The sequence below is a fragment of the Candidatus Nanosynbacter sp. HMT-352 genome (genome assembly GCF_022819385.1).
Taxonomy (GTDB): Bacteria; Patescibacteriota; Saccharimonadia; order Saccharimonadales; family Saccharimonadaceae; genus Nanosynbacter.
The window spans coordinates 402499-459210 of record NZ_CP089290.1 but is presented as its reverse complement, the minus strand read 5'-3'; the positions used below and the strand labels follow the sequence as shown (position 1 = coordinate 459210).

The 56712-nt window shown below is 44.4% G+C and carries 59 protein-coding genes and 3 tRNA genes (2 of these 62 cut by a window edge); 38 read left to right on the top strand and 24 right to left on the bottom strand.

Annotation, left to right across the window (positions count from 1 at the left end):
• The 12 genes from rplJ to recR form a co-directional block, all read left to right on the top strand.
• Positions 1-450, top strand: partial view of a 50S ribosomal protein L10 gene (rplJ, locus tag LRM44_RS02380; protein WP_243777592.1) — the 3' portion only. It extends 75 nt beyond the left edge of the window; the window shows 450 of its 525 coding nt (coding positions 76-525); its start codon lies off the left edge, out of view; the stop codon is at positions 448-450.
• 65 nt (positions 451-515) lie between these two features.
• Complete coding sequence (gene rplL, locus LRM44_RS02375; protein WP_129632638.1) at positions 516-893, top strand: 50S ribosomal protein L7/L12; 378 nt, start codon at positions 516-518, stop codon at positions 891-893.
• Positions 894-1143: 250 nt separating this feature from the next.
• Positions 1144-1659: a hypothetical protein gene (locus LRM44_RS02370; protein ID WP_129632640.1), complete on the top strand. Its 516-nt coding sequence runs from the start codon at positions 1144-1146 to the stop codon at positions 1657-1659.
• 9 nt (positions 1660-1668) lie between these two features.
• The gene (locus LRM44_RS02365; RefSeq protein WP_243803619.1) at positions 1669-2544 is read left to right on the top strand and encodes a DUF2797 domain-containing protein; all 876 of its coding nucleotides are present in this window, start codon (positions 1669-1671) and stop codon (positions 2542-2544) included.
• A 190-nt stretch (positions 2545-2734) separates the two neighbouring features.
• Entirely contained in the window at positions 2735-3007 is a 273-nt protein-coding gene (locus LRM44_RS02360) for a hypothetical protein (protein ID WP_243803618.1), read from the top strand.
• 81 nt (positions 3008-3088) lie between these two features.
• On the top strand, positions 3089-3424 hold the full coding sequence (locus LRM44_RS02355) for a hypothetical protein (protein WP_129744992.1): 336 nt from the start codon (positions 3089-3091) through the stop codon (positions 3422-3424).
• A gap of 16 nt (positions 3425-3440) precedes the next feature.
• The gene (locus LRM44_RS02350; RefSeq protein WP_243803617.1) at positions 3441-3833 is read left to right on the top strand and encodes a hypothetical protein; all 393 of its coding nucleotides are present in this window, start codon (positions 3441-3443) and stop codon (positions 3831-3833) included.
• A 46-nt stretch (positions 3834-3879) separates the two neighbouring features.
• A complete protein-coding gene (dnaX, locus tag LRM44_RS04165; protein ID WP_275973355.1) occupies positions 3880-5328 on the top strand; it encodes a DNA polymerase III subunit gamma/tau in 1449 nt (482 codons plus the stop codon).
• Positions 5328-6680 (top strand): replicative DNA helicase, encoded by a 1353-nt coding sequence (gene dnaB, locus LRM44_RS02335; RefSeq protein ID WP_232273190.1) that lies wholly within the window; start codon positions 5328-5330, stop codon positions 6678-6680. Before dnaX ends, dnaB begins: the two co-directional genes overlap by 1 nt.
• Positions 6681-6701: 21 nt before the next feature.
• On the top strand, positions 6702-8162 hold the full coding sequence (locus tag LRM44_RS02330) for an ArnT family glycosyltransferase (RefSeq protein WP_243803616.1): 1461 nt from the start codon (positions 6702-6704) through the stop codon (positions 8160-8162).
• 32 nt (positions 8163-8194) lie between these two features.
• Positions 8195-8485 (top strand): YbaB/EbfC family nucleoid-associated protein, encoded by a 291-nt coding sequence (locus LRM44_RS02325; RefSeq protein ID WP_129635271.1) that lies wholly within the window; start codon positions 8195-8197, stop codon positions 8483-8485.
• Positions 8486-8489: 4 nt separating this feature from the next.
• Positions 8490-9107, top strand: coding sequence for a recombination mediator RecR (recR, locus tag LRM44_RS02320; protein WP_129632661.1), 618 nt, complete (start codon positions 8490-8492; stop codon positions 9105-9107).
• 69 nt (positions 9108-9176) lie between these two features.
• On the opposite strand, the gene LRM44_RS02315 is transcribed toward recR, so the two are convergent.
• On the bottom strand, positions 9177-10364 hold the full coding sequence (locus LRM44_RS02315) for a PKD domain-containing protein (protein ID WP_243803615.1): 1188 nt from the start codon (positions 10362-10364) through the stop codon (positions 9177-9179).
• A 208-nt stretch (positions 10365-10572) separates the two neighbouring features.
• Here LRM44_RS02315 and LRM44_RS02310 point away from each other — a divergent pair, with 208 nt between their 5' ends.
• The 3 genes from LRM44_RS02310 to cysS all read left to right on the top strand — a co-directional run bounded on the left by LRM44_RS02310 (position 10573) and on the right by cysS (position 14019).
• On the top strand, positions 10573-11553 hold the full coding sequence (locus LRM44_RS02310) for a DHH family phosphoesterase (RefSeq protein WP_243803614.1): 981 nt from the start codon (positions 10573-10575) through the stop codon (positions 11551-11553).
• A gap of 211 nt (positions 11554-11764) precedes the next feature.
• Positions 11765-12397 (top strand): hypothetical protein, encoded by a 633-nt coding sequence (locus tag LRM44_RS02305; RefSeq protein WP_243803613.1) that lies wholly within the window; start codon positions 11765-11767, stop codon positions 12395-12397.
• 188 nt (positions 12398-12585) lie between these two features.
• Positions 12586-14019 carry a cysteine--tRNA ligase gene (gene cysS / locus LRM44_RS02300; RefSeq protein WP_243803612.1) on the top strand — a complete coding sequence of 478 codons (1434 nt, stop codon included), beginning with the start codon at positions 12586-12588 and terminating at the stop codon, positions 14017-14019.
• A gap of 42 nt (positions 14020-14061) precedes the next feature.
• On the opposite strand, the gene LRM44_RS02295 is transcribed toward cysS, so the two are convergent.
• The 3 genes from LRM44_RS02295 to LRM44_RS02285 are packed head-to-tail and all read right to left on the bottom strand — an operon-like array spanning position 14062 to position 17172.
• Positions 14062-15195 carry an AI-2E family transporter gene (locus LRM44_RS02295; RefSeq protein ID WP_243803611.1) on the bottom strand — a complete coding sequence of 378 codons (1134 nt, stop codon included), beginning with the start codon at positions 15193-15195 and terminating at the stop codon, positions 14062-14064.
• A gap of 2 nt (positions 15196-15197) precedes the next feature.
• Positions 15198-16430, bottom strand: a complete 1233-nt coding sequence (locus tag LRM44_RS02290) for an ABC transporter permease (RefSeq protein WP_243803610.1) — start codon at positions 16428-16430, stop codon at positions 15198-15200.
• Complete coding sequence (locus LRM44_RS02285; protein ID WP_243803609.1) at positions 16423-17172, bottom strand: ABC transporter ATP-binding protein; 750 nt, start codon at positions 17170-17172, stop codon at positions 16423-16425. The genes LRM44_RS02290 and LRM44_RS02285 overlap by 8 nt, the downstream gene beginning before the upstream one ends.
• A gap of 63 nt (positions 17173-17235) precedes the next feature.
• On the opposite strand from LRM44_RS02285, the gene LRM44_RS02280 reads away from it, so the two are divergent.
• The 5 genes from LRM44_RS02280 to LRM44_RS02260 all read left to right on the top strand — a co-directional run bounded on the left by LRM44_RS02280 (position 17236) and on the right by LRM44_RS02260 (position 20652).
• On the top strand, positions 17236-17904 hold the full coding sequence (locus tag LRM44_RS02280) for a response regulator transcription factor (protein ID WP_243803608.1): 669 nt from the start codon (positions 17236-17238) through the stop codon (positions 17902-17904).
• The gene (locus LRM44_RS02275) at positions 17901-18851 is read left to right on the top strand and encodes a sensor histidine kinase (protein WP_243803607.1); all 951 of its coding nucleotides are present in this window, start codon (positions 17901-17903) and stop codon (positions 18849-18851) included. The genes LRM44_RS02280 and LRM44_RS02275 overlap by 4 nt, the downstream gene beginning before the upstream one ends.
• 77 nt (positions 18852-18928) lie before the next feature.
• A complete protein-coding gene (locus LRM44_RS02270; protein WP_243803606.1) occupies positions 18929-19387 on the top strand; it encodes a GreA/GreB family elongation factor in 459 nt (152 codons plus the stop codon).
• A 271-nt stretch (positions 19388-19658) separates the two neighbouring features.
• Entirely contained in the window at positions 19659-20324 is a 666-nt protein-coding gene (locus LRM44_RS02265; RefSeq protein ID WP_243803605.1) for a DUF2268 domain-containing putative Zn-dependent protease, read from the top strand.
• A 22-nt stretch (positions 20325-20346) separates the two neighbouring features.
• On the top strand, positions 20347-20652 hold the full coding sequence (locus LRM44_RS02260) for a GmrSD restriction endonuclease domain-containing protein (RefSeq protein WP_243803604.1): 306 nt from the start codon (positions 20347-20349) through the stop codon (positions 20650-20652).
• Positions 20653-20697: 45 nt separating this feature from the next.
• Here LRM44_RS02260 and LRM44_RS02255 read toward each other — a convergent pair.
• Positions 20698-20772: transfer RNA gene (locus tag LRM44_RS02255), tRNA-Gln, on the bottom strand.
• Positions 20773-20845: 73 nt separating this feature from the next.
• Here LRM44_RS02255 and LRM44_RS02250 point away from each other — a divergent pair.
• The 3 genes from LRM44_RS02250 to LRM44_RS02240 all read left to right on the top strand — a co-directional run bounded on the left by LRM44_RS02250 (position 20846) and on the right by LRM44_RS02240 (position 25351).
• Positions 20846-22189, top strand: a complete 1344-nt coding sequence (locus tag LRM44_RS02250) for a class I SAM-dependent RNA methyltransferase (RefSeq protein ID WP_243803603.1) — start codon at positions 20846-20848, stop codon at positions 22187-22189.
• Positions 22182-24221, top strand: coding sequence for an HsdM family class I SAM-dependent methyltransferase (locus LRM44_RS02245; RefSeq protein WP_243803602.1), 2040 nt, complete (start codon positions 22182-22184; stop codon positions 24219-24221). The genes LRM44_RS02250 and LRM44_RS02245 overlap by 8 nt, the downstream gene beginning before the upstream one ends.
• Positions 24222-24313: 92 nt before the next feature.
• The gene (locus LRM44_RS02240; RefSeq protein ID WP_243803601.1) at positions 24314-25351 is read left to right on the top strand and encodes a restriction endonuclease subunit S; all 1038 of its coding nucleotides are present in this window, start codon (positions 24314-24316) and stop codon (positions 25349-25351) included.
• A 6-nt stretch (positions 25352-25357) separates the two neighbouring features.
• On the opposite strand, the gene LRM44_RS02235 is transcribed toward LRM44_RS02240, so the two are convergent.
• Genes LRM44_RS02235 through LRM44_RS02225 form a run of 3 tightly spaced genes read right to left on the bottom strand, consistent with a single transcriptional unit; the run spans position 25358 to position 28531 of the window.
• Positions 25358-27670: an HAD-IC family P-type ATPase gene (locus LRM44_RS02235; protein WP_243803600.1), complete on the bottom strand. Its 2313-nt coding sequence runs from the start codon at positions 27668-27670 to the stop codon at positions 25358-25360.
• Positions 27670-28158 (bottom strand): hypothetical protein, encoded by a 489-nt coding sequence (locus tag LRM44_RS02230; RefSeq protein ID WP_146554979.1) that lies wholly within the window; start codon positions 28156-28158, stop codon positions 27670-27672. The genes LRM44_RS02235 and LRM44_RS02230 overlap by 1 nt, the downstream gene beginning before the upstream one ends.
• 55 nt (positions 28159-28213) lie before the next feature.
• On the bottom strand, positions 28214-28531 hold the full coding sequence (locus LRM44_RS02225; protein ID WP_243803599.1) for a hypothetical protein: 318 nt from the start codon (positions 28529-28531) through the stop codon (positions 28214-28216).
• Between the two features lie 548 nt (positions 28532-29079).
• Between LRM44_RS02225 and LRM44_RS02220 the strand changes: the two genes are divergently transcribed.
• A complete protein-coding gene (locus LRM44_RS02220) occupies positions 29080-32376 on the top strand; it encodes an ATP-dependent helicase (protein ID WP_243803598.1) in 3297 nt (1098 codons plus the stop codon).
• A 255-nt stretch (positions 32377-32631) separates the two neighbouring features.
• Here LRM44_RS02220 and LRM44_RS02215 read toward each other — a convergent pair whose 3' ends face one another.
• A complete protein-coding gene (locus tag LRM44_RS02215) occupies positions 32632-32874 on the bottom strand; it encodes a hypothetical protein (protein ID WP_243777617.1) in 243 nt (80 codons plus the stop codon).
• Here LRM44_RS02215 and LRM44_RS02210 point away from each other — a divergent pair.
• The 3 genes from LRM44_RS02210 (at position 32869) to LRM44_RS02200 (ending at position 34971) form a co-directional block, all read left to right on the top strand.
• Positions 32869-32955 (top strand) — tRNA-OTHER (locus LRM44_RS02210). The two genes, LRM44_RS02215 and LRM44_RS02210, sit on opposite strands and share 6 nt — an antisense overlap.
• Before the next feature lie 267 nt (positions 32956-33222).
• On the top strand, positions 33223-34173 hold the full coding sequence (locus tag LRM44_RS02205; RefSeq protein ID WP_243803597.1) for a tRNA dihydrouridine synthase: 951 nt from the start codon (positions 33223-33225) through the stop codon (positions 34171-34173).
• A 24-nt stretch (positions 34174-34197) separates the two neighbouring features.
• Positions 34198-34971, top strand: a complete 774-nt coding sequence (locus LRM44_RS02200; RefSeq protein ID WP_243803596.1) for a hypothetical protein — start codon at positions 34198-34200, stop codon at positions 34969-34971.
• A gap of 88 nt (positions 34972-35059) precedes the next feature.
• Here the strand turns inward: LRM44_RS02200 and atpC are convergent, their stop codons facing one another.
• The 9 genes from atpC to LRM44_RS02155 are packed head-to-tail and all read right to left on the bottom strand — an operon-like array spanning position 35060 to position 41655.
• Positions 35060-35485: an ATP synthase F1 subunit epsilon gene (gene atpC / locus LRM44_RS02195; RefSeq protein WP_129632721.1), complete on the bottom strand. Its 426-nt coding sequence runs from the start codon at positions 35483-35485 to the stop codon at positions 35060-35062.
• A gap of 2 nt (positions 35486-35487) precedes the next feature.
• Entirely contained in the window at positions 35488-36921 is a 1434-nt protein-coding gene (atpD, locus tag LRM44_RS02190; RefSeq protein WP_243803595.1) for a F0F1 ATP synthase subunit beta, read from the bottom strand.
• Positions 36922-36935: 14 nt separating this feature from the next.
• Positions 36936-37817, bottom strand: coding sequence for an ATP synthase F1 subunit gamma (gene atpG, locus LRM44_RS02185; protein ID WP_243803594.1), 882 nt, complete (start codon positions 37815-37817; stop codon positions 36936-36938).
• A gap of 3 nt (positions 37818-37820) precedes the next feature.
• The gene (gene atpA / locus LRM44_RS02180; RefSeq protein WP_243803593.1) at positions 37821-39347 is read right to left on the bottom strand and encodes a F0F1 ATP synthase subunit alpha; all 1527 of its coding nucleotides are present in this window, start codon (positions 39345-39347) and stop codon (positions 37821-37823) included.
• A gap of 8 nt (positions 39348-39355) precedes the next feature.
• A complete protein-coding gene (locus LRM44_RS02175) occupies positions 39356-39730 on the bottom strand; it encodes a F0F1 ATP synthase subunit delta (protein WP_243803592.1) in 375 nt (124 codons plus the stop codon).
• A gap of 24 nt (positions 39731-39754) precedes the next feature.
• Entirely contained in the window at positions 39755-40297 is a 543-nt protein-coding gene (gene atpF / locus LRM44_RS02170) for a F0F1 ATP synthase subunit B (protein WP_165000031.1), read from the bottom strand.
• A 15-nt stretch (positions 40298-40312) separates the two neighbouring features.
• Positions 40313-40525 carry an ATP synthase F0 subunit C gene (locus LRM44_RS02165; protein WP_129634899.1) on the bottom strand — a complete coding sequence of 71 codons (213 nt, stop codon included), beginning with the start codon at positions 40523-40525 and terminating at the stop codon, positions 40313-40315.
• Between the two features lie 36 nt (positions 40526-40561).
• Positions 40562-41398, bottom strand: a complete 837-nt coding sequence (gene atpB / locus LRM44_RS02160; RefSeq protein ID WP_243803591.1) for a F0F1 ATP synthase subunit A — start codon at positions 41396-41398, stop codon at positions 40562-40564.
• Positions 41395-41655, bottom strand: a complete 261-nt coding sequence (locus LRM44_RS02155; protein ID WP_243803590.1) for a hypothetical protein — start codon at positions 41653-41655, stop codon at positions 41395-41397. Before LRM44_RS02155 ends, atpB begins: the two co-directional genes overlap by 4 nt.
• A 39-nt stretch (positions 41656-41694) precedes the next feature.
• Here LRM44_RS02155 and LRM44_RS02150 point away from each other — a divergent pair, with 39 nt between their 5' ends.
• On the top strand, positions 41695-41919 hold the full coding sequence (locus LRM44_RS02150; protein ID WP_243803589.1) for a hypothetical protein: 225 nt from the start codon (positions 41695-41697) through the stop codon (positions 41917-41919).
• A 48-nt stretch (positions 41920-41967) separates the two neighbouring features.
• On the top strand, positions 41968-42255 hold the full coding sequence (locus tag LRM44_RS02145) for a glutaredoxin family protein (protein ID WP_129632750.1): 288 nt from the start codon (positions 41968-41970) through the stop codon (positions 42253-42255).
• Between the two features lie 50 nt (positions 42256-42305).
• On the opposite strand, the gene LRM44_RS02140 is transcribed toward LRM44_RS02145, so the two are convergent.
• Positions 42306-43964: an ABC-F family ATP-binding cassette domain-containing protein gene (locus LRM44_RS02140; protein WP_243803588.1), complete on the bottom strand. Its 1659-nt coding sequence runs from the start codon at positions 43962-43964 to the stop codon at positions 42306-42308.
• An 89-nt stretch (positions 43965-44053) separates the two neighbouring features.
• On the opposite strand from LRM44_RS02140, the gene smpB reads away from it, so the two are divergent.
• The gene (smpB, locus tag LRM44_RS02135; RefSeq protein ID WP_243803587.1) at positions 44054-44530 is read left to right on the top strand and encodes an SsrA-binding protein SmpB; all 477 of its coding nucleotides are present in this window, start codon (positions 44054-44056) and stop codon (positions 44528-44530) included.
• Positions 44531-44559: 29 nt separating this feature from the next.
• On the opposite strand, the gene LRM44_RS02130 is transcribed toward smpB, so the two are convergent.
• Genes LRM44_RS02130 through LRM44_RS02120 form a run of 3 tightly spaced genes read right to left on the bottom strand, consistent with a single transcriptional unit; the run spans position 44560 to position 47730 of the window.
• Positions 44560-45858 (bottom strand): glycosyltransferase, encoded by a 1299-nt coding sequence (locus LRM44_RS02130; protein WP_243803586.1) that lies wholly within the window; start codon positions 45856-45858, stop codon positions 44560-44562.
• A 19-nt stretch (positions 45859-45877) separates the two neighbouring features.
• A complete protein-coding gene (locus tag LRM44_RS02125; RefSeq protein WP_243803585.1) occupies positions 45878-46900 on the bottom strand; it encodes a glycosyltransferase family 4 protein in 1023 nt (340 codons plus the stop codon).
• 20 nt (positions 46901-46920) lie between these two features.
• A complete protein-coding gene (locus LRM44_RS02120; protein ID WP_243803584.1) occupies positions 46921-47730 on the bottom strand; it encodes an alpha/beta fold hydrolase in 810 nt (269 codons plus the stop codon).
• Between the two features lie 30 nt (positions 47731-47760).
• Here LRM44_RS02120 and LRM44_RS02115 point away from each other — a divergent pair, with 30 nt between their 5' ends.
• The 3 genes from LRM44_RS02115 (at position 47761) to LRM44_RS02105 (ending at position 49693) form a co-directional block, all read left to right on the top strand.
• Complete coding sequence (locus LRM44_RS02115; protein WP_243803583.1) at positions 47761-48561, top strand: exodeoxyribonuclease III; 801 nt, start codon at positions 47761-47763, stop codon at positions 48559-48561.
• Entirely contained in the window at positions 48561-49352 is a 792-nt protein-coding gene (locus LRM44_RS02110; protein ID WP_243803582.1) for a carbohydrate kinase family protein, read from the top strand. Before LRM44_RS02115 ends, LRM44_RS02110 begins: the two co-directional genes overlap by 1 nt.
• Positions 49353-49480: 128 nt before the next feature.
• Positions 49481-49693 carry a hypothetical protein gene (locus tag LRM44_RS02105; RefSeq protein WP_243803581.1) on the top strand — a complete coding sequence of 71 codons (213 nt, stop codon included), beginning with the start codon at positions 49481-49483 and terminating at the stop codon, positions 49691-49693.
• Between the two features lie 123 nt (positions 49694-49816).
• Here LRM44_RS02105 and LRM44_RS02100 read toward each other — a convergent pair.
• Positions 49817-49903: transfer RNA gene (locus LRM44_RS02100), tRNA-Leu, on the bottom strand.
• A gap of 103 nt (positions 49904-50006) precedes the next feature.
• Between LRM44_RS02100 and LRM44_RS02095 the strand changes: the two genes are divergently transcribed.
• Positions 50007-51410, top strand: coding sequence for a sortase (locus tag LRM44_RS02095; protein ID WP_243803580.1), 1404 nt, complete (start codon positions 50007-50009; stop codon positions 51408-51410).
• A gap of 9 nt (positions 51411-51419) precedes the next feature.
• On the opposite strand, the gene LRM44_RS02090 is transcribed toward LRM44_RS02095, so the two are convergent.
• Positions 51420-52916 (bottom strand): PEGA domain-containing protein, encoded by a 1497-nt coding sequence (locus LRM44_RS02090; protein WP_243803579.1) that lies wholly within the window; start codon positions 52914-52916, stop codon positions 51420-51422.
• An 89-nt stretch (positions 52917-53005) separates the two neighbouring features.
• Between LRM44_RS02090 and LRM44_RS02085 the strand changes: the two genes are divergently transcribed.
• The 4 genes in view from LRM44_RS02085 to LRM44_RS02070 are tightly spaced (at most 38 nt apart) and all read left to right on the top strand, a layout consistent with a single transcriptional unit that may run on beyond the window.
• Positions 53006-54028, top strand: a complete 1023-nt coding sequence (locus tag LRM44_RS02085) for a DUF4367 domain-containing protein (protein WP_243803578.1) — start codon at positions 53006-53008, stop codon at positions 54026-54028.
• A gap of 29 nt (positions 54029-54057) precedes the next feature.
• Complete coding sequence (gltX, locus tag LRM44_RS02080; protein ID WP_243803577.1) at positions 54058-55503, top strand: glutamate--tRNA ligase; 1446 nt, start codon at positions 54058-54060, stop codon at positions 55501-55503.
• Between the two features lie 38 nt (positions 55504-55541).
• A complete protein-coding gene (locus LRM44_RS02075; protein ID WP_243803576.1) occupies positions 55542-56648 on the top strand; it encodes a DUF3048 domain-containing protein in 1107 nt (368 codons plus the stop codon).
• On the top strand, positions 56639-56712 hold the 5' end (the start) of the coding sequence (locus LRM44_RS02070; RefSeq protein WP_243803575.1) for a sensor histidine kinase. 1453 nt of this gene lie beyond the right edge of the window; only the first 74 of its 1527 coding nucleotides appear in the window; it begins with the start codon at positions 56639-56641; its stop codon lies beyond the right edge, outside the window. The genes LRM44_RS02075 and LRM44_RS02070 overlap by 10 nt, the downstream gene beginning before the upstream one ends.

Sequence of the window (56712 nt, the reverse complement as noted above, 5' to 3'; positions counted from 1 at the left end):
GCTTTTGCTCGATATCAAACTCTTACCGTTGCCGACCTACAAGAACTACGCAAGGCAGCTCGCGAAGCGGGCGTTACCATCAAGGTTGTTAAAAACCGATTGGTACGTGTAGCTCTTCAGGAAATCGACACTTACAAAGAAACCGACACCAGCTTATTGGTTGGTCAATTGGTTTACGCCGTAAGTAGCGAAGATGAAGTTATGCCAGCAAAGGTATTGGATACGTTTGCAAAAACACATCCAGCATTACAACTTGCAGGTGGCTTCTCAGGCGAAGGCTTGGCAATTAGCGAAGCTGACGTTAAAGCATTGGCAGGCCTACCAAGCAAAGACCAACTCGTTGCTCAAGTGGTATCACAATTGCTATCACCAGTACACGACACGGTCAACGCGCTTGGCGGCAATTTGCACGGACTTTTGGACGGCATCGAAGCCAAAGCTACTGCTTAAGTTTAGCAATCAACACTAGTAACGTTGCAACAATCGCAACAACATAATAATAAAGGAGAATATCAATGGCTGATATTAAGAAATTGGCTGAAGAACTTGTAAAATTGACAGTTCTAGAAGTTAACGAATTGAAAAATCATCTTAAAGAAGAATACGGCATCGAGCCAGCTGCTGCAGCTGTCGCTGTTGCTGGTCCAGCTGCTGGTGGTGACGCCGCTGCTGCTGACGAAAAAACTGAGTTCACAGTTACTTTGAAAGACGCTGGTTCTCAGAAGGTTGCAGTCATCAAGGCTGTTAAAGAAATCACTGGCCTAGGTCTAGGTGAAGCAAAAGCTATCGTTGACGGCGCTCCAGCACCAGTCAAGGAAAAAGTTTCTAAAGACGAAGCTGAAGCTGCAAAGAAAACTTTGGAAGACGCTGGCGCTACTGTCGAGCTTTCATAATTTGTTATATAACGCCAATTTGTTTCGTTTAATCACCGTCCGCTCTGGGCGGTGATTTTTATGTCGCCAATCTTAATATCACGAACCGCACGTCAATTTCAAGAGTAAAATTTGCAACACTTTTTTATTCATATCTTATAGCGCTGTGGAAAATTGGATAAAAATAGATAACGCGACTTGATATAAATGTAAGGATATGCTATATATTAGTTAAGTATTATAAAAAATAGACAAAGGAATTGCGAGAACCATGTCTGAATTACCAGAAAAGCAAATTAAGCGTCTGAGAACACTTATTCAAGAGGCGGAAACCAATTTAGCTGCCGCAAAAGAGTTATTGATTAGTATTATTGGCGATGATGGTCAAGTTGTTACGCCAAAAACTTCGTCAGATAACGTAGCGGGAAAGATTATCGAAGGCGTATTTGACGGACAAATGATGCTTAGCCCGGATGGTAAAAATTACCCAATCCCAGCCAACTACGCTTCAAAGTCGAAACTGGTTGAGGGCGACTTGATGAAATTGACAATCGCTGAAGATGGCAGCTTTATTTATAAGCAAATCGGCCCTGTACCACGAAAGCAAGTTATCGGAACACTTGTCCAGCACGACGGAATTTACTACGTCGAGGCTTCTGGCCGCGAATATCGTATTTTGCTTGCTAGCGTAACTTACTTCCGAATTAACGTCGGCGACCAAGTTACAATCATCATCCCTGAAGACAATCCTGACGCAACTTGGGCTGCAGTCGAAGCTGCATTGTAAGGAAACTCGATGCTACCGAGCGAGTTTCTGCTCAGTTATGCCAGTTTTAACGCCGACAATAAACCCTTTATTGGATGTCAAGTTGGCGATAAAATTGAGCGTTATGAATTATTCGGACAAGATTTATCTCTTGAGTTCGATTTTTCTGTTAAATATTGCGCGGGTTGGGTGGATTTTGAGAATCGCTGTAGCCAAATTTGTCCAGATTACGCCACGGTTGATGAAAAGTATGAAAATTGCTTAAAATGCCGCGATAAAACCGGCTTCAATCCAGCATTTTACAACGCCAATTCGGTTTCCGCTCAACAAGAAAAAATCAATCAAAATCCGCACTTTGTTTACTTGGCGTACTTCGCGCCGAACGTCATAAAAGTTGGAATCTCGCAAGAAGAGCGCGGAATTCGGAGATTATTGGAGCAGGGAGCGCGATTAGCCATAAAATTAGAAACGTTTTCTTCGGCATTAATCGCCAGGCAATATGAGGCAAAAATTTCCAAGCTGGACGGAATAGTTGAAACTCTGCCAGTTCACAAAAAGCTGGAATTGATAAAACTACCTTTTGATCGTGTGATTGGCGAAAAAGAATTGCGACAAAAATTACTTGAAATTGAGCAGAAAATTGGCGTGTCGTTTCCGAAATCCGAGCTAATTCCTTGCGAAGATTATTTTCAAACCGCTGGCGTTGATTTGTCACGTGTCGTTTTAATGAAGGATTGCAGTCAATTAGTCGGACATGTACGCAGTATCATCGGCTCAATTGTCATCACTGATTACGACGATCAGCTGCTGGCTTACAACGTTAAAAAGCTTATTGGCTATCGGGCGCAAAAAGTTGACGGAGAAATTGAGCTGGATTTACCAACCGAGCAATTAACGTTATTTTAAAAGACACAAAATCTCCTTTTTTAACAGAGATGACATTATTATTGTGATATATTTTTGACAAAATTGCTTGACATTTTATTCTATTATTGATATATATATTAGCTTTCACAACGCGTGTTAGCTTGCGTCAAATCGACGCACCGTTTTGCGGAGGATTTATTTTCTCCGCCCGACTCCAGAAGGAGTTATCATGGGAAAGAACTGGTGGAGCGAGCCGATGGGTGGCTGCGACTCTGAGGGCAACCCCATCACCATGTCGTTCGGTAGCGGTCCGAAGGAGGGACACACCCTCATCGGAGATGGCGACCGCAGCGGCGGTATGGGCGTCGGCGGTGGTCTCGCCGACGGTGCGACGCACTACTCGTTCCTCGAGAGCGACAACCACGACCACTACGGGTCTGGCAACGGATCCAACAACAACGGTACCAACCGCGGCCAGTACACCACCGGCCCTGGCCACTAGACCCATCGTCCTGGACATGACCTGAAAAATGTCTTATCCTGAGTATGATATAAAACTACTCACTTACCTAGAGGATTCACTATGTCAGAATGGACAGAAAAAGATTTTGAGTCGTACACCCAATCTGATTGGGAACTTATTAAAACAGTCAAGCAGCTTGCCGATGAAAATCTTGATAATGTTAAGATTTTAACACGTGCCAATGATATAGCATTGGCAATTTTTGGTATGTTGTGCGTACGGCTGCGCGATAATGGAGAAGAGGGTGCGGACGGCCTCGGTATGTCGTTACAAGAATATATAGGAACAGTCCTAGCCAACGCAAAGAGAAAGAAAGAAGATGACGGCTGGGCCGCCGAGTTTGCTAAACCTATTGATCAATTTATCGAATACGGTAAAAATAAATTTGGCGAATAAATTATCACCTATAGACATGAACAATTACTCAAATTTTGTATTTCCGTCTGTAGTTTTTGAAGCATTTCCAATTCTGAAAAAATTGGGTTATGTTCGACAATTCGCACCACTGATACCGCTTAGTCCAGATACGACTTTTCATCTATTCGGCGGTAAGGATGGATACTTTCTTATACTAGTTATGACCGACTATGCCGACCCAATAAATCAAAGTCAAGAGTTAAAGAATATCTCTGGTGAATATGCATTTGAATTTACTAAGCTTATCAAGCCGTACAGTAACAATGAGCATATTGAAATAAAAGAAAACGACGAGATACTTGAAAATCCAACCGTGTCAGGCCCTAATAGTTACTACCGTTTTTATGTCGCCGAAACAAAACACAAAATCGATCTGCGCTATCCATAAAAAATGCCGTTTTCTGCTATAATTATCTCATGAGGAGCATGAGGGGATGAGTCAGGCGCTATATCGTAAATATCGCAGTCGCAGTTTGGATGAAGTTTTAGGTCAAGATCACGTGACTAGTATTTTACGTCGAGCGTTAGAGCAGGGAAAAATTGCTCATGCGTACTTGTTGACTGGACCGCGTGGCGTGGGAAAAACATCGGTGGCGCGAATTCTGGCGCACGAGATTAACCATTTGCCATATGATGACGATTCTTCAAACTTGGATATTATTGAAATTGACGCAGCCAGCAATAACGGCGTTGATGACATTCGAGCCTTAAGGGAAAAAGCCCAAGTCGCGCCTGTTTCTGCGCCGAAAAAAGTTTATATCATCGACGAAGTTCACATGCTGTCAAAATCGGCATTTAACGCGCTATTAAAAACCCTGGAAGAACCGCCAGAGCACGTGGTATTTATCTTAGCTACAACCGACGCCGACAAACTTCCAGCCACCATTCTTAGCCGTGTGCAGCAATTTTTCTTCCGCCCAATTCCGACGGAAATTATGACGCGCCAGTTAATGAATATAGCGAAAAAAGAGGGATTCGCAATTGAAGAGGACGCCGCCAGGTTAATCGCTGAACGTTCCCGTGGCGGATTCCGTGACGGCATCAGTACGCTTGACCAATTGTCGATTTTAGCAACTCCAGACCAGCCGTTGACAGCGAATATGGTTACCGAATATTTGGGGCTGAGCGACGCGACGATGCTCGGCAATTTGTTGGATTCATATCCATCCGACGACAACGAAAAAGTCTTAAACATCTTTCAGGAATTAGAAAATAGCGGCGCAAATTCAGTTATCGTGTCACATCAATTATTGTCGATTGCTCGCAATAGGTTACGGAAAAATCCGAATCTTATTAGGTTAGTTCAGCAATTGATCGAGGTTGATCGACACCCGCACCCAGACTTGAAATTATTGACGATATTCATGAATAGCAATTCTCAGCCAACAGAAAAGCCAGTTGCGACAAAGAAAGATACAACTCAAACTGCGACCCAAAAACCCGCCGAAAAACCAACACCAATTAAGCCCGCAGAGTCAGCAAAACCGACCGAAAAGCCGATTGAAAAAGAAGAAAAACCAGCCGATCCAGCAAAAAAAACTGCCGCAAAACCAAAGAAAACCGACGCGCCACTAGCGCTAAATTGGGAAAAAGTCATTGAAAGAGCGAAGGAAAAATCCCTCGGGCTGGCGTCATTATTGCAGAAAAGTCAGTGGTCATTTGACGGTGAAAAATTGACAATTTACGCAGGTTCTGCGTTTTATAAGAAAAAACTGGACGACGCAAAAAACAAACCATTGATCTCGGAAATTATCTCAGAAGAAACCGCGATGGATTTGGAAATTGATATAATTGGAGAGAAGAAACCGCCAGAGGACGAAAAATTGGCGGAAATTGCAGAATTAATGGGTGGCGGCGAAGAAGTTAAGCTGGAGGATATTTAATGGCAGACAAGAGTGAAGAAGTAAAAGGGAAGATACCGCCACAAAATTTGGACGCAGAAAAGAGTTTGCTTGGGGCGGTTTTAATTGACGAGGAAGTTTTGGCGGACGCCGCAGAAATTACTCACCCTAGCGATTTTTACGACAAGAATCACGGATTGATTTTTGCTGGAATGATGCGGCTATTTGAAAAACATAAGCCCGTCGACCTCCTGACCTTAACCGACGAGTTGAAACGTAAGGATGAACTGGAATTGGTTGGCGGCTCGGCATATCTGACAGAGCTAACAAATTACGTCCCAACGGCAGCGCACGCATCGGCTTATGCGGAAATGATTGCGCAAGCAGCGGTTCGCAGGCGCCTAATAAAAGCGAGCGGCGATATTTCAGAACTTGGCTATGACGAATCGACGACCACGCAGGAATTATTAGAGAAGGCTGAAGCTGAACTTTTCAGCGTGTCAGACCAATCAACCAAGCAAGATTTGGTCAGCCTGGAAAGTATTCTGACGGATAGCTTTGACCGAATTGAAGAGCTTAGTAAGAATAAAGGCTCTCTCAGGGGAGTTCGCACTGGTTATCGTGATCTGGACAATATGACCGCTGGTCTACAAAAATCGGACTTGATCATTCTGGCCGCGCGTCCAGCCATGGGTAAGACGACGCTGGTGACGAATTTGGCTTATAACGTGGCAACAATTGAAAAGAGTCCCGTCCTATTCTTCAGTCTGGAGATGAGTAAGGAACAGCTGGTCGACCGTATGCTGGCAGATGCATCGGGTGTTGATAGCTGGAATATTCGCACCGGAAATCTGAGCGACGAAGATTTTGCTAAATTGTCTGAAGCTATGGGTGAAATGGCTGAGGCGCCAATTTACATCGATGACACACCGGGGCTGTCAGTTTTGGAAATGCGCACTAAAGCGCGTCGAATTGCCCACGAAAATCCATTAGGGCTAATTATCGTCGACTATTTGCAGCTTATGCAAGCCAACGGAAACCACAACGGGAACCGCGTTCAGGAAGTTTCGGAAATTTCCCGTGGACTGAAGCTTATTGCTCGCGAATTGAATGTGCCGCTAATTGCCCTGAGTCAGCTGAGCCGTTCTGTCGAATCGCGCACGCCACCAATTCCGCAACTAGCCGACCTGCGTGAATCTGGTTCCATTGAGCAGGACGCCGACATCGTGAGCTTTATTTATCGCCCTGGATATTACGAGCCTGACAACCCGGAAGTTCAGAATATTACAGACCTCATCATCGCCAAGCATCGTAACGGCCCAGTCGGTAAAGTCCAATTGTACTTCCACCCAGAGCGCCTACGCTTTATGAGCCTGGATCGCAAGCATGAATAGAATTGTGCTATAATCATACCAATGAAAAAGCAAAAAGTTACCGATATATTCCTTTACCGATGGCGCTACGTTTTCGGCTATACGTTGCTGGCGTTACTATACGTGGGGGCTATTATAATTTCCGCGTTGCACGTGCCGGGAGGTTTGTCACAAGCAGAAATCAACATGGTCAATACGACAAATCACTTGAATTTTAGTATAGAAGGAATCGCCGTCACAAATCTGCCATTCCATCTTATTCAATTGCTATTCTTCAAACTGTTTGGCGTCAGTTTATTAACAATTAAAGCGCCCGCCGTAATCATTTCAATCGCCAGCTCCGTCGCAATTTTCTTCCTCTTAAAACGCTGGTTTAAGCCGTCCACAACGATTCTATCGCTATTAATCATGGCAACGACCGGACAATTCTTATTCATCGGACAAAGCGCAACTGTTGGCATTTTATACATCTTTTACACCGCGCTAACTTTGCTTTTTGCCACATTGATTCTCCAGAAAGCCCAGAACGCCTCCATTTGGCGAATCAGCTTAGCGATCACCACGGCGCTCAGCCTTTTCACCCCGTATTTTTGGTATATCAATCTGGGACTTCTGATCATCGCCTTTTTACATCCGCATCCACGCTATTTCCTCGTCTCCCGAAAACATCGCAAGTCTTGGATTGTGCCGTCCGCTATTTTATTCGCGATTGGTTGTGCGATTAGTTTTCTTTGCTATAAATCCCACGCGCTATTTTACAGCCTCATCGGCATCAACAGCCTAAGTTTTGACATTGTCGCAAACCTCAGGACTTTATATTACACATATATTTGCATTTTCCCATCAGTCGTAGGAAACCAAATCACGCCAATTATGGACGTCAACGCAATGGTGCTAATCGGACTAGGGCTATTCCGCAGCTTCCAAAAAATCTCCAGCGCCCGCTCGTTTATGATTTGGTCGTGGCTAATCTTAGCATTGGCGCTGCTCATCTTCCAGCCAAGCCTCACCCCAATAATCATCATCCCGCTATTCATTCTCTTGGCAGTCGGATTGGAATCCCTAATGAACATGTGGTACGGACTTTTCCCGCGCAACCCATATGCTCGCGGTACCGGACTGGTTCTCATATCAATGCTAATCATCGTTATGGTGGCAGGCGGCAGCTTCCGCTACATTGATAGTTATCGTTATTTCCCAGAAGCAACTTCACGCTTCAATAAAGATTTGTCTCTGCTCCGTAAGAATACCGCGCCGACCGATTCATTCTCGTTATTGGTCAGCAAAGAAGAATCGCCAATTTACGAAGCGCTTAAAAAGCACAACTATCACCAAATATCAATTATCCACACAGCACCAGCAAACGTCGGACAAACTTTATACGTTAGCCACAGCGTAAAGTCTCAAATTCCGCAGACTTACTCTGGGCACTTGTCGTCAGTAATTGTCAATGACCATAAGGACGGCGACCGATTCTATATCTACACATCCGACCGCAAATAGGGTATAATTGTAAGTGTTAAATAAGGAGGAATATGGCGTTTGATCAGGTAAAAATGCTGCAACAATTACGCAAAGCACAGAAACAATTAGGCAAAGAAATCATCGAAGTTGAGGCTGGCGATGGCGCTGTGATCGTGCAAATCACTGGCGAGTTAAAGATTAAATCTGTAAAGATTGACCCAGAAATGGTCGACTTGGAGAATATCGAAGAGTTGGAACACTGGATCGAAATCGCAGTTCGCGACGGCATGACAAAGGCTCAGGAAGTCGCTGCTGAAACTATGAAGCCATTGATGGGCGGCTTGGGCAACTTGCCATTCTAAGGCCATGTCAATCGACATTTTACCAAAAGCTCTGACTGCTTTAATTGATGATTTTGGTAATTTACCTGGAGTTGGACCGCGTACGGCTGAAAGATATGCCTACGCGGTTTTACGCCGTAATCCCAAATCCGCAAAGCAATTAGCGCATTCATTAGACCGATTACACGACCGCGTAAAAACCTGCCCGAAGACATTTGCGTTGATCGACTCAGATGACGATGTGTCGCCTTTATATGCAGATTCGAACAGGAATAAAAAAGTCGTTTGTGTAGTCGAGGAGCCGCTAGACATTGTCGCTATAGAAAGAACAGGGCAGTTCCTGGGTACATACCACGTGCTGGGCGGCGTTATCTCACCAATTGACAATATTGGACCAGAGCAATTGCATATCCCAGAGCTAATTGAACGTATAAAAACCGACGACGTTCAAGAGATTATTATCGCCACGAATGCTTCAGTTGAGGGCGAGTCGACCGCGCTATTCCTACAGCGCTACATCCAAGAAGCTGGATTAAATACGACTATCACACGCTTGGCTAGAGGCATTCCAGTCGGCGTTGACCTTGAATATGCAGACCAAATTACACTAACTCACGCACTGGAAGGTCGAAAACAGTTATAGACTCAACAGCTTCATCACCAATAAAAATACCCGCCATCTCGGCGGGTATTTCGTTGCTAGCTTAGCTGATTACATTTGGCGGCGGCTAGCGATGTAAGCGATAGTAGCTGTAGTTAGTCCACCTAGGCCTAGTGCTGACATGATCGCGTCACTTGCACCAGTCTTTGGCAATTCTGGGCTAGGTGTTGGTGTTGAAGGAGTGTTTGGTGTAGGAGTAGGAGTTTCCTTACATTCGTCCAAGTTAGTCTTGTGAATCTTTTCGTTAAACTCTTCCTTTTTAATCTCCTTAGTGTACTTCTTACCACCTTCTTCAATTACACAGACTGTGATCTTAGCAGGAGTTTCCTTACATTCGTCCAAGTTAGTCTTGTGAATCTTTTCGTTAAACTCTTCCTTTTTAATCTCCTTAGTGTACTTCTTACCACCTTCTTCAATTACACAAACGATCATTTTTGGCTCTGGCTTAACCGTAACAGTTTTTTGACAGTTAGGGTTTTGCCTCTTAACTTCACCAGTTTCTTTACCGTTTACAGTAATAGTAACTGTGTAGTTGCCTTCTTTTGCGTAAGTGTATTGAATTTCTGATGAGTTAGTTGTCTTGATGTTGTTATCACCGAAGTTGTATGTGTAGCTAGTGATAGATGCGCCACCCTTGGCAGTTGCCTTAACGCTGAACTTAAAGGTGTTTCGAGAAATCTCAGTTACTTGCAAAGCGTCACATGTTAGAGCAGGCTTTGCTGGAGGTGTTGTTGGGTTACCCCAAACTGGGTTACCACAGTCTTTAATCACACCAGTGATAAATGAGCCGCTATTGTCAAACCATGCGTAAATATTGTAGCTCTTAGGTCCGTCAACGAAGCTCTGACCAGTTGTGTATTGGTAGTAAGTATATCCGTTTGAGGTCTTATAGCTACGTTGTGGCTGAGGTTGACGAGTACCAGCTTTAGACTGTACGGTTATAGCGTTTGTAGCTACAACACGACCGTCAACTGTAATGTTACCATTTGCGTCAACTACGCCTTCGCGCATATTTGATCCGCCCTGAACCATAGTCTCAGTAACGTACCACTCTTTGTATAGCTCTTTAATTTCTGTACGGCTGTATGCTGTTTGCAATTCTGACATAGAATGTGTACCACAGTATACAACGTTAAAGCTGTTACAGCCGGCAGCCTGTGAAGGTGATGCCAACCAGATTCCACCGAGCATAGCAAATCCCAAAGAGATAGCAATGCCGATTTTCTTAAATTTGTTCATAAAAACTCCTCTTTTCCAGCCCTATCTTCAGGCTTTATGTCCTCATACTAGCACAATCTTTATATTTTGTCAATAATAATTTATAAAAATGTTTATGTTTTTTCGATTGCGCAGTATTTTTAATAGTCCATCACATATTATACCACTTATGTAATTAAAAACAATATATATTATATTAGAGTAAAAATCATTTGTTATAATAAATAACATGCTAGACACAGCTAAACAATTCATTCAATCCGCAAACAATATAGTTATTATTCAAGCCGAAAATCCCGACGGCGACAGCTTGGGTTCAAGCTTGGCGCTAGAAGAAGTCTTAAGCGACCTAGGGAAGACTGTTACTTTATATTGTCCAGTAGATATACCGAAATATCTTCATTATATTCGCGGTTGGGATCGAGTGCAGAACGACTTTCCGTTTCAAGCCGACGCTGCGATAATTGTCGATACGAGCGCGGATATCCTTCTCAGCAAGGTATTAGAAACTCCTGGGGCGCGACATTTTCTGGAAACACACCCGACTCTGGTTATTGATCATCACACAGCCGAATCGACACTTAGCTTTGACCATATTATGTTATCCGAAACCGTCGTGGCGACCGGGGAATTACTGTATAAGCTGTTCAAGCATTCCGACTGGAAGATAAATCCTCAGGCTGCCGAAGATTTATTGATAGCTATTATGAGCGATAGCCTGGGACTTACTACGCAAAACACCACAGCTCAGACTTTTCATACGGCGGGAGAACTTACAGAGCTGGGCGCATCCAATGCGGAAATTGAAGAGCGACGACGCGAATTTATGAAGAAATCGCCAGAAATTTTGGCGTACAAGGGGAAATTGATCGAGCGAATCGAATATTTATTAGACGGACAATTGGCGCTGGTGCATGTGCCATTTGAAGAAATCCAAGCCTACAGCGATTCCTATAACCCCGGCGCGTTGATTGGCGATGAATTGAGGCTGGTTGAAGGCGTGGCGCTTAGCTGTGTTATTAAAACTTATCCTGACGGCAAATTAACCGCACGCTTACGGGGTAATTTACCAATTGCCGATACCGTGGCTGGATACTTCGGTGGCGGCGGTCATCCGTATGCGGCAGGATTCCGCGTATATGAAAGTTATGATGAAATCGTCCGAGAATTAGTTACAGCGACAGATAAGGCTCTACGAGAAGCAGAATAGTATTGACATTTTATTCTATTAGTGATATAAATGAGTACAGCTTTTGTTGACAAGTCGAGCAAATCCTTGTCCGAAGGCGTACCTTGACAAGCAGATGATTATAAGATTATAAGACGAAATTAAGCATGAAGCGAGGTTTTGGTTGTTGATAGAAAATTAATTGACAATTGAAATCTCGTTTCATGCTGGCTAGATGGCCGTATGAAGTTCTTTGTTGAAAGGCAAAGATGGCGACAGTCGCTGCGAGAAAGAGAAGGGAAAGAAAATGATCTCCAAGACCTCCAATGAAGAGAAGACTGCAACATTCACGCTGAAAGATGGAACTCTTGTAAGCATTAAAGGCTCTAGGGGTATCATCACATCTATCGATGAAGGTCGCAGGTTTTACGTCAAAGACGGAGAAAATCTTGATGTCACAGTAGGAAATGACCACCTCTTCGCGTTAAAGGGAGAGATGGTCATCAACCCTGACGGATCGTATCTCAAAATCAAAGGATCAGACGTGAGATTGAAAATGGGTGATAAATTGATCCTAGTTTCAAGAGGAACAATCCACCTCTTCGACGACATGGGAGAGGTAGTGATCGGTGGCGAGGGAATCATAGTCAAACACGAAGACGCGACACTTTTCACTCAGAAAGGGGACGCCACTTGCTACAGGTCCGACAACGTGCCCTGGTATAAAGACAAAGAGGTTCTTATGCATGGATGGCAGATCCATGCAATAGTTGGCGACAAGTCCATACTCGTCGCCTCTTTCTCCGACCGATATGAAGCCTGCGCTGGAACAGTCAGCGGAGGAGGCTTTAGGTTTGTCGGAGGGGTAGAATACGAGCTGTTCTAAGCAAGTCTCCTGACGGGTAGCGATAAGCGGACGGTGATATCGAACTGATGTCACACCCGGCATCTAATCTTATATCTTCATCTGCTTGTCGCTATTCCTTGAATTCAATATACAAACAGAAGTCCCAACTGGGACTGTTTTTTATGTCAATTTTGAAAAACTGACCAGAGTACCGTACAATAGAACTAATGATAAAGCTCTATAACACGCTCACTAGACGAAAAGATGAACTGACGCCGCTTGACGGAGAAACGGTCAAGTTTTACACCTGTGGTCTAACAGTTTATTCGCAACCGCACATCGGCAACTGGGTTGGCTATATTTACTGGGATGTGTTAGTACGACTGCTACGCTGGCAAGATATCCCAGTTATTCGAACGCAAAACATCACTGATGTTGGTCATTTGACAAGTGATGACGATAACGGCGAAGACAAAATGGAAAAAGGTGCCCGCCGTGAAGGGAAGACTGCCTGGGATGTGGCGGAAAGATATATTTCCATAGCTAATCACGAGGCTTACGACGTGTTGAAATTGATAAAACCTGACTATTTGGTGCGGGCGACGGATTATATTCAACAGCAGATTGACTTCGCAAAAGGACTGGACGAAAAAGGATTTTTATATAAAATCGACGGCGACGGCATGTATTTTGATACGTCACTTTTGAAGGATTACGGGAAATTAGCGCGGCTGGACGTGGCGGGGCTGGAGGCTGGCGCCAGAGTGAGCGTTGAAGGAAAGCGCAATATTACTGACTTCGCCGTCTGGAAGTTTTCGCCAAAAGACGCCAAGCGCGACATGGAGTGGGATAGTCCGTGGGGAATCGGTTTTCCTGGCTGGCATCTGGAATGTTCGACGATTGCCCGTGAAACGCTCGGCGACTCCATCGATATTCACGCAGGCGGAATTGATCATATTCCAGTTCATCACACGAATGAGATTGCCCAGAGCGAAAGTCTGACTGGGAAGCAATTTTCTCAGATTTGGCTACATAATAATCACATAAAAGTCGATGGTCGAAAGATGAGCAAATCTCTGGGGAATATTATTACGCTGGAAGATATTATTTCGCGAGGGTTTAGTCCGATGGCGTTTAAGCTGGCGATTCTCAGCAAGCATTATCAAACGGAGGGCAATTTTACCTGGGAAATCCTGGAAGCAGCACAGGCGCGATTGAACCATTGGCGGGATTACGCGGTTCTGAGACATCAGACTCACGACACACTGGAAGATGACGATGATAAGGACGAGCAGGACGATTCGGTTTCGTTGCTAGCGGGACGTCAGGCGTTGGTCGAGAAATTGAATGACGATTTGGATACTCCAGGCGCACTGGCGTTGATTGATGAAGTATTTTCAAAGTTGGATCATACGTCGCTTGATAAAATTCATCGACAGAGTCTAGTGCAGTTTATTGATGAGATTGACGAGATTTTAGGGCTGGATTTGGCTGAGTCTACGCCTGATATTACTGACGATTTGAAGAGGTTGATTATCCAGCGACGTCAAGCGCGTGCAGAGAAAAATTGGGAAGAATCCGACAGAATTCGCGATGAACTTCTTCAGGCTGGCGTTGCCGTTCGCGACACTCCAAGTGGCAGCATCTGGACATGGAAATAGCCCGCTAGAGATTCAACGGGCTATATTTTTATTTCGTGCTAATTAATCCTCGTTTTTCAATTTCTTAACTAATTTATTAAGAGGCTTTTCGCTTTCAACGCGCTCAGACTTGGCCTGCTCCAAGTAATTATCCAGCAAAACTTTTACGACGCCAGCGGCTGGAATAGCAACCAAACCGCCCAATAGACCGCCGACATATAAACCAATTGTCACCGCAACCAAGACAGTCAGAGCCGACAATTCAACCTTCTTTGATTGGATAGAAGGGGAGACAAAGTTGTTCTCAATCTGTTGGTAAATCACGAAATAAATCGCGTAAATAACGCCCGCGGTCATATTATTGAAGAATAGTAACAGTGATATCAACGCACCAGCAATCGTTGCGCCAAACATCGGAATTAGCGTCAACACAAACGTCGCCATAACGGTGAGCATTGCCAAATTGGAATTTATGACAGGGAATGTCAAGCTCAGCACAAACACTACGAAACCTGACAATATCGCATCGATTCCAGAAACGGTCAATTGCCCAGAAACATATCCCGTAATCACATTATACATTCGGCCAACCAGCTTCTTATGACGCTCCATTTTTTCTTCGTCGTTGTATAGTCCCCACAAACGCTTCACCCAAGTTGGACCCTCGAGAAGCATCAGGAATGACAATACCAGCACCAAGAATAGCGAGCCTAAGAACGACGCCAAAGAACCAACGCTGGACAACAGATTCGTGCCAACGCTCGTGGCCCAAGACGAAGATTGCTGCTTAATGTTTTCCATCATCGAATCGACCTGTGGGCGCAAATTGTTCTTATCAATAAAATCATTGACGCCACGCCACTGTGAGCTGGCTTGATCAATTATGCTAGGAATGCTTTCGACAAATTTGGCAGATTGTTGGACAATTGGCGGAATAACAAACCAGATCACACAACCCAAAAGCAGAACCAGCGTCGTGTACGCCAGTGCCGTGCCGCCCAATCGGCTTTTTCCAGGAAGCTTCTTAGCAATTGCCGCAACTGGACGGTTCAATGCCAACGCCAAAAACAGGGAAATTCCCAATAAAACCAGCGCGTCCTTTGCGGAATAAATTGCCAGACCAGCCAGACCAAAGCCCATCACGACCAGCCAAAATCGCACAAATGTTTTCGTGTCTATCTCTATACGTACTTTCATAATTAAACTTTACCAGCTTTTCGACGTGTCCGCAACGCCGACAAAGATAATTTACTATCATAAGACATCGCGCCGTAACGGAAAACGCGCACGGATAGCCACATGACAAACACCGCTGTAGCGACCAAAATTGCCGTACCGAGCAGAGCTTCCCAAATCGGCAAATTGCCTATTGCGTTTCGTAATAACAATGGAATCGGCGCGGTGAATGGAAATAGCGATAAGAACTTAACGAAGAAATAATCAGGGAAGGAGACGAACGCCGTGATTCCGTAAAATGGACCAATGAATAGCATAATTACAATTCCGAACCACTGACTGGCTTCTTTGGCGGTCGGCATCATCGCGCCCAAAGTCACCAACATTCCCGTAAATAAAGTGAAGCTTGCAGAGAAAATTATGATCGCCAGACCAATTCTCACAGGATCAAACACAAGCGTACTCAAGTCCAGATTAGGCAATTGCAACTTCGAGCCAAATGCCAAATAGCCCGCCAAAACTGGCAAAACAATTACCAAAATCTGAATTAAAGCCAACACCATCAAAGACAGAATTTTACCCGTAATCAAAGTGTCAGTTTTAACGGTCGTAAGCAGCATTTCCACCGTGCGATTTTCTTTTTCCTCAGTGGTGCTAATGAGCATTTGATTGCCAAAAATGCTAATGAGAATGAACAAAACAACCAAAAACATTCCCGGCACGATCATCTCATTAATACCGCCATGCTCTTTTCCGTCCAGATATGTGGTTGATGACAATTGGACTTTGTCGCGTAAAATCGCAACTTGTGCTGGATTAACGTCACTTGCTACTGATTGACTCAATAAGCTCTGCGCCACTGCGCCGTATTTTCCGTTTTGGAATAACCCAACATCTTTACCGTAAACTTCGACCTTTTGCTTGCTCAAATCTTTTGGAAAATAAACATACGCATCAACCTTATTATTTTTTACGTCGTCAATTCCAGATTCTTTCGATTTGGCAGTTTTGGCTTTAATTGCCGTCAGTAATTCTGGCTTCACCAACTTCGAATCGTCCGTGACTTCCAGTGAAAATTCTTGCTTTTCCAGATTTTTTGACGCTTCAATAGTCGTGCTTTGCGACCAAAACATAATGCCATACAGCACGCCAATCAACAAAGGGAATCCCAATGCCGTCAACCAGAACGTCGGTTTCTTCAGTGTTCTAAGCGTTTCAAATTTGAAAACCGTCCCCAAATTATGCATTTTACTCATCGCTCAACTCCTTCGCTTCGCCGCCGTACACTTGTACGAAAATGTCGTCCATTGAAGCGCCGCCAAATTGACTTTTTACTTCTTCCAATGTGCCGTACGCCGCCGCTTGACCGTCCTTCAATAAAATCAAGCGATCGCACAATCTTTCAACTTCCTCCATCTGGTGTGTAACGTAAATAATTGTCGCGCCAGCTTTTCGTTGCTCCTCAATTATGTTCATCAACAAACGGCGATTCACCGGATCAAAACCTTTGGCTGGCTCGTCCATAATCAGCAGTTCCGGATCGCCCATAATTGTTACGCCCAGCTGAATTTTCTGCTGCTGTCCGCCAGATAATTTATCAAGTTGCGTATTAGCCTTATCGCTCAAATTGACGCGCTCCAAAAACTTCAGAGAAAAATCCTTAGCTTCTTTGCGACTCAAGCCCTTCAATTGACCAAAGTAAAGCATCACGTCTAAGACTTTTTCTTTTTTATACAAACCGCGCTCCTCAGGAAGGTATCCGAGGCGAATCTGGCTTTCCACCGAATATGGCTTGCCGTTTATCAATAAATCGCCCGCGGTCTGCTGATATAGCCCCAACAATGCGCGCAACGTCGTAGTTTTTCCCGAACCATTGCTTCCCAAAAAACCAAAAACTTCGCCGCGAAAAACGTCGAAACTCAGATCTTTAATAACAGTTTTATCGCCGAAACTCATCTTAAAATGACGAATCTCAACCATTTTTTTATTATCTGGCATACGCCTCCTTTTCTTTAAATAAAATTATAGCACTTAGCGCAGGAAAAAAGATATAATATAAATATGCGACTACTAGTCATTGAGGACGAACGAAAAATTGCGAGGGTCATAACCGAATCTTTGAAACGCGAAAAATACGCGGTTGATGCGGCGTACGACGGAGAAGAGGGCTTTAATTTGGCGGATAGTCAGCCGTATGATTTGTTGATTGTTGATCGAATGTTGCCGGGATTAGAAGGCACGGAGATTGTTAAAAAATTGCGCGAGAACGGGAAAAATATGCCAATTCTGTTTCTGACGGCACTGAGTACGACCGAAGATAAAACGCTCGGACTGGACGTGGGAGCCGATGATTATTTGACTAAGCCTTTTGCAATTGATGAGCTGTTGGCGCGAGTGCGAGCCTTGCTTCGTCGTCCACCAATTCAGCAACCAGACATCTTGAAAATTGACGATTTGAGAATTGACAAGCAGCAACATACAGTAACTCGCGCAGGAAAAATTATCGACCTCACGAGCAAAGAATATGCGCTGCTGGAATATTTGATGCAGCATCCGAATCAGATTCTCAGTAAAGAAACGCTGATTGATCACGTTTGGGATTTTGACGCTGATATTTTACCGAATAATGTCGAGGCATACATAAAAAATCTGCGCCAAAAAATCGACAAACCGTTCAAAAAGCAATTGATAAAAACCGTGCGCGGCTTCGGTTATAGGATTGAATCATGAAAATTTTTACTTCAGCAACAATTAAGTTGGCGGGCTGGTATTTGATGATTTTGATGATCGTCAGTTTGCTGTTTAGTAGCATTATTTTTCAGGTGGCGCGCTCGGAAGTTGATGCGCAAATTCATAAAATTATCGTTCAAAGGAAGGGCGATTTTCCTGCAATCAATTTGTCGGAAAGAATAGATAATTCAACTCGAAATCTTTTGATTAGTCTGGGCTATATAAATCTTATCGTTCTGCTCGCTGGCGGTTGGTGTTCATATTTATTGGCGAAAATCACTTTGCGGCCGATAGAAACTGCCCACAAAGCTCAATCGCGATTTGTTGCTAATGCCAGCCATCAGCTCCGAACGCCTCTGGCAATTATGAAAGCAGAAACTGAATTCGCGCTAAAAAATCAGAAGGCGAATAAGGCGGAACTTACAGAAACTCTGGAAAGCAATTTGGAGGAAATAAATAAGTTGACTGAGCTTACAGCAATGCTCCTGGAGTTATCGCGAACAGAAAATAAGTTGGCGCTGGAAGATAAAAGCTTTAACTTGACGGAATTGATATCCGAACTCGTTCGCGAACGAAAAGCCGAAGCGCGAGTTAAAATGAATTGCCCAGAACACATAAATATTCCGCTTCATCACACCGCCACGCGAGAATTGTGCGCGATTTTACTCGACAATTCATTGAAACATAGCCCGAAAAATTCTGTGGTAAAAATTTGCATCATTCCATCGAAACAAAACATCACCGTCAATTTCATCAACGACGGCACAATTTCACAACAAACTCTGCCGCACGTCTTTGAGCGATTTTTCCGCGGCAATCAAAGCACAAAAGGCTATGGATTAGGACTGCCATTAGCGGAACAATTGACAAAAGCGCTAGGCGGACAAATCTCTGTTAGCACTTCGAAAAACTCAACCATTTTCACAATTTCCTTGCCGATTCTGTAAATTTTCAGCTATTTTTCAGAATTAGATGTTGTAATAGGATTGTCGATTGGCAAAATTGCCGATCCGAAAGGGGAAGTATGAGTACAACATTTTTAAGCAAAAAAGGATTTAAGGAGCTTCAGAAAGAAATTTCTGGGCTAGAGATTTCAGAGAAAGCGCTCACGTTGGAATTGAAGGAAATTGGGCGCGCCAAATCGCGTGATGACAAATTGCACCGAGGTGATGTAATTACGCAGCTGGAAAATATCCAATCAAAAATCTTTATGAAGAAGGATATTTTGCGTCACGCTAAGCCGCTGCCAAGGAAACGCGATCGATTGAAAATTGCTATTGGCTCAGTCGTGGACTTGGTGGATCAACAAGGAAAAATCTTCCGCTACACGCTGGTTCATAGCCTGGAAGCGAACCCTCTGGACGGGCGAATTTCCGTGGATAGCCCGCTGGGGAAAAGCCTGTTAAATCACAAGAAGTCCGAAACTGTCTCCTGGAAAAATGGCTTGATGACCAGACAGCTACAAGTCGTTAAAATTAGCTAATCTCAATTGTCCACCACAACAGTTTAGCTCTCACTGGCAAGTGGGAGCTTTTTTATATTTTTAATAGTATCTTATTCCGTTTCTGAAATTTAATATAAAAACAAAAATGACCCAAAAGAGCGATGATTTATGCCTGTTCAAATTTGGCTGGGACGCTAGCAACCCACCTAAGGTCGCTGCTGAGATTTTAGTGATTTCCATTTAAATATTGCACTTAATAAATAGCGTTGCCTCTATAGTAATACTTATGTTATTGCAATATAATAAGATCATGAGCAAGCTCCACCTACACATCGCTAACGCCAGCCAAACTTTCACCGATGCCGAAATTGCCATATTCAAAAATACAGCACAACAAGCCGAGACTTTTGTTTCGAGCGAGTTCGCGCAGTTTGATTACGAAGTTGATGTAATTATCACTACACCTTCGTTTACGCTGCCAACTATCGCCGAGGACGGAATCGCTGGCAAAACGCTTCATTCGCGCTTGATTATGATTTCTGTTGATAAAAGCCAGCACGGGGTTAACGAGGATTTTATTTTCGAAACAATTTGCCACGAAATGTCGCACTCGCTGCGTTGGGAAAAACTGCCCGAATATGCCGAAACTATGTTTGATGGGGTGATTTTGGAGGGCTTGGCGGTCGCGCTAGAAGAGGAAGCGATGAATAAACTCGGACGGCGAAACCAACAATTTTTCTTGAGAGAAATGCAGAAAACTTCTCAAGCTGAAATTGATAAGATAATTGCTGCACTACAAGGCAATTTTGAAGACAAGGTTTACGATTATACCAAAATATTTTTCACCGGCGATGGTGTTTTACCGCGCTGGGCGGGATATAAACTTGGGTATTACTTTGTGAAGCAACACCTACATCAAACTAGTCAGACTATCTCACAGGCGACTTTGGCAAGTTACAAGGATTTTATCCTATAAATTGAAGAGGCCCCGTCGCGATATGAAGCGACAGGAAAATGAGAAAGGGTTATCTAATAATCGACAAATCGACCTCCTTGGCAATAAATCTCTTTTAGAAAAACGGATCAATATTCGCGCATCCGACTATAAATTCGAAGATAAAATTAAATACTACCAGGGTTTTGACAACAGTAGAGGACAGCGCATAGGCGGAACAGAAAATCTTGAGCTCAAGAATATAAGCAATGTTTATAAAAAATTCGGAGAAAAAGAAATTGTCGAGAGGACTGATTTGTTTATTGACGATTTTATGAATTTACTAGATAAAAACGGCTTGATTGCTTAAAAACAAAAATCGCCCAAAAGAGCGATAATTTATGCCTGTCAAATTTGGCTGGGACGGCAGGATTCGAACCTGCGAATGCTGGGACCAAAACCCAGTGCCTTACCACTTGGCGACGTCCCACTATTGCCAGGACAATGACGATTATAGCACGCCAGCCAGAAAAAATCCACACATCCTGATATAATATAACCTAATGAGAAAACAAATTTTTGAGACTTTAAGATTGGAAAAAATCGTTGGCGGCGGGCAAGCCATCGGGACACTTGACGACGGCCGCAAAGCGTTCGTCTGGAGAGGGCTGCCAAAAGAACTTGTAACGATTCGCCTGACAAAGAAAAAATCGCACTTCGTCGAAGGAATAGTGACGGAAATTATCGAGGAAAGTCCAGAGCGAATTACGCCGAAGGATGAAAATAGCTATTTAAGCACCAGTCCTTGGCAAATAATGCCGATGTCCAGCGAGCAATCGTACAAAGCGTCGCTAATCGAAGAGGCTTTTTTACTTCACGATATCACATTGCCTGAAAAAATCAAGGTATTTTCTGACGTCGTAGAATTTAATTATCGCAATAAAGTCGAGTTCAGTTGGTTCGGCGACAAAACGAACGACGACGAAAAAGAAACTCTGGACTTGGCGTTTTTCAAGCGTGGCGGTAAGGGGAAAGTCATCGTCGACGGAACCAGCTTGGCACACCCGAGCATAAATAAATTGGCAATTGAAATCCGCGACCTATTACGAGAAAAACCGATTGTCGCGCGCCAATTAAAAACACTATTGATTCGCTCAGACCAACAGGGAAACGCCGTCTGGCAATTGTACGTAAAAGATAAGATAGAAAACCTGATTTCCGACGATGAAGCCAAATTGCTATCAGCTGCGGGCGGCGAAATAATTTATTCCGACCCCAAAAGCCCAGCCAGCCGAATCACCGAGCGCTTAAACAAATTCAGCGACACGACACTGAGCGACACGATTTTAGGCGTCGCCTTCAACTACGCTTGCGAAGGATTTTTCCAAGTCAACATTCCCGTTTACGAAAAAGCCCTGAGTGATATGAAAGCGTGGATCGATTGCAATGAAAAATTGCCGACGCTCGACCTTTATTCTGGAGTTGGGACAATCGGTTTGACAATTGGAGGCGACGACGTGACGCTCGTGGAGATTAACGAGCATGCCGTCGCGGAAATGCAGAGGAATATTGCCAAGCTGAATCGACCGAATGCCAAGGCGATTTTGGCACCGAGCGAAAAATCTCTGGAATATATAACGGACGAGCAAATTGTCATCGTTGATCCGCCGCGCGCTGGACTTCACGCGGATGTCACCAACAGACTACTGGAAACAGAGCCGCCTCGAATTATTTATCTGAGTTGTAATCCCGTCACGCAAGCGCGAGACGTCAGCCTACTTCAGGAAAAATACGAAATCGTGCATCATCAAGGCTACAATTTCTTCCCGAGGACGCCGCACATTGAGCACCTTGTGGTTTTGGACAAGAAGCTAGAGAATATTGAAAAGGAGAGTAAAAATGATTAAGCAACAATCGATAGAACCAAAAATTGCCGACCTCGTGAACGGCTGGCTTAAAGATTACAAATTAGACTACAAGCTAGAGCAAGAAAGCCTCAATGAAGAAATAGACAAAGCCTTAGACGAATATAAGTCAAAGAGTGGTGGCGCAGGCGGCAACAGACCAGACGCTAAACTTTTAATACAAGATGAGGCTTTGAATCACTACCCAATACTTATAGAGTACAAAGGTTATAAAGATAAACTGATTAGACTTGACGAAGATGGCAGAGTAGACAACAGAACAAGCAAAAATGAGCCCAACTACAAAAATATCAATAGTTATGCCGTAAATGGCGCAGTGCACTACGCAAATGCCGTACTTCACTATACAAGCTACACTGACGTAATCGCTATTGGTGTTACGGGATATAAAAAAGCCGACGGCGAAATAGAACATTCCATAGGCGTTTATTATGTATCCAAAGATAACTTGGGTATTGGACAAGAAGTAGGGAAATATAGCGACCTTTCGTTTTTGAGAAAAGAAAATTTTAATGATTTTATTAAGAAAGTAAACGAACTCTCTTTATCAAGTGAAGAATTGGAAGCACTCAAAGACAAAAGAGAGAAAGAAATAAATGCAAGCCTCGTAAAGCTTAACAATGACATCTATGCAAACGAAAAAGGGCTTAGTGAAAATGACAGAGTATATCTTGTTTCAGCTTCAATTATGGCAACACTCGGAATACCAGATAAAGTAAGACCTCTTGAAAAATCCGAATTAAAATCATCTACAGAAGAGGGAAATACGGACGGGGATATCATTGTTAGAAAGATAGAGGCGTTCTTAAAACAGAAAAACTTACCTAAGACAAAACAAGACCTTATCGTAAGAACTCTAAAAAACACATTATTATCTGAAAATATTAATAAGCCGATAAACGGAGAAAGTCAGCTTAAGAGAATATTTTCAAAGATAGTTGATGATTTGGGTATTTACTATAAGATAGGACTGACCACAGACTTTACAGGTAAGCTATTTAACGAAATGTACTCGTGGCTCGGCTTTACGCAAGATAAGCTAAATGACGTAGTGTTAACGCCGTCTTATGTCGCTAATCTTTTAGTAAAACTAGCAAGGGTAGATAAAGACAGCTATGTTTGGGACTTTGCGACAGGAAGTGCAGGACTACTTGTTGCCGCAATGAACGAGATGATTATAGACGCAAAAGCAAAAATAACATCTCCATTAGAGTTAGAACAAAAACAACTCAAAATAAAAGCAGAGCAGCTTTTGGGACTAGAGGTATTGTCAAATATCTATATGCTTGCAATCTTAAACATGATACTCATGGGAGATGGAAGTTCAAACATCTTAAATAAAGATTCACTTCTTGATTTTGATGGTAAATACGGTTTCGGCAAAACGGATGAAAAATTCCCAGCAACCGCCTTTGTGCTTAATCCACCTTATTCAGCAGAGGGCAATGGAATGATTTTCGTAGAAAAAGCGCTTTCCATGATGAACAGAGGATACGCAGCCATTATCATTCAAAATTCAGCAGGTAGTGGAAAAGCAAAGGAACTCAATAAGAAGATTCTTACGAAGAATACACTACTTGCAAGTATTAAAATGCCTATAGATTTATTCGTTGGGAAATCAAGCGTACAGACAAATATATACGTGTTTAGGGCGGGAGAAGCGCACCAAAGAGACGAAGTTGTTAAATTCATAGACTTTTCAAACGACGGCTACACAAGGACCAACAGGAAAAAGGCTAGTGTAAATCTAAGAGATACCGACAGGGCAAAAGAAAGATACCAGGAAGTAGTAGACCTTGTGCGATTCGGAAAGAGTAAGCTAAATATCTTTACGGAAAAAGAATATTACGAAGGACACATTGACCCAGAAAACGGCTCAGACTGGAATCAGACGGCGCCAATAGACACAAGACCGACGCTAGAGGACTTTAAAAAGACCGTGGCTGACTATCTGGCGTGGGAAGTGTCAAGCTTGATTAAAAATGAGAGCGAGGACAATCGCCTGGGAAAATAGATTCCTCACTGAACAAAAAGCTTAAAGACGTTCAGTGGGGCGAGTATAGAATCGGGGATTTGTTTGAGAAATTAAAAACGAACAATTTAAAGATGAAGGTAGGCGATTTATCGCCAAAAAAAATAGCAGAGTTTACTCTTCCTGTTTTGACTGCGGGTATTGAAAACCAAGGTCTTAACAATTATGCTCCTAGAGATAATGCCACTATATTAAAGAATGTAATCTCTATTTCTGCAAATGGAGCAAATACGGGAGCGACTTTTTACCAGAATAAAGAATTTACAGTGTTGCAAGATGCATACGCTATATCGTTTAAAGAGGAATACATACCTAATGATAATCAATATTTATTTTTAACAGGCGCAATCGCGAAGTCTATATATGGCAACTTTGCGTGGACTGATAAGGCGGGTTGGGAAAAGGTAAAAAAAGAATTCATCCAACTTCCAACAAAAGATGGAAAAATAGATTTTGAATTTATGGACGATTGTATACGCGAACTCGAAGAGGAGCGTATACGCGAACTTTCCGCTTACCTGACGGTAAGCGGACTAGACAATTACGAATTGTCTAGTGAAGAGAAAGAATCATTAGACGCTTATGGCAGCATAATGTTTGGTGAATGCAAATTCAAGGACATTTTCGATAAAATCAAGCAAGGTAGGCGACTGAAAAAGGACGATCAAATTGCTGGCAATATACCTTTCGTTATGTCGGGTAGAACCAATACGGGAGTTGTTGGGTACATTTCAAATCCTATAGCCTTATTCCCTAAAAATTCTATCACCATAGATATTTTTGGTAATAGCTTTTATAGAAGTTACGATTTTGGCGCTGGAGATGACACTGGCGTATACTGGAACGACAAAACTCAATATTCTAAAGAAGCGATGTTATATCTTACAACTGCCATGGAAAAAACATTACTTGGAAAATATTCATACGGCAAAAAACTTAGAAGCTCCCAGAGTTTTAATTTCAAAATGCAACTTCCAACAAAAGACGGAAAAATAGATTTTTCTTATATGGAACTCCTTATTTCTGCCGTACAAAAACTAGTTATAAAAGACGTGGTTCTTTATGCGGACGAGAAAATACAGTCCACAAAGAAGATAGTCAAAGAAAATTAAAAATATTTACTGAACAATTCGTCGACCAGCCCAGCGAGCAATGAATAGCTGGGCTAACATCGCTACGACAATTGCGCCAGCAGCTGGCCACATTATGAACAAATTCGGCACGGTAAAGTCGAAGAAATCGCGCAGGAAACCAAAGCCAAAGCTTCCAGCTGCCACGATAATCACCGACAGAAGATAAAGCAGACGAGCGCGCTTGGCGGATTTATCGATAGCTACGTCCAGCATAATTCCCACCAAGAACACCAAATATACGCCAAACAAAGTCGCGGTAAGTACGGTCATCGTTGCGACTTCAGCGGCGTGACCAGGGAACATAACAGAGGTAATCCAATAGGTGAACGCGACAGTCGCGCCAGTAATTAAAGCAATCGGTGTAACAGCCAGCAAAGTATCGTGCCAAAATCGCTTTGGATTTATTCGATGCTTCGGCACTGGCGGAAACAGCGTCCACATAAGGGTCGGCATCGTCACCAGAAAAATATTCATAAATGTAATGTGGCGCGGCGAATACGGATAATTCATATTGATGAGAATCGTCGCAAGGAGAAGCGTCACGCCGTAAATAATTTTATGGAAAAACAGAACAGCGATGACTTCGATTGCTTGCATGATTTGATTGCCCAATTTCATTCCCATCGGCAGAGAAGTGAACGAATTATTGAGCAATATAATGTCAGAAACTCGACGGGAAGCCGGCGCACCAGCGTACATCGCCACACCGAGGTCAGCCTTTTTCAGCGCCAAAGCGTCGTTTACGCCGTCGCCGACCATGCCAGTGAATTTTCCGGATTGTTGGAATCTGTTTATTAAACGCTCTTTTTGGTCTGGCAAGACTCTGGCAAAAATCGTGTAAGTGTCAGCCGCTTTATTAAATTCATCTTCGCTAAGCGCCGCCAAATCCTCGCCTAAAATCGCCTTTTCTGGATGTTTAATTCCAGCCTCCTTAGCGATGTATTGAACTGTGCGCGGATTATCACCAGAGATTACGCGAATAGTTACACCTTGGCGCTGCAAAAAATCCACCGTTTCAACAACACCATGGCGCAGAGAATTGCGCAGAATAACCGCGCCAATTGCCGTTCCAGAGCCATTTTTCAAGTCCTTCAATTTGGTTTTATCGTCCGAAAATTCAGCCAACATCAACACGCGCAAACCATTGTCAGCCCAATCGTTCAGCTTCTTCTGAGTCTCCTCATCTACCGGCGCCAACTTCGACACAAACTCTGGCGCGCCCATCATCAAAGTCCGAATTTCGCCGTCAATATTCGCTCTCACGCCAGCCATTTTACGCGCCGACGAAAACGCCATCACCTCCAAAACTTTCGTATTTTTTGGCGACGTAGCTTCCGCCAAAATTGCACGGCCAGTGATATTTCCGCCGCTGGTTTCATGAGCAATTAACGCCGCAAAACTGGCGATGTCAGTTTCCGAATAGCCAATCTTATCACCGAAAGCCACGACTTTTTCAAGCGTAACTTCATCACTAGTCAAGGTGCCTGTTTTATCTACGGCCAGCAAATTCAAAAGTGCCATGGCTTCAATTGCTGACAATTTCTGCGGCAAGACTTTCGCCTGGGCTAGTCTCAGTGAACCGAACGCCAAAAGCAGAGAGCTTGCCAACAATAAACCTTCCGGCACGACCGTAACCGCCGCCGAAGTGATGGTTTTTAAGATAACGACGACATTATCGCCAGAGAAATAATAGACAATAGCAATAAGTAGCGACAGGACAATTGCGCCGTAAGTCAAGAAGTAAATTGCGCGCCAAATCGCTAATTGAAGAGGCGTGAGTTCTGGTTTGTAACGCTTCAGGACTTGGCTAATCGCGCCAGCTTTCGTGTCGTCGCCAATCGCAATTACTCGCGCTGTACCTTCGCCAGCCAGAACCGTCGTCGCCGCCAGCACAACATCGCCATCCTTTTTCTCAATCGACGCAGACTCGCCAGTCAACATACTTTCATTCAGCTCCAATCCTTTTGACTCAATAACTTTCGCGTCCGCCGGCAATTCATCGCCAGCCTGAATAAGAATTTCATCGCCAATTTTAAGCTCATCATAACCGACCTCGGCAACATTTCCATCTTTTAACAATCGAGCTTTCGGCGCGCTCATCAGTTCCAATTGACGTAAAACTCGCTTAGCCCTTAACTCCTGAATAATGCCAATCGTCGAGTTCACGACAATCACCACCGAGATAAACCATGCGTCACGATATTCTCGAACGTAAACCAGCGCACCAGCCAGCAGAAAAATCACCACAACAATAGGTGAAAGCAAATTTCGCTTAATAATATCCAAATAGTCGCGCATTAACTTGTACGAATCCTTCTATAACTAAACCTCGCGCCGACTCGCCAATTTCCGTACGCGTCAGAATCGAATTGATATATCTCGCCATTTTTCACTTCAGAAATCAAAACCAAGGCAGGATTATACGGCGCCAAAGTTTTATAAAAATGCAAATCTTCATCCGTAACGTGCTTTCTTCCAGGAAAAACTTCACGGAATTTGCGCTTGCCGATGTCTTCAAAATATCGCGGCTGACCTTTTGGCGGAAGAAATAATTCCGCACGCATACCCATTCGTGAAATTATCTTTTTAACGTCAGATAAAATCAACGGCGAAGTCGCTTCCAAATACATCATCAACTGCTTTTTATTCGTCAAAAACACCGACGCCTTAGCCGTGCGACTAACATCGGCGTGCCACAAAATTATCGATTGAACATCAATTGGAAAACCAAATTTTTCCTTAGCAATTCGCTCCAGCGCCAGCTCGTCGTACGTCGCCTTATTCATAGATAATATTTTACCATTTTTTTATGAGGTGTGCGAGATGGCAAAGATGTGAAATCTAATAACCAGACTGCCTGGTCGATTCAACTGCTTGACGGGAAATATCCAAGTGGCTTTTACCCTTAAACGCGTCTTCTGGATGTTTTTCATTCCAAGCGTCGACATTTTCTTCAGTACAATCTTTAATGGCATGATTAACACAAAACTCAAGTCGCTTAATGCTTTGGGCGTTTTCAAGATAATCGATAGAGGACTGGACTGATCTTCGATATTCTTTTTCATTCAGCCAGTAGACTTGATAACTCAGAAAAATCAACGCAATTGTCAGCACAAACATATATATATGACTAAATCTTATCTTTTTTAAGTTTTTCATTTACGCCCTCCTTAAAAAATATTATAAATCTTAGCCTCAGAGTCGCTCCAAAGAGCGACTCTGAGGCTCATCTCAGGGATTTCTCCTCTCGAGGAACGCGTAATAGCGAGCCTGTCCAGCAGGCTTCCACAGCCACGCTCCAGGAGGACACGACGCCCAGGCTTCGTCATTCCTGGACCCTACGGCAACCCAGGGGCTATACACCCCAAAGGCATATCCAAACGTCCAGACTGCTGCGCAACTGACACTAACACGGTAATACCCCGTGCCGGAATGACAGCTAGCGTGCCCTCTGAGGTCAGGCGTCACTTCCGCATAGCAGTTGCCAGGATATGCCTTGGCGCTACTCTGAGTCACGAATAGCGACCCAGCGGCGAGCATGACGATGGCAAGTACGGAAATAATCCTCTTGCTCATGATTCTCCTTCCAGGATAGAAATCGCTAAGGTACTGTGCGTCCCTTAGCTAACTGAAACGCGCAAGGAACTAGCACGATACCCTAATATTACACGCTCTATTAAAACTAGTCAACATGGTAAAATAAAACTATGGATTTCAATACTCGTTACGCTAAATTAAACGATAATCAACGACAAGCAGTCGACTACATTCACGGATCGCTTTTGGTAATTGCTGGGCCAGGAACGGGGAAAACCGAGCTTCTAAGTATGCGCACCGCCCAAATCCTGAAACAGACCGACACTTTACCGAACAGTATTTTATGTCTAACGTTTACCGAAAGTGGCGCCACAAATATGCGCCAACGACTTCGCCAGATTATCGGTGAGGACGCGTATAAAATTGCGATTCACACGTTCCACAGCTTCGGCACAGAAATCATCAATCAACATCGCGAGTATTTTTTCCGTGGCGCCGACGCTCAGCCGGTTGACGAATTGACGCAATATCAAATTATCTCTGGAATACTCGAAGGACTTGATTGGCGAAATCCATTAAGCGCGAAAAATAACGGGGAATTTGTCTATATCAAGGAACTCATCCGCATCATTTCCGAGTTCAAGCAAAGCGGCTTAACGCCGTCAGAATTACGGGCAATTATTGAGGACAATCAAAGCACAATCGCCGAAATTGCACCAGACATTCAGCAAGTATTTTCCACCAAAATATCGAAAAAGACGATCGAAATGTTTGCGCCGATAGCTGAGAAAATTGCCAATTTAGCCGCCAAAAACCCTGACGAGAAAAACTCAAAATTGCCGGCCTCAATCACGCCATACGCCAACGTTTTGGCGCTGAGCATCGTGCATGCCACTCAAGAAGCAATTGACGAAAACTCAACCAAGCCGCTGACTGCTTGGAAAAATAAATGGTGCGAAAAAAATGCCAATGGCGAATTTGTCCTGAAAGATTTTACCGCCGCAGAAAAATTATCTGCCGCAATTGACGTTTACGAAAAGTACGTAAATATTCTGTCCGAGCGCTCGTTATTTGATTACGACGATATGATTTTATCTGTTATTCAAGCCTGCGAATCTCACCCAGAACTGCGTGCAAATCTCCAAGAACAATTCCAATTCATCATGGTCGACGAGTTCCAGGACACGAACTTGGCGCAATTACGATTATTGTTCAATTTGACCAGCGAGAACGACGATAATCCAAATATCATGGCGGTCGGCGATGACGACCAAGCAATCTTCAGCTTCCAAGGCGCAGACGTGGGCAACATCCAGCGTTTCCGCCAGCATTATCACGACCCAAAAATTATCGTTTTGACCGACAATTATCGTTCCGCCGAAAACATTTTATCATCGGCGCGGGACGTTATCACCCAAGGCGCGGATCGATTGGAAAACACAATTGACGGGCTATCAAAACAATTGACCGCACACGCAAATAGCGAAGGCTCAAAAGTCGAAATCCAAGAATTCTCATCTGTTAGCGAAGAGCGAGCGGGAATTGCCAAACAAATTGCCGAGCTGATAAAAAATGGCGAGAAACCAGAAAACATCACGATTATTGCGCGCCACCATAAAGAACTCATTGAAATTCTTCCGCATCTTTATAAAGAAAATCTTTTTGTCAATTACGAGCGTCACGACGATATTTTGGAGCAAGATATAATTCAGATTCTGGACAAATTAGCGCGAACTATCGTGGCGATTAGCCAGAATAATTTGGACGTTGCCAATAGTCTACTACCGGAAATTACGGCTCATCCAGCGTTTGGATTTTCTGCGCTGGACATCTGGAAATTGAGCCTTCAAGCTTACAAAAATCGGCAATTATGGCTGGAAAGTATGCTGGCGAATAGCGTATTTAAGGGATTTGCGGAGTGGCTTTTGGAGCGCGCTAAGGACGTGCCGAATCTGCCGTTGGAAGAGCAATTAGACAATTTATTAGGCTTAACTAATGACGAAAGCGGCGACCTCCAGGTCAATTCTCTCGCCAATTTCTATTTCTCGCCAGAAAAGCTAGATAAAAACCCAGAAGCATATCTGACAATTCTGGAAAGTTTGCGCACTTTGCGTCAAAAACTTCGCGATCGAATCACCGATAAAAATCCAACACTGGAAGACTTTTTGGAGTTTATTGACCTGCACATTTCGACAAAAACTCGCTTAACGCAAATTCGCACGCACGCAAGTTCACTCAGCGGCGCTATAAATTTGATGACCGCTCATAAATCCAAAGGCCTGGAATTTCCGCACGTTTTCGTGATCGGGGCAATTGACAGCGCTTGGGGCGAGAAGGTTCGTTCACGCAGCCGAGCTATCCGATATCCCGCAAATCTCCAACTTCAGCCAGCGGGCGCCACTTACGACGAGCGACTTCGGCTGTTTTTCGTGGCGATGACTCGCGCCAAAACCACATTGACCATGACTTATTCCCAAACCAACGATTCTGGTAGCGACACGATAATCGCCAGTTTCTTGACGAATTGCACACCAACCATCATTCCAACCAGCGATGATCCAGCTGAACAAATTGAACTCGCTGAAACCGACTGGACGACGCGACTAACTTCGCCGATTATTCCGGAATTAAAGGATTTATTGGCGCCAGCACTAGAAACATACAAGCTTTCCGCGACGCATTTGAATAATTTCCTCGACGTTTCACGTGGCGGACCGCAGAATTTCTTATTGAACAATTTACTTCATTTTCCATCCGCCAAAAATTCCGCCGCAGCTTACGGAACCGCGATTCACAGCAGCCTTCAGCAAGCACATTGCTTATTCAGTGCCGATCATCAATTGCCAAGCACCGAACAAATCCTCCAATTCTTCCAAAAATCCCTCGAGAGCCAACATTTGCCAGCGGACGATTTTCAGTTGTATTTGGATAAAGGGAAGTCAGCTTTGACCGCGTTCTTAAACGCCAAATCTTCGGATTTTCACGACACGGACTTGGCGGAATTGGACTTTTCAAACCAAGGCGTAATTATAGATAACGTCAGATTGACCGGTAAACTTGACGTTGTCGACATCGATAAGCAAAACAAAACCATCTTCGTAACGGATTATAAAACTGGCAAGCCAGCGCATTCCTGGAAAGGCTCGGCTGATTACGAAAAAATCAAACTTCATAAATATCGTCAGCAATTGATGTTCTATCAGCTACTGGTCGAGCATTCACGAGATTATAGCAATTTCACGTTTACTGGCGGGCGACTGCAATTTGTCGAGCCAGACATGAAGACTGGCGATATTCTTAGCTTGGAAGATACATTCTCCAGAGAAGAGCTGACTGAATTTACGCAACTGATTGAGATTATTTGGCGAAAAATTACCACGTTAGATCTGCCGGATATTTCTGACTATTCGGCGGATTATAAGGGAATGTTGCAATTCGAAAAAGACCTGCTGGCGGGCGAAATATAAAAATATTCTGGTATATTGTTGCATTTTTTTATAATTAGTGTTATTATAATAAACGCTTTTGTTCACGGAGCTAACTCTCGACAAGATGCCGCAAATGGCGTCAAGTCCTGACCATGCTTCGCACAAAAGCATGGGCTGAAAGGGTAAGTTAGCTCTTTTCTATCGCCGCAACCGCGGCGGAGAGGGGGTGAAAACCCTTGGCTGGAAACCAAACTGACGCACGCCGCCGCGCGCAGCAGGACTACGAGTCCGCTGTCAGAAACGGCGCCGAAAAGTCCACTCTGGACCGTCTGTACGCGACGGTTCTGGACAAGCAGGCCGCGGAAAACGCAGCCACCGGTCAGAGCGACCGTCCCAGGAAGCTCCACTGGTAGTCTTTTTCTTTGGCAGTCGGGGCTTGTGCGACCCCGAAACCGCTGACTCCGCGTCAGCAGAGGGCGTCTGTCCGCCCTCGGCTTGATTCGCCGACCGGTAATCCGGAAAAGAATCAAAGGACATGATTCTGGAAAAATCCCGCCGCTTTGTTGTGAAAATGGAGTAGCGGTTGATAAGTGGGTTCGACTCCCTCCATGTCCGCCATCCGGCAATCGAAAAACCTGAGACACAACGCCGCAAGCGCCTAGCGGCGTTCAGGTTCATCAATACTCCCCGCTAGACAATGACGTCTAGCAACGTGAGCCGGCACGTGGAAGTATTGATGTTTCCCAATCTTACGGGTTCGCGAGATTCACTCGTGGCAGTTTTTCTCGACGTTGAGAATTACTCCGAGCAGAACCGCTTGAGCCCGCCATCCCCTATCTCAATGGTGAGATAGGGTTTTTCCTTTTTTGTGATAAAATAACAGAGATGACATCATTTTGGAATAATTTACCGCAGCCATTTTTCATCTTGGCACCAATGGAAGCCGTCACCGACGTCGTGTTTCGCCATGTCGTGAAACAGGCTGGCGCGCCAGATATATTTTTCACCGAGTTCGCAAATGCTACCGGCTGGGTGCATGCTGGCGATAAGGCCATAGCTGGGCGACTAGTTAAAACCGACGATGAGCAGCCACTGATTGCGCAAATTTGGGGTGGCGAGCCAGGGGATATGGAAGCTTTCGCGAAGCACTGCGCGGAACTTGGTTTTAACGGAATTGATATCAATATGGGTTGTCCCGCCAAGTCTGCGATTAAAAGCGGCGGTGCGGCTCTGATCCGCCAACCTGACATAGCGATAGCTGCAATTGACGCCGCCAAAAAATCTGGATTGCCTGTTAGCGTAAAAACTCGGCTGGGATATACTTACGTCGATGAATGGCGAGAGTGGCTGACGACAATTCTCAAACAAGACATCGTGAACTTGACGATTCATCTGCGTACAAAAAAAGAGATGAGCAAAGTTGCGGCGCATTATGAATTGATTGACGAGATTGTTAAGTTGCGCGATGAAATTGCCCCGCAAACGCTCCTGACTATCAACGGCGACATTCGCGACCGAGAACATGGGCTGGAAATTGCCAGAAAACATCCTGGCGTGAATGGAATTATGATCGGGCGAGGTGTTTTCAGTGATCCGTTCTGCTTCCGCGAATCGAAAACTGACGCAGATAATCACAAGGAAGAACTGTTAGCGCTCCTTAATTATCACTTGGATTTGTTTGATTCTTATCAGCCGACTTTAGGGCGACCTTTTGAAACTCTAAAACGTTTTTTCAAGATTTATATTCGCGATTTTGACGGCGCAAAGGAACTTCGGGAGAAATTGATGCACACCACGACGACTGATGAAGTCCGCCAACTGCTTGAAAAAGTATAGTTATTATGGTATAAAAAATAATAAATGTTAGATTTACCTACTGAAGCGATATATCTGCCAGAGAACAATGGCTACGAAGACACTCCTACAGGCAATACTATAGCTTTGTTTCATAAAACACCTGAAGAATTAACTCCAGAATCAAGAATAGTAATCCGGAATGACACACAAACGATAAAAGACGATGAGTCAAAAACACCTGGAATCCTAATATTGCCAAACAATGGTGACCAGTTAGAGGTCGATTTCTCTTCCGATCCTTACTTTGATCCTTATGGGCTAGATAAGATAAGAAAGAGATCACAAGAGGTAACAAAACTTAATTCAGAGCAATCTCGAGTGCGCGTCATTAAAGCACTAGGAGTGTTGGGTTCTAGCATCGTTGTTTGGAGTTCCGCACCTGACACTGCAAGTTATTATGATAAATTTGGTATCACAAGTGACAGAAAAGCAGAAGACGAAAAAGCAGAAGAATATCTCAGCGGACTGGTAGAAATAACCGAAATTTTGGGCGCTTACGGATTAATATGTGCAACATTTGATACTAAACATATACGTAGCCACAAGGGCGCACTATTAATAGATGACCAAAGATCGGTTCGAAGTCTGGATGAAGGTGACGTGGTCTACAGAACTATGGAGACTTATTACGAAGATCTCGCAAAACAAGGGATTACGGGCCGCCAATTTAGAAAATTATTCATACAGCCTCTTTATAAAATTGTCTCAGAACAAGAAGAATCCTTGCTACATAGGAAAGGAATAGGTTCTATAAAATCATTCCTCTCCGACTACTAGATCGTAGCCACCATATCACCGGATTGCGATTATAAAGACAAAATAAGACCTCCTGATAACGGGAGATCTTATTGTCGTACATTAAATCCTAGCGTCGTCGCTTACGTCTATGAAGATCAGCAACCTTCAAGCGCACCATATGACGATCGATAAGCTGCTTGGCTTTCTCGCGCTCAACTTGATCGCCAGCCTCATCACGCGCCTTAATAGCACGCTCCAGAGCCTTCTGAGTTTCCGCCTCGATGATGTCATCACCGTGATCAGCTTCATCAACCAAAATTTGCACCGACGAATAGTCAATTTTTACCACACCACCAGAGATTGCGAAATATTCCAACTGATTATCGGAATCTTCTTTATGTCGACGCACGGTAATTACGCCGTCCCGTGCAATCGTCACTAGCGGCTCATGGCTTGGGAAAACGGAAATTTCGCCGTCAGTAGTCGGAATTGACACCGAATAAACTTCTTCGTCAACCTTAGTACCGACAAGTGTGACTAATGACAATTTCATGACTATTTAGCTTTCTTTTCAGAATGTTTTTTAGCCTCGGCAGATTCAGCTTCAGCGTCGCGAGCAACTTGATCAGCCAGCGTACCCTGGACCATATAGAACCAGTTTTCTGGCTTATCGTCATATTTACCAGCCAAAATGTCGGAAGCGTCGCGAATGGTATCTTCCAATTTAACGTAAACACCTGGATTCCCGGTAAATTTCTCAGCCACATGGAACGGCTGTGCCAAGAATCTCTGAATACGACGAGCGCGGGCAACAATCTGTTTCTGATCGTCCGACAATTCTTCCATACCAAGAATAGCGATGATGTCCTGAAGCTCTTTGTATTGCTGCAAAATTCGCTGAACCTCGCGCGCTACGCGGTAATGCTCTTCGCCGACAATTTCTGGGTCAAGCGAGTTTGAGCTGGAATCCAAAACGTCAACCGCTGGATAAATACCGATTTCCGTCAATGCACGGTTCATCACAATTGTAGCGTCAAGGTGAGCAAAGGTCGTGGCAGGAGCTGGGTCAGTCAAGTCGTCAGCTGGCACATAGACAGCCTGAACAGAGGTAATCGAGCCCTTCTTCGTTGAGGTAATTCGCTCTTGCAAAGCACCCATTTCCTGTTGGAGGTTTGGCTGATAACCAACCGCGCTTGGCAAACGACCGAGCAATGCCGACACCTCAGCACCAGCCTGAGTATAACGATAAATATTGTCGATAAATAGCAAGACATCTTTACCTTCATCGCGGAAAGCCTCAGCCATCGCCAAGCCTGACAACGCCACTCGCAAACGTGCTCCAGGCGGCTCATTCATTTGCCCAAAGACCAGCGAAGTCTTGTCCAAAACACCAGCTTCTTCCATTTCATAGTAAAGGTCGTTACCTTCACGAGTTCGCTCACCAACACCAGCGAAAACAGAGTTTCCAGAGTGGAACTTAGCGATATTGTTAATCAACTCAGTAATAAGAACCGTTTTACCAACACCAGCACCGGCAAACAAGCCAGCTTTTCCACCCTTAGCAAGTGGCGCAATCAAGTCAACAACCTTAATACCAGTTTCCAAGATTTCAGTCTTATTTGACTGCTCAGAAAGCTCTGGAGCAGGGCGGTGAATTGGGGCGGTTTTTCCCTTTGGTTGCGGCTTTTCATCAATCGCCTCACCGACAACATTAAACATTCGTCCTTGGGTTTCTGCGCCGACTGGAACGGAAATTGGAGCGCCAGTCGCAACAACTTCTGCACCACGACTCAATCCATCCGTCGAAGACAGAGCAATTGCTCGAACAGTATGCTCGTCCAAGTGCTGAGCAACCTCCAATACCAAATTCTCATTGCCGTTTTTAACGTGCAACGCGTCGTAAATCGCTGGAAGTTCAACGTCTCGTGGGAATTCCACGTCAACAACCACACCAACGATCTGAATAATTTTACCTAAATCTTTTGCCATCTTTTTCTCCTTTATCATTGTTCCATCGCCTCCACGCCACCAGAAATTTCAGCAAGTTCCTGAGTAATCGCCCCTTGACGAGCTTTATTCATAGCTAGCGTCAAATCGTCAACCAAGTCGCTGGCATTATCCGTAGCATTCTTCATCGCCATCATACGCATAGAATGCTCACTGGCGCGAGCATCAAGCAATGCCTGCAGCAGTCGCGCACCAACCAAACGATACGCCACCGCATCCAAAACTTCTGGAATGCTCGGTTCGTATTTGGCGTCAGAAATCGTGTTAGAAACTTCACTCGGATCAACCAAGATTTTCGTTCCTGCTGGCAATAATCTGTCCAATTCAGCAGTCTGAACCATACTATTGACAAAACGCGTATAGACAAGCGTAACGGCGTCAACTTCGCCATTTTCAAACATATTTACTGCCGTATTCAAAATCGTATGGAACGTCAATCCAGACGGCTGATCTGGCAAATCTTCATACGTACCGATGATTTTCGTATCTTTAAGACGCGTTGCGAATTGCGAAGCTCGCCGACCAATCGTCAAAGTCAAGTTCTCAATTCCGCGCTCGTCATCACGCTTCAATAGCTCCAAATACTTCTTCAAAATATTGGTATTATATGCGCCAGCCAAACCTTTGTCGCTAGCCACCACGATAATCAATCGCTTATTTATCTTTCGCCTAACGAACAGCGGGTGGTTGTCAGTTGCGCCTTGGCTCGCTAAATAAGACAGTAGTTCTTCCGCCGCCATTGTGTACGGCGCAGAAGCCTTATCTGCCTCTTGAGCCCGACGCATTTTACTAGCCGCCACCAATTGCATAGCCTTGGTGATCTGCTTAGTCGAGTCCACCGAACGAATGCGATTTTTCAGCGCGCGAGTGCTCGGCATGAATTACTCCTCAAATCCTTTCGCTATTTCTTTCGTAGCTTCGTCAATCAATTTCAATTGCTCATCCGAAGGCTTGTCGCCCTTGTTTAGTTCACGCATAGCATCTTTAGAGTTTTTCCAGAGATAAGTCAATAGGGCAGACTGCGCATCCTTAATCTTAGAAACTGGAACTTCGTCAAACATACCGCCAGTCACCGCGTGAATACTGACAAATTGCTCCCAAACGCTCATTGGTTGATATTGTGGCTGCTTCAGAAGTTCAGTGAGTCGCTGACCGCGGTCAATTTGAGCCTTTGTTGCGTCGTCAAGGTCTGAGCCAAATTGAGCAAATGACGCCAATTCGCGGAACTGAGAAAGACCAAGCTTCAAGTTTCCGCCGACAGATTTAACGGCTTTCGTCTGAGCTGCGCCACCAACACGAGAAACTGATAGACCGGCTGAGATGGCTGGGCGAATGCCTTGATAGAACAAGTCGGTTTCCAGGAAAATCTGACCGTCGGTAATAGAAATCACGTTGGTCGGAATGTAAGCGGAAATGTCGCCAGCCTGCGTTTCAATAATTGGCAGAGCCGTCAAACTTCCCGCGCCAAGTTCATCAGACAATTTAGCCGAACGCTCCAATAGTCGTGAATGTAAATAGAAGACATCACCTGGATAAGCTTCACGTCCTGGTGGACGGCGCAACAATAGTGACATCTGTCGGTAAGCCACTGCATGCTTGGTCAAATCGTCATAAATCATCAATGCGTGACCGCCGTTATCTCGGAAGTATTCTCCCATGGCAGTACCAGCGTAAGGCGCCAAATAAAGCAGGGAGGCAGCATCGGACGGGCTGGTTGCGACGATGATCGTTTGATCCATCACACCTTCTTCTTTCAGTCGGTCGACCAATCGAGCGATCTTCGATAATTTCTGACCAATCGCCACATAAACGTTCACCACGCCAGTTTTTTGACGAGCCTGGTTGATCATCGTATCGATAGCAATTGCCGTCTTACCAGTCTGGCGGTCACCAATGATAAGCTCACGCTGACCACGACCGATCGGGAACATCGCGTCAATCGACATAATACCAGTCATCAGAGGTTCGTGAACCGACTTACGGCCCATCACACCAATAGCAGGACGCTCAATTAAACCACGTTTCTTCGTTTTAATCGCTGGACCATCGTCAAGAGGTCGACCTAGCGGATCGACCACTCGACCTAATAATTCTTCGCCGACAGGAACGTCTAGCACCGAACCTTTGCGGCGAACGCTGGCACCAGCCTTAACTTTATCTTCACCGCCAAGAATCACCGCGCCAATTTCATCTTCCATCAAGTTCAGGGCAAACGCCTCAACCGTATCGCCGTCAGTTTCAATTTCCAGCACTTCACTATAGCCAGCGCTACTTAGACCATGCACCCAAGCCACGCCATCACCAACGCGAATAACCACGCCAGTATCTTCTAAACCTTCTGTCGCCTCCAGCTGCGCGATTTTTTCCCGCAGGCTTTTGGCTAATTCTGTCACATCAATCTTGCTCATTTTTCCTCCTAGATTTTCTTCGCCCGCAAGTCGTTTAACTTCTTCGAAACAGTTGCGTCCAGTGTTGCGGTCGGCGTCTGTAGCTTAAATCCGCCAATCAACGTCGGGTCAATTGATTCTCTTAGCGACACTTTTGGCTTGCTATTTTTACCGCTCGCCGCAGTCGCCAGAAATTGCTCTATTTTACGCCTTGTGCTGTCATCAAGCGCTCTCGCACTCTCGACCGACGCCACAATCTCACCGTTCTCAGCCAATTCTGCCTCAATATCTCGCACCAACAAATCAACTTCACGTTCGTGCTTTTCGTAAATCAAAAGACCAGCAATTTCTTCCAACACCGCGTCATTGCCAGCTAAAATTTGTTCAGCTGCGTACTTTGCCAACTTTCTCCTGGACACTAATCTCATCTATTCAGCCTCCTCAAGCGCTTCCGAAATCAGCTTTGTATCTTTCTTCGCATCAATTTTCTCGCCCAAAACCTTGCCAGTCGCTTCAGCCACCAACTCTAATGTCGAATTGTGCAGATCTTTCTTAGCGTTTTCAATTTCTTGAGCAATCGTATTATGCGCTTCTTTAATCAAAGCTTCAGATTTGGCAGTCGCTTTTTTAGCCGCTTCTTCAACGACTTCGGTCGCTTCTTCTCGAGCAGACGCCACGATGTCGCTAGCTTGCGCTCGCGCTTTTCGCATCATTTCGGCGGTCATTTCTTCAGCTCGGTCGGCATTTTCCTTGGCAGATTTTGCCGCCGCGTCAGCCGCCTTCAGGTCTTTTTCTCGCTTGACGAGCATTTCCATCATTGGCGGATAGACAAACTTGCGAAGAACAAATAGCAAGATTAAAAATGCTACCGTCTGAAACGCCAACAGCGCCCAATCAATACCTAGCGAATCAAACAAACCAGCTTTTTCCGATGCGCCAGAATTGGCAAATTGTGTTAATATTTTCTCCACAATTTACTCCGAAAACTACATAACTTTGCCGACGATTGCTGCGACGAAACCGATAATAGCAATAGCGTCGATGAATGAAATACCCAAAATCATCATTGTGCGTAGGTCGTTGATTTTTTCTGGGTTACGACCAGCGGCGTTCATAGCTGCTGCGCCAACGATTGCGGCACCGATTGCAGCAAATGCAGCTGGGATTGCGTAGGTAAGTGTGAATGATAATGCTTCCATGGTTAATATTCTCCTTTTAATTAATTATTACCTAATTTAATCACTCTCTGATGTCGCTAATTTATTAGTTTCAGCAGAGGAGTGAACTTCATCAATTGGCTCGTGTGAATCATGGTGAGCCAGCCCCAGGGAAATAAACACAGTTGACAACATAAAGAAAATATACGCCTGAATACCGCCTATAAACAACTCAAAGAAATAGAACGGCTGCAGAGCTACGGGCGACAAAAACTTCGTCATATAAGCGATAATTGCCAAGAGAATTTCGCCAGCCAAAACATTACCAAACAAACGGAAACTCAGCCCCAACATTCGCGAAAACTCTGCCACCAGCTCTAAAATTCCGACAAATGACATAATAGGATCACGCAGTGGGTTAACAAAATATCGCCCCAAATTGCCCTTAAAACCCAAATACTTAAATGCATAAATCTGAGCCGCGACAATCGTTACAATTGCCAAACCGAAAGTCATATTAAGATCTGCCACGCCACCGCGAAACAGAGGAGTGTGATGCTCGCCAATTGTGATTGGACCAACGATCGGCAAAAGCCCCAGCCAGTACTGCGCAACGATAAAGAAAAACAACGTAATACAAAGCGGAGCAACTTTATGCGCCCATTTTTGGTCTGGAATAACTTGGCAAACCGTATTATAAAGTCCGTCGAACGTCCACTGAATTAGCCTTGTGATAAAATTATGTTTCTTTTTACCTAAAACTGCCGCACGAGTACGGAACATTGCCCACACTAGTACGATCAATCCCAAGAATCCCATCAAGTGTGAATTCGTAATAGATATGCCAGCAACATTGAAAACTTCGTCAACCTTTACTGAAATATGCGGACCAGCACTTGCCATATAATTAATCATTTCTTCAACTCCTGCTGTTTAATTTTAGCAATTTGCAAAGCTACGAGAGTCACTGAGATAATCGCGCCAGAAATAATTCCAGCAAGTAACCATCTCATCTTCATTCCGCTGACATTATCCAGCCACAACCCCAACAAAGTCAAGCCAATTGTTGGCAAAAACATTCGCCACATTGTACCAATCATCGTCCTTGCCAAAATCATCATCGCACCAGAATTGCCTGTATCATTAGCCGAAATGTCAGTTTCTTTTACCATTACTTTCCACTATATCAATCTGTTATACTATTTTGCAAGATGCCACGGCGAAATTATTCAAAAAATAGTCAAAAAGCCCCAAAAACATCATTGATGTCAATTTCAGGGTTGGCTAATTGCCAGAAGAAACGTCGCTTCTCAACAGAGATAAAAGCCCGCCAAGCAGCAGAAATCCAAGAATTAGCAAACCCGAATTTGTCGATTGATATATATCACTGCGAATGGTGCAAAAATTGGCATTTGACGTCGAAGAATTCTAAATAGACGTAACCGTTATGCTATAATTGGAAATGTTATTAAATAGGGGAATATATGAGCGAAGACACAACGAACAACCATCAAGACACAAAAGTTGTCGTGTACAACACTAGCTGGTGCGCGTTTTGCCACACGGAAATGGAATGGCTGAAGAAGCTGGGAATTGACTTTGTTTCCAAAGATATCGAGGCTGATCCTGGCGCAAAAGAGGAGCTACTAAATAAAAACGGTGGCAATTTCCAAGGCGTGCCGGTAACGGATATTAACGGAGAATTAGTGCTTGGTTTTGATCGACCGAAACTACAAGATTTGCTACGAAAAAACGGCTTATTGTCTGACTAATTTTCTTAAGAACGATTCAAGATTTTCCGTCAAATTCTGGCGGAAAATTTTTATTCTGCGCCAATTTGCACAACTTTTCCGCCAAGTTTTTCGCGGAAATAATTATCGTGGCTGACGTAAAGAATCGCGCCGGAATATTTGGCCAACGCCGTTTCCAATTCTTCAATACTCGGCAGGTCTAAGTGATTCGTCGGCTCGTCTAAAATCAGCAGTTGTGGGTCATTCGCCAGCATAGCAATAATCTGAAAACGCGCCTTTTGACCGCCAGACAAGCGAGCCAGCGGCGTCATCCGATCAGCGTCCGTGAACAAATAGTCAGCCAAAAGTTGCCGAATTTTCGTATCAGAAATCGACAAATCGCGACTCATATACAATTTTTCAATCGCTTTTTCTAGCGGATCAGACAGATATCGCTCGTCAATTTCTTGCTCATAAACGCCAATTCGAACCTGCGGATCAAGGAAAATATCGCCAGAATAAAGAACAGGACCGCCATCAAAACTCTTGCCCGACGCCAGAATCATCCGAATCAACGTGGTCTTACCAGCGCCATTGCGACCTCTAATTTCAATCGCTTCACCTTCGCGCAAATCAATATTCACGTCCTCAAACAATATCCACTCACCAATCCCAACCGCCACATTTTCCGCTCGAACCAACACGTGTTGACTGCGACTGGAAGCATCTTTCATACTCAGGCGAATATTACGCGACTTGAATTTTCCGTAACGCTCGGCGGATTTATAATCCAATTGACTAGCAGATTCCTTATCAATCCAAAACGTCGGCTTTTCCATTTCTGACAATTCCGCCAGCTCCGCTCGCGCCTCGTTCTCTAGCCGCTTAAATTTCTGAATCGTGCCGGGATTTCGCGACTTTTCCTTAAGCCTTTGATAGTCCAAAACTTTTTGTTTCAGGTTAACAATTCGCTTCTCAATCTGCTCAAAATTATTCATTCCAGCCGTCGTGGCTTGCGCGTTCTGCTTCAAATACGCGTCGTAATTTCCACGATAGCTCACGGCTTGACCGTCCTTAATCTCAACTATTCGATCAACTTGCCCAAGCACATCGCGATCATGCGTAATGATTAGCATCGCTTGATGTGGCTGAGAATTCATCCAGTCAATAAACTGCTGTTTCGCCACATAATCCATGTGGTTGGTCGGCTCGTCAATCAGCGCCAAATGCGCCTCTGAGTGCATAATTTTAACAATTTCCACCAGTCTTTTTTGACCGCCAGACAGGGAAGAAATCTTCCGATCACCAAAACCTGCAAGCTGAAAATTTATCAACTCGCGATCAATTTTCTCTTCAACTTGATAAAATCCTTTTTGGTCAAATCGCTCCAAAGCTTGCGTATATTCCTCAATTTTTCGCATATTGTCGCCCATGGTTAGTGGATATTCATCGATAATTTTCTTTAATTCAGGATATTCCGGAAGTCCACTAAGAATGTACACCATGACCGTTTGCTCACCCAAACCGTGATGCTCCTGGGCGGTAGTTGCAACCGTAATGCCGCGCCGAAAAACAACCTCGCCAGTATAATCAGTGTCTTTTCCGCTCAATATTCCAAACAGCGTCGACTTACCGACGCCGTTGCGTCCAACCACACCGACTTTCTCGCCGTCGTCCACACTAAACTTGACGTCTTTCATCAACGTCTTATCGCCAAAACTTTTTTCAGTAATGTGAATGTCGGCTATCATGCTTGAGATATTGTAACATAAGTCACATTTCAGCCGCACCAAACTAGCCTAAATATACTGTCGCGTTAAGTTTTGCTATAATATAATCCATGTCAAAGCTAAAAGCCAAAAAACCAACTACGCAAAATATCATCAATCGTCGCGCACGGTTTGATTATGAACTTGGCGAAGAAATTGTAGCTGGCTTGGTTTTAACTGGAATGGAAGTGCGAGCCGCCAGAGAAGGTCACGTCCAGCTTAAGGGCTCATTTGTTAGCTTAAGAAACGGCGAATTGTGGCTAAATAACGCCAGCTTTTCGCTGCGATTAAATGTTCGCGGAGAAGCAAATAGCCGTTCAGTCGACACTTCGGCGCGGAAATTATTGGTAAGTAAAAAACAATTGTCCAATTTTACAGAAGCCAAAAAACAGGGAATGACAATCATCCCGACCAAATTATTGACCAACGGAAAATTCATTAAAATTGTAATTGCGCTCGGAAAAGGTAAGAAAAATTACGACAAGCGCCAAACCATCAAGCGCCGCGACCAAGACCGAGAAACCAGGCGACTTATCTCTAATAGATAATCGCATTAACTACGAACTGGGCTCAGAATTTATTGATTTTCGCGCGCGTCAATTAGCTTTTGATAAAGCTTTTCGAGCTTTTTCACTTGACTTCGCTCCGTAAACTTGTTGGCTAATTTTTTACTTTCAGCACTAAATTCTGCTTGCTTCTTCGGGCTTTTTAGAATTGCGATTACTTTTTCTGCGACACTTTCTGGATTATTCTCCGCAAAATATCCATTAACTCCGTCCTTCACGACCTCTGAAACTTCCTTGTCAATAATAACAATCGGCTTTCCAGCGTGAGCGGCTTCATGAAGAACCCAGCCTTGCGTATCTTTAAGCGAAGGAAAAGTAAACACATTCATCACTTTATACGCCACGCCCAAATCTTCTCGTGGCATAGCGCCAGTAAATATAATCCTATCCGCAAAATCCGTCTCGGCTGCCATTTTCTCCAAAGTCTTTCGATATTCAAAATCACCGACAAACAATAGCTTCGATTTCGGACGAGCTTCGGCAATAAACTCGCTAAACGCCTGAATCAAAATTGGCAAATTCTTTTCCTCGCCCAAACGCCCCACAAAGCCAAACACTTCATCTTTTTCATCAAGACCCCATTGCTCGCGAAATTCCGCAACTCGTTTCGCGCTTGCCCGCGGAAGAGCATTCACGCCGTTTGGTATTAAAGTAACATCGTACGCGTAATCTTCAGTCTGCCAAGATTCCAATTGATCACGACTTTTACGCGACAAGGCAATCACCGCATCCGCCTTGCTGTATAAAATAGTAATAACACGCTCAATTATATCTTTATTCCATTTCGTTACACCACTACGCGGACGATAAAGCTTGGCAACTTCCAGCAAATCCTGTCCATTCAATTTTACCGACAATGGAAAAACCACTCCCGCCAACACCAAAACTCCTGGCAAAACCGCAGGATAATGATCGACGAATTCGTACAGATCCGTACAATGTTGGATAATCAAAGGAATATTATTTTTCTTCGCTGCCTTCACGCCCAATAGCCCAATTTGCGACGGCGTAAAAATATGAACAATGTCCAGATGCATATTAGCAATTTGACGCTGCACTACGGGAGGGAAGAATACCGACGTGTCGTAATCATCAAAAAACGCGCCTGTAATTGAACGAAAACGAATTATTCGACTATTTTCATCTTCGTGAAGAAGTTCGGCTTGCTTGGACGGACTAATAGACTTTGCTGGGCAAAAAACATAAACCTCATGCCCCAAAGCTTCCAGCTCGCGCTTTAATGATTCAACAACGTAAACGATACCGTTAATGGACGGCCTGTAGCTGTCCGTAAAAAGTCCTATCCTCATAATGTCCTCATTATACCATTTATATCAGCGATCGATAAAATTCAACCAAGCGCTCGGCGCCAGCACTACTGTCAAAACGTTTGGCAATTTTCTCAGCACCAAGTTGCGCTTTCTTATAGGCTTTCTTATCTTTGCGCAATTTACTGATCAACTCCAAGAACTCATCGTCCGTTTTCGCCATAACAGCGTCGCCCTTAAATGTGTCGTTATATTGCGGAATGTCGCGCAGAATGATCGGCAAGCCAGCGCCAGCCGCCTCCAAGACGCACATAGGATGATTTTCCTGCATAGCTGGCAGAACAAAAACGTCGGCAGCGACATAATAGTCACGAACATTCTCCAGAGGTATCACACCAGTTACAGTGAGATTATTCGGCGCATTTTTTATCATATTTTGCATGGCGTTATAATCTGCACCCAAATTCTTAAACGGAATTCCTCCCACCCAGAAAAACTTCACATCTGGCATTTCTTTGGCAGCTTTTATTAAAATATCCAAACGCTTTCGTGGCTGAACTTGACCATTTCCCATCACTACAAAATCGCTATCTTTCAAGCCAAGCTTCTTCCGAGCCGACTTTTTCTCCGCAGCAGAATGCTTATATCTCGACATATTTATCGTATTGTAAAGAACTTTCGTCTTTGGCACGTGCATATCATTTATCAACTCATCAGCAACCATACCAGAGCAAGCTAAAACCAAATCAGCCTTTTTATAAAAGAATTTCAGCCACGCTCGACCTAAAGGCTTCCAATATTTCGCGCCTTTAATCGAACCGATAAAACTATCCGGCACAATGTGAGCGGAAACAACTTTCTTGCCACTTTTTTTCATCAAATGCCGAAACGAATACAAACCCATAGTCTGGATATGGATAATGTCAGCGGGACGATCAGAATTCACTTCAATATCAATATCTTTTCTTTTACGCAGCGCGTCCGTAATCTCCTTATAAGCCGTATGCACACCATGACCCTGAACAGTGAATTCGCTCTCAGAAATCATATCAACAATTAGTTTTTTATCGTCTTTCTTACTCATATCTACAGTATAGCAAATAATTATTCCGTCAATATCAATTCGGCAACCAGTTCTGGACTATCCAACACCGACAAATGCCCCGTATCAAGCTCCACAAATTTATCAATTTTTACACCATCGGCTGCATTCACAGGAAGCGAAATCTTGTCTCGTCGCCCAACTATCAATCCCGTAAATTCGCGCTCAGAAATAATAATTTTTTTACTCCGAGAAATATCCCGCGCAATTTTCGATTGCTCCAAATATTGCCGCCGCGTTACTCGCGTATTTTTCGTCAGCCACCGTATCAAATCCACGACATTTTTCTGTCTATTATTCACCAAACACAGCCCACGGAACACCGAAAAATAATAGTTCAAATAAATATATTGATTCGCCCGACGAGTGCGATAAAAGAACGACGAGGAAATTCTCGACATAACCGAAGTTTTCATCGGAGGACTGATGTACCAAATTTTCTGGCATTGCATTTTATTTGCCGCCAAACATCCAAGCGAATGAGCAACAACCTCGTCAATTGACACGCCTTTACTGTCAAAAGCCGACATCAAATTCATCGCCCAATTTTCAACGTCGCTCATTTTCATATCTTTTATCAATTGACTTCTGCCGTGAGAAGGCAAGTCAACAAACACCAAATTCGCGTCATTTTTCAGGTGATAAGCCAGCGGAATCATTCCGTGAAAATCGCCACCAATGCCATGAATTAGCAAAATAGTTTTCTTCGAGCCGCCTTGATAAAAATAATAAGCAGTTTTCACGCCTCCGACGTCCATGAAGTCGCTTGATATTTCGCCCAAAAACTTATCGTACATTGGTAGCATATTCATTAAATTATATCATCACGGTATAATAAAATTATGAAGCTTTTCTCTTGGAACGTAAATGGTATTCGCGCGGTCATCAATAAAGGTGAATTCGCGAAGTTCATCGACACGTACAATCCAGATATTTTATGCCTACAAGAAACCAAAGCCACACGAGATCAAGTTGAAATTGACCTGCCGAATTATCACGAGCATTTCTATTCCGCTACCAAAAAAGGCTATTCTGGTACGGCAATTTTCTCAAAAATCCCACCGCTCAATTGGTATAATGGATTTCCACAAAATATAATTGAAAGATTCGACCTAACTGGTGATAAGTATGGCAATCCTGCTGACGAAGGACGAATCATCACCGCCGAGTTTGACGATTTTTGGGTTGTCAATTGCTATACTCCGAATTCAAAGGGTGATTTAAGCCGATTGGATTTACGATATAAAAAATGGGACAAGGCGGTGTTGGCTTATCTGGAAGAGCTGGAATTGTCAAAGCCAGTCCTTTATTGTGGCGATATGAACGTGGCGCATCAAGAAATTGACTTGGCAAATCCAAAACCCAACGTCGGCAAACATGGCTTCACCGACGAAGAACGGGAAGGTTTTCAGAACTATTTGGACGCTGGTTTTACAGACACTTTCCGGGCGGCTTTCCCTGAAAAAACTGGCGCGTACACTTGGTGGACGCATTGGGCGAATGCCAGGGCGCGAAATGTCGGTTGGCGGATTGACTATTGGCTGGCGTCGCGTGAAATTGCAAATCGCGTTACTAATCCGCAAATTCATCCAAAACAAATGGGCAGCGATCATTGTCCGGTGAGTATTGAGGTAAATTTGTAATGGATATGAAATTTTGGCAAAAACAAGAACCAGGGAAGCCACTTTTTCCAGATGTCGAATGGAATAAGCCAGAACGACGCGACCAAGCAGGGAAATTGGGAATTATCGGCGGCAACAAATTAGGCTTTTTGGCGGTGGCAGAAAGTTACCAAGAATCCCTTAAAACTGGCGTGGGCGAGGCTCGCGTTTTACTGCCTGACGCCTTGAAAAAAAATGTTCCCGCGAATATGACCGACGTGTTATTCGCACCGACAAACCAATCAGGAAGCCTGGCAAACGAAGCGCTCACTGAAACTTTGGCGTTGGAAAGATGGGCGGACGTATTGCTATTATGCGGCGACGCTGGACGGAATAGTCAGACGGCAATTGTCTACGAAGAATTGATCAAAAAGTCAGAAATTCCCGTCGTGCTGACGCGAGACGCGATTGACCTTGTACAAAATAGTTTTCAGGAAATTCTGGACAATCCGCACGTGGTTTTCGTAGCAAGTCTGGCGCAAGTTCAGAAAATATTCCGCGCAATTTTTTATCCAAAAATGATTACGTTCAGCATTCAATTATCGCAACTCGTCGAAGCGCTTCACAAATTCACCATCACATATCCCGTAACAATTTGCGTTTTTCATGCCGACAATTTAATAATCGCTCACAGCGGAGAAGTCGTCACCCAAAAATGGGACGCACCAATGGCAATTTGGCGGGGAAACGTCGGCGCCCGCGCCGCAAGCTACTTGATTTGGTCGCCGAAAGCGCCACTGGCAGCAATCAGCACCGCTATTTGCAAAATGTAGCCTCGCATAAATATCCACTTGACATTACGTACAATTAGTTGTATTATAGTAACAAGCTTTCGCCGCGACTTGTCAAGGGCGAAAGTAGCCCTTAGTCGTGAGTGAAGCACTTCTTGAAAGGAAGTGTCATGAAAAAAATCTGGGTCGTATTCATCATGATTATCACGGTTATCGTGATCATCATCATCCCCGCCCTAGCAGGAGTCCTAGTCGGAGCGATAATAGCACTTCTGCTACAAACCGACCTCATCCCCGCAATTCTCATTGGATCACTGGGAGGGGGATTCACTGGATATGCATTCTTGTTGTTGAGTGTAGGGATGCATAGAGGAGGGCAATAAAGCCCGCAGGAAGAAAACAGCTCGCCTGGAAGGCTATAAAGCCTCGGTAGCGCCTTTCTGCGGGCTGTTTTCTTTGCATAAAAAAATCGCCCAAAACGGACGATTATCACCTGAAGCTGCCTCTGGTACCGCGGGCCGGACTTGAACCGGCACGAGCTATTGCTCACCAGATTTTGAGTCTAGCGCGTCTACCAATTCCGCCACCGCGGCACAAGAGAACGCTCCAAGCTACCGTATGATTGTAACACAACTAGCAATTTCTCACAAGCACGACTTTTATTTGATATCAATTTGACGTATAATGAAATAAGTTATGTATCCGACGGATGATCAATCAAACGGTCGAGTGGGCATGCCGGTATCAGATCAGCGCCGATCTCTCACGCCGCCAACTCGCGACTCAGCAGCCTCACGAAATGCCGCTGCTGATGTTATTCGTGGGCAACTTGACGCTATTTATTCCAGAACAGAAGAGCAAAATTCCACACCAGAAAAGCCTCGGACGCAACCATTTTCCGCTCAATTACAACCAAAACCCGAAGTCCGATCAGAACAGCCTAAGACACAAATAGCCGAGCCTCAGCAAGCTTTAACAACACCACAGCCAGAGCCGAAAAAAGACACCGTCAATCACGCTATGAGGACAACGCCAATTGCCCAAACCCAGATTCAGTCAAATCCACAAATTAGCAATTCCGCTTCCGCAAACCAAACCACTCAAACTCAAAATTCAGCCATTCACACTCAAGTTTCAGCCGACCAATGGAAGCAATATCACAGTGCTTGGCAGAAATATTATCAGATGTATTACGAGCGTTACTATGCTGGCGACATTGCGGCAAAAAACCGTGAAATTTCTCGATTGACGAAGGAAAATCAGAATATCACGCCCGTAGTCAGCGCAGACGAGCCTCTGGACCCACAAAAAGCAGCCATAAAAGAACTTCGCAGTCAAATTCAGCAAAAGGTTCGCGACTCCGCAAATAAGGTGAAAAAATCCCGGCATTTTGTTCCGGCGATTGCTGGATTATCGGTGTTATTAGTCTTCATGTTTTTGCAATATAACCGCGTTATTTTCGGCGCGGTCGCAGCTTACACAACACCTGGCGCAATTAACCCGCAAAACATCATCGTTGACGCCTCCACCGACGTAACTGTCGGACCCGAGCCTAGGATTATTATTCCAAAGATTAACGTTGACGCGCCAGTTATTTACGGTGCCGCCAGCGACACGAAATCGCAATCAAAAGCCATGGAGAAGGGAGTAGCTCACTTTTCAATTCCTGGCGCCAGTGCCGTGCCGGGCGAAGTCGGAAATGCCGTATTTGCCGCCCACTCCAGTAACGACGCTTTTGCTGGTGGCGATTATAAATTCGTTTTTGCTCAGAATGAAAAGTTGGTCAAGGGCGATATTATTTACATGAATTACAACGGGAAACGCTATACCTATAAGATAACCTCAACAGAAGTTGTTATGCCGACCGAAGTTTCAAAAGTTCAGATTAACACAGATAAACCAATGCTGACACTTGTAAGTTGCGTGCCTTTAGGAACCGCAGAAAAGCGACTTCTTATCTTCGCAGAACAAATCAGCCCAGACCCAAGCAAAGCCACCGCGACTTCAGAATCCAGCTCAAATCAGCAACAAAGCAACAAATCAAATATCCCAGGAAAACCTGAGCCGACTTTGCTTGAGAAATTATTCGGCGGTCGATAAATTAGCTATTTAATTAAATAGCCCAATCGAACCATTGTCCATATTCATTTTACTCAGGACAATTTTTCCAGAAGCGTTGGTCGTCAATCCATAAACGTATCGCTGGTTCGAGGACAGAACAGAATCCAAACCAGGCTTAACGCTTATCAGCGTATGAGCGTTCGTGCCGTCAAATTCGCGAATCTCCATTTTTCCCGACGCAGAAACGCTACGAATATAGAAGTTGTCAAGCCACTTCACTTCCTGCGCCACGCCGATGTTAAACGCGCTCGACAATTCTTTACGCTCCAAATCGTAAGTCTGCAGTACCGCGCCGTTTTGTGTTACGATAAATCGCCCAGCATTGTCTATCGTTATGTTCGTGATCACATTATCAGTCTTAATAATCTTCGCCGTTTTCAAGAACTCTTTTTGGCGGTCCTTAGAATCCGAAATTTCGCCTCTGTAAATTGTCATATTTTTGCCATCAACCAAGACTACAGTGTCTTTATTGAAATAGCGAGAAGTTCGAATTACTGGGGTAGAATTAGTAGCAAAAGTGCCAATCACAAACGGCTCTTTCCAATCTCGTTTCCAAATTCCTGCCACTTTTTTACCGTCAATAACAGCCAGGTAGGACAAACGATCGTCGCCGTAAAGCTTGAAAGATTCGACGCCAGTCAAAATTGGGCTAGAAATTGTCGAGCTATCAAGGTCAACTCGCCTCAATTCGCCAGTTTCCTGCAAGGCGTAAACCGTGTGCGCGCCAGTTCCCGCAAAGCTGATTTGCTTAATTGCAAAACCAGTCATCGCCGTTACGTCGGTAATTTTCTCTGGATTTTCTCTATCAAAAACCAACCATTGCACGCCCGTAGCATTATTTTCTACCGGATACGAATGCTTCACTAGCGCATAACGAGAATCGCGGTCCCACTCCGACACAGTAAACGTATGATTGTCAGAAGACAGGGAATAGCCAGCCAAAACGCTCGTGCTTAATGCATGCTCCGTGAACTTTTCCTTATCTTTGTTCGTGTCGCGAATGTCGCCAATTGTCAGAATCGGAGTTTTATCCTTAACGCCAAATCCCATCAAGAAATTACCAGCTGGCGACAGAGAAACAGATTGCAATGAGTCAAACGTTTTTACTTCGGTGGTTTCGCGTTTCGTCGGAATCAGTCTGGCGTAATTCAAATTCGTAACGGTATCGGACTTGATATTCAACGTTTTTTGCCACGGTTCGTATTTATCCAATTTCATCGAAAAAGTGTGTTTACCAGGAAGAACGGTGCTTTTCGTCGGAGTGCGGCGCAGCTCCATATCGTCAACATAAACCAGCGCCCCGCCAGGATGTGATTCGTATTGGACAAGTCCAGTTTGTTGCAATTCTTTCGTATTTGGATCAAACGTATAGCCGAGCATCCTAAACGTCAAAAACGTAAGAAGAATTATAAGTGATAATGTCATCAGCGTGTACACAAAGGTCCGCCGCGCGAGCTCTTTAGTGCGATTCTTTTTCTGGTACATAATTACGAAAATTATAACATATTTTTACACTTGAAAAAACCTTAGGCGATTTGTACTATAATATATAGGAATAAACATTAGGGGGATTAATGGCAAGTAAAAACTACGTGGTTATCAATGGACGAGCTTACAATACTATTACCGGAATGGTAATGGATGATATTAAGATTGAAAAATCTGAAATAGAAAAAGAACAATCAATCGGTAGGCGCGGTACATCTGTATCAAATATTCACGCCGCACACGTTCAGAAATCCAGCACGTTGAATCGTCGGCACGTTAAAATGCCACAGCGTACGCCATTGGCCGCCAAGCCCCAGAAAGCTCGCGTCGACGTGAAGCAACATGTCGCCGTGAAGAAGTTTTCTACGCCAATTGTCAGCAAACCGGCTCCTCAGAAAATTGCTATTAACCGCCCGACCGAAACTCACCCCGTTACTCGTCGCGCTCAACAAAGACCTCTTAGCGTCAACACTAAGTTGCGAAAAGAACGCCAGCCTCTGGCCATGAATAACAATCCGCTTGTCGCCGTCGCTCCGCAAAAAATAGAAAAACCAGTCGCAAAAACCGCTCATCAATTGAAAAACGAAGCGATCGAAAAAGCCTTGTCGAATGAAATTATCAGCAATAAAAAAGCACGTCGACGCCAGAAAAAGGGCGGTGCCTTGCGTTGGTTGAATACGTTTTCCGTGGGATTTGCGGTGATGCTACTCGGTGGCTATTTAACATATCTGAGTATGCCAAATATCTCCATAAAAATGGCAGCCGTTCAATCAGGAATTGATGCCAAATATCCAGGCTATAGGCCAGACGGCTACGCGCTGAATGGACCTATCAAATTCAAATCGGGCGAGGTCTCTATGAAATACGCCTACGCCGACGGAAGCTCAGGATACACCATAACCCAGCAAAAAAGCGGCTGGAATTCGTCAGCAGTGAAAGAATTTTTCTCTGAAAAGCACAAGAATCCAAACACCACGATGATCGACGGATTGACAATTTACAGTGGCGGGAAAGAAGCGGCTTGGGTGAACGGCGGAATTTTATATCAAATCAGCGGCGACGCAAACCTCTCAAGCAGCCAAATTGAAAAAATTGCCACTAGTCTGTAACTCATCAGATAACGTGCTATAATTTACTCATGACTATTAGAACTCGTTTTGCGCCAAGTCCGACTGGCTATATTCACTTAGGCAACGTCCGCACCGCGCTATACACATACCTTGTTGCCAGGGCGCATCAGGGAGATTTCATCTTACGCATTGAAGACACGGACCAAGCTCGGTTCGTTGAAGGCGCGGAAGAAATGATTTTGGAGACCTTAAATTGGCTAGGACTAAATTGGGATGAAGGACCAATTCTTAACAATCCAAAAGAAGAGTCTGGCAATTTTGGTCCATATCACCAGACAGATCGTCGCGACATTTACATAAAGTGGGCAAAGAAAATGATTAGCGAAGGGCTAGCTTACGCCGATCCGTACACACCCGAAGAAGTGCAAGTTTTCCGCGACAAAGCCAAAGCTGAAAAACGAGCATTTTTATATCGCGACCATCGTCCAGAAAATCCGCCAGAGTGGCAACTTGGAATGCCGCTGCGCTTCAAAGTTCCGGAAATTAAGCGATATTCTTGGAAAGATGCCGTTATGGGCGAATTGTCGGCCGGCCCAGAAGCTTTGGACGATTTCATTCTGATCAAAGCGGACGGTCTGCCAACCTACAATTTCGCACACATCATTGACGATTTCGAAATGCAAGTCACGCACGTGATCCGCGGCTCGGAATATATTGCCAGTACACCTAAATATCTGTCGCTTTACGAAGCGCTTAAAATTACGCCGCCGATTCTGGCGCACGTGCCACACATTATGGCGCCATCGGGAAATAAAAAACTTGGCAAGCGTGACGGCGCTAAAAGCGTAACTGAATATCGATCAGAGGGAATTTTGCCGGAAGCGATGCTTAATTTCTTAGCGCAACTTGGCTGGAATGACGGCACGGAACAGGAAATTTTCAGTAAAGCCGAGCTGATTGAAAAGTTCTCGCTTGATCGCGTTCAAAAATCTGGCGCGCGATTTGACGAACAACGACTCATTTGGCTGAACGGTCAATGGATTCGCTCACTTAGCTTGGACGATCTTTATTCTCGCTGCCAATCATTCTGGGGCGAAGAAGCCAAAAACGCCGACGAATCTTATAAAAAGTGCGTTCTGGAATTGGCGCAAGACCGCTTGAAGACACTGCAAGATTTGCCAAAATTAACAAGTTATTTCTTCGTCGAGCCTGAAATTGACACGGAATTGATTGACGGAAATAAGCAACTTCGCAAATTGACCGACGACGAACGACGAGATTTATTGTCAATTGCGCGCCAAGAATTCGAGAAAATTACAGATTGGACGCCAGAAACAATTCAGAATTGCCTTAATGAATTACTAGAAACGACGGGGCAGAAGCCGGGGATTTTGTTTAGTCTGGTGAGAATTGTGACGACGTGGGCGCCGTTTAGTCCGCAACTTAACGACACATTGGCACTGATTGGCAAAGAAAAAACTCTGCAAAGAATCGATAATTATCTACAAAAATAGTTTATTCGTGCGCCGAAAATGCTATACTAAGCATAAGCATGAATGTTGAAAAAATAGATAAATCAGGACAAAAAAAGAACGCTCGTTGGGAGTCGTTCAAAGAATGGATAAAAAAGCATATTCTGGCGATCGTGCTCGTGGTGAGTGCGACGGTTATTGCTGGAGTTTTCATAATTGCAATTCATTCCATAAAATACGAGCAGGCCGCTAGCGTGGAACTGAAATTGCCAGCCAAAAAACCTGCGCCGAAGAAGTTTTATTCGCCATTGACTGGAATGGAAATCGCGAACGAAGCCGCCGCGAAGTTGCCTGTAACTGGCGTGATGATTGAGAATAGTCCAGCCGCCAGACCGCAGTCAGGACTGAAGAAAGCTGGCGTGGTTTATGAAGCCGTGGCAGAGGGCGGAATTACTAGGTTTTTGGCCCTGTACCAGGGAGAAAAGCCGGCGCTAATTGGTCCAGTGCGAAGCTTGAGATTGTACTATTTGAGCTGGGCGGCGCCGTATCAGGCGTCAATCGCGCACGTTGGCGGAAGTCCAAACGCTTTATCCCAAGTCAGAAACGGTAATTATCGCGACATCGACCAGTTCTTTAACGACGGATCGTATTGGAGATCTCGCGACCGCTACGCGCCGCACAACGTCTATACTTCAGGAGAAAAACTTGACCAATTGAACAGCGCAAAAGGCTATAACAATTCCGGATTCACCAGCTTCGCGCGAGCAGACGGCAAGCCTGTTGAATCGCCAAACGCCACATCTGTAAACATAAACCTCAGCGGCTCACTCTACAACACCTCATACACTTACGACAAGGCGTCAAATTCTTACCTTAGGAGCATGGCTGGCGCGCCACATACCGACAGGGAAGATGGGCAAATTGCTCCAAACACTGTCATAGCTATGGAAGTTGGCGTTGAAGCTCGGGCTCAAAATTACGATGGCTACGAAGACATCAAAACGACAGGATCCGGCAAAGCTTACATTTTCCAAAACGGCACAGTCGCCACTGCCACTTGGTCAAAAGCGGACATAAATTCGCCACTTAAATTGACAGACGAATCCGGAAAAGACGTCGCCTTAAATCGCGGACAAACATGGATTGCAGCCTTCACGCCAGGAAGGGGAAGTGTTTCATGGCAATAGATCCGGCATCTAAAACTTTGCGCGAGTACAAACAATATTATTACCGAAAAGTCATATTAGTCCT

Excerpts from the sequence above, each read along its gene's own strand:
- rplL (WP_129632638.1), top strand. The coding sequence starts at position 516 with ATGGCTGATATTAAGAAATTGGCTGAAGAACTTGTAAAATTGACAGTT.
- LRM44_RS02370 (WP_129632640.1), top strand. The coding sequence starts at position 1,144 with ATGTCTGAATTACCAGAAAAGCAAATTAAGCGTCTGAGAACACTTATT.
- LRM44_RS02365 (WP_243803619.1), top strand. The coding sequence starts at position 1,669 with ATGCTACCGAGCGAGTTTCTGCTCAGTTATGCCAGTTTTAACGCCGAC.
- LRM44_RS02360 (WP_243803618.1), top strand. The coding sequence starts at position 2,735 with ATGGGAAAGAACTGGTGGAGCGAGCCGATGGGTGGCTGCGACTCTGAG.
- LRM44_RS02355 (WP_129744992.1), top strand. The coding sequence starts at position 3,089 with ATGTCAGAATGGACAGAAAAAGATTTTGAGTCGTACACCCAATCTGAT.
- LRM44_RS02350 (WP_243803617.1), top strand. The coding sequence starts at position 3,441 with ATGAACAATTACTCAAATTTTGTATTTCCGTCTGTAGTTTTTGAAGCA.
- dnaX (WP_275973355.1), top strand. The coding sequence starts at position 3,880 with ATGAGTCAGGCGCTATATCGTAAATATCGCAGTCGCAGTTTGGATGAA.
- dnaB (WP_232273190.1), top strand. The coding sequence starts at position 5,328 with ATGGCAGACAAGAGTGAAGAAGTAAAAGGGAAGATACCGCCACAAAAT.
- LRM44_RS02330 (WP_243803616.1), top strand. The coding sequence starts at position 6,702 with ATGAAAAAGCAAAAAGTTACCGATATATTCCTTTACCGATGGCGCTAC.
- LRM44_RS02325 (WP_129635271.1), top strand. The coding sequence starts at position 8,195 with ATGGCGTTTGATCAGGTAAAAATGCTGCAACAATTACGCAAAGCACAG.
- recR (WP_129632661.1), top strand. The coding sequence starts at position 8,490 with ATGTCAATCGACATTTTACCAAAAGCTCTGACTGCTTTAATTGATGAT.
- LRM44_RS02315 (WP_243803615.1), bottom strand. The coding sequence starts at position 10,364 with ATGAACAAATTTAAGAAAATCGGCATTGCTATCTCTTTGGGATTTGCT.
- LRM44_RS02310 (WP_243803614.1), top strand. The coding sequence starts at position 10,573 with ATGCTAGACACAGCTAAACAATTCATTCAATCCGCAAACAATATAGTT.
- cysS (WP_243803612.1), top strand. The coding sequence starts at position 12,586 with ATGATAAAGCTCTATAACACGCTCACTAGACGAAAAGATGAACTGACG.
- LRM44_RS02295 (WP_243803611.1), bottom strand. The coding sequence starts at position 15,195 with ATGAAAGTACGTATAGAGATAGACACGAAAACATTTGTGCGATTTTGG.
- LRM44_RS02290 (WP_243803610.1), bottom strand. The coding sequence starts at position 16,430 with ATGAGTAAAATGCATAATTTGGGGACGGTTTTCAAATTTGAAACGCTT.
- LRM44_RS02285 (WP_243803609.1), bottom strand. The coding sequence starts at position 17,172 with ATGCCAGATAATAAAAAAATGGTTGAGATTCGTCATTTTAAGATGAGT.
- LRM44_RS02280 (WP_243803608.1), top strand. The coding sequence starts at position 17,236 with ATGCGACTACTAGTCATTGAGGACGAACGAAAAATTGCGAGGGTCATA.
- LRM44_RS02275 (WP_243803607.1), top strand. The coding sequence starts at position 17,901 with ATGAAAATTTTTACTTCAGCAACAATTAAGTTGGCGGGCTGGTATTTG.
- LRM44_RS02270 (WP_243803606.1), top strand. The coding sequence starts at position 18,929 with ATGAGTACAACATTTTTAAGCAAAAAAGGATTTAAGGAGCTTCAGAAA.
- LRM44_RS02265 (WP_243803605.1), top strand. The coding sequence starts at position 19,659 with ATGAGCAAGCTCCACCTACACATCGCTAACGCCAGCCAAACTTTCACC.
- LRM44_RS02260 (WP_243803604.1), top strand. The coding sequence starts at position 20,347 with ATGAAGCGACAGGAAAATGAGAAAGGGTTATCTAATAATCGACAAATC.
- LRM44_RS02250 (WP_243803603.1), top strand. The coding sequence starts at position 20,846 with ATGAGAAAACAAATTTTTGAGACTTTAAGATTGGAAAAAATCGTTGGC.
- LRM44_RS02245 (WP_243803602.1), top strand. The coding sequence starts at position 22,182 with ATGATTAAGCAACAATCGATAGAACCAAAAATTGCCGACCTCGTGAAC.
- LRM44_RS02240 (WP_243803601.1), top strand. The coding sequence starts at position 24,314 with ATGAAGGTAGGCGATTTATCGCCAAAAAAAATAGCAGAGTTTACTCTT.
- LRM44_RS02235 (WP_243803600.1), bottom strand. The coding sequence starts at position 27,670 with ATGCGCGACTATTTGGATATTATTAAGCGAAATTTGCTTTCACCTATT.
- LRM44_RS02230 (WP_146554979.1), bottom strand. The coding sequence starts at position 28,158 with ATGAATAAGGCGACGTACGACGAGCTGGCGCTGGAGCGAATTGCTAAG.
- LRM44_RS02225 (WP_243803599.1), bottom strand. The coding sequence starts at position 28,531 with ATGAAAAACTTAAAAAAGATAAGATTTAGTCATATATATATGTTTGTG.
- LRM44_RS02220 (WP_243803598.1), top strand. The coding sequence starts at position 29,080 with ATGGATTTCAATACTCGTTACGCTAAATTAAACGATAATCAACGACAA.
- LRM44_RS02215 (WP_243777617.1), bottom strand. The coding sequence starts at position 32,874 with ATGTCCTTTGATTCTTTTCCGGATTACCGGTCGGCGAATCAAGCCGAG.
- LRM44_RS02205 (WP_243803597.1), top strand. The coding sequence starts at position 33,223 with ATGACATCATTTTGGAATAATTTACCGCAGCCATTTTTCATCTTGGCA.
- LRM44_RS02200 (WP_243803596.1), top strand. The coding sequence starts at position 34,198 with ATGTTAGATTTACCTACTGAAGCGATATATCTGCCAGAGAACAATGGC.
- atpC (WP_129632721.1), bottom strand. The coding sequence starts at position 35,485 with ATGAAATTGTCATTAGTCACACTTGTCGGTACTAAGGTTGACGAAGAA.
- atpD (WP_243803595.1), bottom strand. The coding sequence starts at position 36,921 with ATGGCAAAAGATTTAGGTAAAATTATTCAGATCGTTGGTGTGGTTGTT.
- atpG (WP_243803594.1), bottom strand. The coding sequence starts at position 37,817 with ATGCCGAGCACTCGCGCGCTGAAAAATCGCATTCGTTCGGTGGACTCG.
- atpA (WP_243803593.1), bottom strand. The coding sequence starts at position 39,347 with ATGAGCAAGATTGATGTGACAGAATTAGCCAAAAGCCTGCGGGAAAAA.
- LRM44_RS02165 (WP_129634899.1), bottom strand. The coding sequence starts at position 40,525 with ATGGAAGCATTATCATTCACACTTACCTACGCAATCCCAGCTGCATTT.
- atpB (WP_243803591.1), bottom strand. The coding sequence starts at position 41,398 with ATGATTAATTATATGGCAAGTGCTGGTCCGCATATTTCAGTAAAGGTT.
- LRM44_RS02155 (WP_243803590.1), bottom strand. The coding sequence starts at position 41,655 with ATGGTAAAAGAAACTGACATTTCGGCTAATGATACAGGCAATTCTGGT.
- LRM44_RS02150 (WP_243803589.1), top strand. The coding sequence starts at position 41,695 with ATGCCACGGCGAAATTATTCAAAAAATAGTCAAAAAGCCCCAAAAACA.
- LRM44_RS02145 (WP_129632750.1), top strand. The coding sequence starts at position 41,968 with ATGAGCGAAGACACAACGAACAACCATCAAGACACAAAAGTTGTCGTG.
- LRM44_RS02140 (WP_243803588.1), bottom strand. The coding sequence starts at position 43,964 with ATGATAGCCGACATTCACATTACTGAAAAAAGTTTTGGCGATAAGACG.
- smpB (WP_243803587.1), top strand. The coding sequence starts at position 44,054 with ATGTCAAAGCTAAAAGCCAAAAAACCAACTACGCAAAATATCATCAAT.
- LRM44_RS02130 (WP_243803586.1), bottom strand. The coding sequence starts at position 45,858 with ATGAGGATAGGACTTTTTACGGACAGCTACAGGCCGTCCATTAACGGT.
- LRM44_RS02125 (WP_243803585.1), bottom strand. The coding sequence starts at position 46,900 with ATGAGTAAGAAAGACGATAAAAAACTAATTGTTGATATGATTTCTGAG.
- LRM44_RS02120 (WP_243803584.1), bottom strand. The coding sequence starts at position 47,730 with ATGAATATGCTACCAATGTACGATAAGTTTTTGGGCGAAATATCAAGC.
- LRM44_RS02115 (WP_243803583.1), top strand. The coding sequence starts at position 47,761 with ATGAAGCTTTTCTCTTGGAACGTAAATGGTATTCGCGCGGTCATCAAT.
- LRM44_RS02110 (WP_243803582.1), top strand. The coding sequence starts at position 48,561 with ATGGATATGAAATTTTGGCAAAAACAAGAACCAGGGAAGCCACTTTTT.
- LRM44_RS02105 (WP_243803581.1), top strand. The coding sequence starts at position 49,481 with ATGAAAAAAATCTGGGTCGTATTCATCATGATTATCACGGTTATCGTG.
- LRM44_RS02095 (WP_243803580.1), top strand. The coding sequence starts at position 50,007 with ATGTATCCGACGGATGATCAATCAAACGGTCGAGTGGGCATGCCGGTA.
- LRM44_RS02090 (WP_243803579.1), bottom strand. The coding sequence starts at position 52,916 with ATGTACCAGAAAAAGAATCGCACTAAAGAGCTCGCGCGGCGGACCTTT.
- LRM44_RS02085 (WP_243803578.1), top strand. The coding sequence starts at position 53,006 with ATGGCAAGTAAAAACTACGTGGTTATCAATGGACGAGCTTACAATACT.
- gltX (WP_243803577.1), top strand. The coding sequence starts at position 54,058 with ATGACTATTAGAACTCGTTTTGCGCCAAGTCCGACTGGCTATATTCAC.
- LRM44_RS02075 (WP_243803576.1), top strand. The coding sequence starts at position 55,542 with ATGAATGTTGAAAAAATAGATAAATCAGGACAAAAAAAGAACGCTCGT.